The organism is Exiguobacterium sp. s102 (assembly GCF_018618635.1).
GTDB classification, from domain to species: domain Bacteria; phylum Bacillota; class Bacilli; order Exiguobacteriales; family Exiguobacteriaceae; genus Exiguobacterium_A; species Exiguobacterium_A oxidotolerans.
On record NZ_JACSML010000003.1, the window covers coordinates 1 to 56,946 of the forward strand.

The window sequence follows — 56,946 nt, forward strand, 5'->3', positions numbered from 1 at the left end:
GACTTGCATGTATTAGGCACGCCGCCAGCGTTCGTCCTGAGCCAGGATCAAACTCTCCATAAAGTGTTTGACTTGCTCGTTTTTGTGACCAAAAGTCACGTTGACGAAGCTTGCGCTTCATTCATTGTTTGTATCCGAAGATACGTTTTTGCCTCATCGTTCAGTTTTCAAAGTTCGTCATTGTTTGTTTTGAAAAATGGTGGGCCTAAGTGGACTCGAACCACCGACCTCACGCTTATCAGGCGTGCGCTCTAACCAGCTGAGCTATAGGCCCGTCAAAAGCAAACAAAATATGGTGCACCCTGAGAGATTCGAACTCCCGACCCCTTGATTCGTAGTCAAGTACTCTATCCAGCTGAGCTAAGGGTGCGATATGGTGCGGTCGAGAGGACTTGAACCTCCACAGTGTTGCCACCACTAGGCCCTCAACCTAGCGCGTCTACCATTCCGCCACGACCGCAATATTAAAATTTAAAATGGTGTGTCATGCAGGATTCGAACCTGCGACCCTCTGATTAAAAGTCAGATGCTCTACCAACTGAGCTAATGACACGAGAAAACTGGGCTGGAAGGGATCGAACCTTCGCATGCTGGAATCAAAATCCAGTGCCTTACCACTTGGCCACAGCCCAAAAATGGCGGTCCTGACGGGATTCGAACCCGCGATCTCCTGCGTGACAGGCAGGCATGTTAACCGCTACACCACAGGACCACATTTTTGTTACGTTAAGTATGAAATTGAAAATGGTGGAGGATGACGGGATCGAACCGCCGACCCTCTGCTTGTAAGGCAGATGCTCTCCCAGCTGAGCTAATCCTCCATTATGGTGACCCGTACGGGAATCGAACCCGTGATACCGCCGTGAAAGGGCGGTGTCTTAACCGCTTGACCAACGGGCCATAAAATATGCAATAATTATTCTTAAGTAACATTTTCACATAAGAGGTCTGGCGGAGATGGAGGGATTCGAACCCTCGCACCAGTTTCCCGGCCTACACCCTTAGCAGGGGCGCCCCTTATAGCCACTTGGGTACATCTCCAAAAGATAATGGCTCCGCAAGTAGGATTTGAACCTACGACCTACCGGTTAACAGCCGGTTGCTCTACCACTGAGCTATTGCGGAATGTTGTGTTCGTTTCGGAGCACTTTTATATAGTAGCAACTTTCTTTCTTGCCGTCAATGCTTTTTTAAAAAAGTTTTTAGTGACGATAAGTTGTTTAGTTGCTGTCGTTTTGACGACTTCTATAATTTATCACGCTCCGAAATGAACGTCAACTACTTTTGTAAAAAATCTTTCCACGACACTTCCCACAGCGGTACTTCTCCGGATTCATCTTTCTTTTCCTTCTATATAATGTACCGCATTTATGACATTCGTATTGATGCGATTTTTTTTCGTCTCCGTCTAATCGCGGACTGTACCGTAAGCCACCATACTTCATCAACCAGTCTTTAAAGTCTTGATCTTGATGACGATGTCCCCGTCCTGCGAGGTGAAGATGATAGTGACAAAGTTCATGAACTACGATGCCACGAAAGGTTTTGGCGTCCGTTACATAGCGTCGATTAAAGTCAAGATGATGATCCGTCAAAAAATAACGGCCACCTGTCGTGCGTAGTCTTTCATTAAAAACGGCCTTGTGTCTAAACGGTAAAGCAAACACGTCGAGCGAAAGCTGCTCGACGTATTGCTGTAATTGTTCGTTCGTCATGATGGACTGACCATCGTTAAACCGATTCTGCCACGTTCCGGTTCGACACTCGTCACCCAGACCGTCACGATTTCTCCGACGGCGATTACGTCGAGCGGGTGTTTGACGCGTCGTTTACTTAACTTCGAGATGTGGACGAGTCCACTTTCCTTTACACCGATGTCGACGAATGCTCCAAAGTCGAGCACGTTCCGGACGGTCCCTTGGAACTCCATCCCAACCTGGATCATGTCTAACGATAAAACATCTTGTCGTAAAATCGGTTTATCCAGCGCCTCCCGCGGATCGCGCTCCGGACGCTGCAAGGCTTCAATGATATCTCGGAGCGTCGGTTCACCAATCTCGAGTTGTTCTGCCGTATCCTTCACTGGAAGTTCCGCTAACTTCGTGCGGAGTTCTTCCGTCCCGACGGTCGTCAGCGCTAACTGAAGCTGCTTAAACAGTTGTTCGACAGTTTTATACTGTTCCGGGTGAATCGGTGTCCGGTCCAGCGGATGCGTCCCTTCAGGAATACGAAGGAAACCGGCTGCCTGCTCGTATGCTTTCGCTCCGAGACGCGGCACTTTTAACAGTTCTTTCCGTGAAGCAAATGCCCCGAGTTCAGAACGTCGTTCGACGATTTTTTTCGCTGTCGCCTTCGTGATTCCCGCTACATACCCGAGCAAGGACTCAGACGCCGTATTCACATCGACACCGACTTGGTTAACGACGGTCTCAACGACAAAGTCGAGTGTTTCCTTCAGTTTCACTTGTGTCACGTCATGCTGATACTGACCGACCCCGACTGATTGAGGATCGACTTTAACAAGTTCAGCTAACGGATCTTGAAGACGACGGGCAATCGAGATCGCTGAACGTTGCTCGACTTGGAGGTCCGGGAACTCCGTACGCGCGATTTCTGAAGCCGAGTAAATACTTGCGCCCGCTTCGTCGACGATCGTAAAAGCGACTTCCGTATGCCCTTTAATCCAGTCCGCTACAAAGGATTCGGTTTCACGGGATGCCGTCCCGTTGCCAATCGCTATCAGCTCGACACCATATTTCTTCACCAGTTCTGATAATTTAGTACGGGCTTCCTTCGCTTTTTGTTCAGACATCGTGACGTAAATGACGCCGACTTCTTTTAATTCACCCGTCGGATCAATGACTGCCCACTTACACCCTGTCCGGTAAGCCGGGTCGAGTCCTAACATGACTTTCCCTTTCATCGGTGGTTGCATATAGAGTTGGCGCAAGTTTTTACCAAAGACTTCAATCGCTTGGTTCTCCGCCTTCTCCGTCAATTCATTTCGGATTTCACGCTCAATTGCCGGGAAAACAGATTTTTTATATCCTGTTTTGACTGCTTCTTCAACAAGCAGGCGCTTTTGTTCGGGCAACCGATTAAAAGGACGAAGTAAGTATGGCAATACTTGCTGCTCGTCTAACATGACTTTCACGGACACGATTTTTAAGGCTTCCGCCCGGTTGATTGCTAAAATCCGGTGCGGCACGATTTGACGGACCCGCTCGTTGTACTCATAGTACTGGGCAAAGACCTTTTTCTCATCGACGGCATCCTTTTTTTGTTTCGTCACGATTTCTGCAGCACGGTGTGTCACTTGACGAATGTAATCGCGGACAGTTGCTTGTTCGCCCCACTCTTCCGCGATGATTGCTTCTGCACCAGCGACTGCCTCTGCTTCTTCAAGCCCTGCGAACAATTTTTTGAAGCCCGCTTCTTCATAGGGTTTCGGCGAACGGAGCCACTCTGCGAGTGGCGCGAGCCCTGCCTCTCGTGCAATTTCCGCTTTCGTCCGTCGTTTCGGACGGAACGGTAAGTATAGGTCTTCAATCTGTTGTAACGTCGTCGCTTCACGCAACGCTTGATTCAATGCCTCGGTCATCACACCCTGCTCTTCGATTTTCCGAAGGACATCGTCACGTTTAGTTTCGAGTTGCGTGATGCTTTTATGTCGATCGAGGATCGCCTTGATTTCGACTTCGTCGAGCTCACCAGTTTGCTCTTTACGATAACGTGCGATGAATGGAATTGTTCCTCCATCTTCCGTCAACTGTAAGACGGCTTTCACTTGCTGGGGTCGTAAATTCAATTCTGTTGCGATTCTCTTCTCCATTTTTCCTCACCTCCCCCTCATTATACCGAAGAATCGACAGAAAAAAAGACTGACGCCATGGCATCAGTCTTTCGAGAATACTTCATTCGGTTCTACTTTGATCGCTTCTCGTAATTTCTGCAACGCCCGGCGTTGTAAACGCGAAACGTGCATTTGCGAAATACCGAGAAGTTCTCCCGTTTCTTTTTGGCTCATGTTGCGGTAATACGCACATTCAAGAATCGAACGCTCACGGTCTGTCAGTACAGCAAATGCTTTTTCAAGAATCAGCTTCTGGTCGACCGAGTCATAACCATTTTCCTGGTTACCGACTAAATCAAGTAAAGTGACCGTGCTGCCCTCTTGATCCGCTTCAATCGAGCTATCAACGGATAACGCTTGATAGCTTTTACCCATTTCGAGTGTTTCGAGCACTTCCTCCTCTGACACTTCAAGACGCGCAGCGATTTCGTCGATTCGCGGTGAACGTTGTAGTTCAGTCGTCAATTCTTCGACAGCTTTCTTAATCTTAGGACCTAGCTCTTTAATTCGACGCGGAACATGGACGCTCCATGTTTTATCGCGAATGAATCGCTTGATTTCGCCGATGATTGTCGGGACAGCGAACGATTCGAAACTTCGTCCAAACTCTTTATCGAAACGACGAAGCGCGGCAAGCAATCCAATCATCCCGACTTGAACGAGATCATCATGAATCGGACGGCCACGTGAGAATTTACGGGCGAGCGCCTCGACGAGATCCGAGTAACGGGCGAGTAGCGCGGCATGGACTTCTTCATCTTGGTCATCTTGTTGATACAGATCAATCAGTCGAAGGACTTCGTCATCACTGTGATGGCGTTGTTGAGACTTTGCTGGCACTTTGACCCACCTCATCTCTATTCATATATTTTGTCATATGGACAGTGACGCCGTTTGCTTTTTCGATCGTGACTTGATCCATCAATGCCTCAATCATCAAGATCCCTAGTCCCCCCTCATGCAGTGAGTCTAGATCGTGCGAATCCGTAATTGGTTCACTTTGGCGTTTGACGCTATCTTTATCAAATGTCACACCGTTGTCTTTGACGATGATTTCGAGACGATCGTCCGGGTAAACGTTACATGTTAAGCCCATTGATCCGTCTTGCTGGTCTTCATAAGCATGTTGAACAGCATTCGCACATGCTTCAGAAACAGCAATTTTGATGTCTTCGATATCATCATACGTATAGCCCATGCGGTTTGCGACACCTGAAACCGTCAAACGCGCGATTGCCACGTATTCAGGTTTTGCAGGTAGTGTCATTTCAAGTTGTTCGTTTTTCATTGCGTACCACCTCGTACACCACTGTCGATTGTAATGATGCTTGAAAGACCTGTAATTTCAAAAAGACGACGAATACGTTCTGAAACACCAACAAGCGTAAACGATGTACCATTTTTCTTCGATGCTTTAAGCGCTCCGACGAATACACCGAGACCTGTCGAATCCATGTAATGAATTTCATCCAAGTGAACGACGACATCATTTGCTTCTACAGCGGGAACGAGTTCTTGACGAAGTTTTGGTGCCGTATACGTATCAATCTCTCCTACGATATAGAGATGCGTCTGACCATCTAGTTGCTCTGTTCTAATTGTTAAATCCATCTTCAAGTTCCTCCTCAAGGAAATATGCTATATGATTTCTCTCTGTTTCATCAGTTGATTGTAAATAAAGTGGCTCCTTAAAAAAAGTCACTTAAGTATATTTCCCGCATTAAAACACTTCTAAACCTATTTTTAAAAATTTAGTCAAAAAAAGTCGCATACAAATGTATCGACTCTTCTCGTGCTTCTATGTAGGTGCCTAAAAATCAATCAAGCCTAAGCTGATTGCAACGGCACTATTCACTTTCATCATCGTCTCAGGATCCAGGTGTGTCACCTTATCCGTCAGACGGCGCTTATCGATCGTACGGACCTGCTCAAGTAGGATGACCGAATCACGTTCTAATCCGTGTCGCTCTCGATATACTTCCACATGGGTCGGTAGTTTGGCTTTGTCGATCTGTGCCGTGATCGCAGCCACGATAACAGTAGGGCTGAATCGGTTACCAATATCATTTTGTAGGACAAGGACAGGACGTACTCCTCCTTGTTCCGATCCGACCACAGGTGACAAATTTGCATAAAACACGTCGCCACGTTTGACTATCAAAGCTTACACCCCGCTTACTTGACGTAGGAGCGAGAACTCCGCCTCCGTTTCAATCTGGAACATTTCACCAACGATTGATAAATTGATTGCTGCCATTTCTTCGTAACCACGCTTCAATTCCTCACGTAGCTGACGCTTGCGTTCTTCGGTCGTATGGTTCGACTTCATCCCAATCGTCTCCTTCGCTACATTTCGCTCAACAAACTGCTTTTCCCGTTGTTGGACCAAGATAATGGCACCTCCAGATTCACTGAAACCTTAACGAACGACTCACTTTCTACTTCAATATATCAGTCGAATTCAGAAAATACAATCAAAATTCAAAGAAATAACATTTTTTTGCCATCATATTGATGGTTTTTTAAATTTATTTTCGCGGCACACGTTTTGAAAATTGACAAAGGACTTCATAGTTAATCGTCCCTAACCAGTGGGCTGCTTCATCAATCGGCGCGCCCGTTCCAATTAACGTCACTTCTGTGCCGACAGGGTATTCCTGCGGTAAACGAATCATTAACCGGTCCATACAGACACGACCGACGATTTCACACGGTTGACCATCTACGATGAGTGAGTACCCTTGAAAACGTCGCGACCACCCATCGGCGTAGCCGATCGGGACGGTCCCGATCCATTCGTCCGTCGGTGCCGTGTACGTCGCCCCATAACTGATCGTCTGTCCGGGTTCGACGCACTTGACTTGCATCAGCTGACTCTTCAACGAAAATGCCGGCTGAAGGAAATCATAATATGGAATCATCTCGTCAGACGGCATCGCGCCGTAAAGGGCAATCCCGATGCGGACGATATTAAACGGGTCATCCTGACCTGCGAGTCGAATCGCAGCAGCAGAATTCGCCGCATGGATATATCGCACATGCGGTACGCGTTCGACGAAGCCGAGAAACGTCGTCCGTTGCTGTTCGAACAGACGGCTCGACAGTTCGTCCGCTGTCGCGAAATGTGTATAAATTCCTTCGAGCTCAAGCAAATCAGAATCGAGCTCCATTAAAAGTTCATCCAGTTCTTGCATCGTTTGCAGACCGAGCCGCCCCATCCCACTATCGACCTTAATATGAATCCGAAGCGAATCGATTTCCGTCAGATGTTGTTTTGCTTGCCGTAACCACTCGGCTGAAAATACAGGAACCGCCACATCATAATTCGAAGCGACGGAGACATGCTCCGGCAATAACGTCTCGAGCATGAGAATCGGTGCTTGGATACCTGCTTCGCGCAGCTCGATTGCTTCTTCAAGAAGAGCGACGCCAAGTAAGTCAGCCCCGTTTTCCAATGCAATTTCTGCCACAGTGATCGCACCGTGCCCGTAGCCATCCGCTTTGACGACGGCCATCATCGATTGGTCGCCGATTCTTGCCTTTATCTCGCGTACATTGTGTGCAATCGCAGCACGATCAATTTCAATCCACGTCGGTCGGTACATCGCCATCCCTCTTTTCTAATAAGACTTGTGCTGCCGCATAATGATCCGAATGCGTAATCGATACATGAATCATACCGTCAAACGGCCCCGTCATGATAGGGCGACCTGATGTTTCATTTAGTACTTCAAGATCGCGCCAAGACACTTCTCGCCCAATCCCCGTGCCGAGTGCTTTGACAAACGCTTCTTTTGCAGCGAACCGTCCCGCGAGATATTCAAGTCGGCGTCCGTTCGCCAATGTTTCATACCGCGCTTGTTCACGATCCGTCAAAATACGTGTCAGCATCCGGGGTTGACGTTCGAGTGTCAGACGAACGCGTTCTAATTCAATCAAGTCAAGACCGATACCATAAATCATTCCCTACGCCTCCACAGTTCTATTCTTCGTCCACTTCATATAGAATGAAAGTGAAGCGAGGTGTTGTCATGTTTAGTCGAACGGAAAATCTACAAACGTTCACACGTTCTTATCCGGTCGTTTCGTTGTTCATTTTAATCCAAGTCGCTCTGTTTGTCATCGAGCAGTTGAATCAGTTACTCGGCTTTGGTTTCTCTCCCCTCAGTTATGGTTCAGCGATTAATTTATTCATCGCGAAGGGCGAATGGTGGCGTGTCGTCACGGCGACATTTTTACACTACGATTTTTGGCACATTGCCTTTAATACGTTTGCGTTGATTATTTTCGCTCCTGCGCTCGAGCGGATGATCGGGCATGTGAAATTTGCCATCTTTTACTTGCTTGTAGGAACGCTCGCTAACGTGTTGACGTATGTCACGTTGAGCGATAACTTATTTTATGGACAGGCGGGAGCATCTGGAGCCATCTTAGGTTTGCTTGGCTTTTACGTTTATCTCGGTCGTTTTCGTCGGACGATCATTTCTGTCGAAGATGCACGACTCGTCTACATCTTTAGTGCCATCACGGCCGTCTTTACACTGATCGGCTCGAACGTTTCCGTCTTCGGTCACTTGTATGGTTTCCTCCTCGGATTCCTAGCTGGATTCATCTTCGGAAAAAGCGCTGTTCCGTTCACACGTCCGTTTAATACGGGTCAACGGGCGACGTTCGGTGGTCATGTCGTTCACTCGACAGGATCCGGTCAAACGGGACGCATCGTGTTTTATGTCATCGTTGCCTTTGCCGTTTTCGGTCTACTCGCGCGATTCATCTAATCTACAAAAAAAAGCGCCTTGTCTGATTCCGTACTACGGAAAACAGACTCGGCGCTTTTTTCTTATTCTTACTTCCGGAAAGATTCCGCAAGATCCTTCACATCGTCAATCAGATTATGGATGGTTTCTTGATTATCTGTGTAGAGGGCACGAATTTCTTCAAAACGTCCTTTTGGATCTTGTTTGACTGCCGAAAGTTGTGTGCCGGCTCCGCCAAACGCACGCTTCGTCGCTTCGATTTGTGCTTGGCGTGTATCTTTATGAAGTAATGAGAGTGTTGCTCCGATTAGTGCGCCACCTACTGTTGCGAGTACAAAATAATTCTTTTTCATCTGGTTCTTCCCCCTGTGTCATTTTAATGTAATGGTGGTACAAGTTGATAACGTTTCATAATTGGAGAAGGCGCAAACGACTTCCCTGCCTCTTCAGCATACTGATCAACCGTCAAGCGTTCAACTGATTTTGCGTAACGTGACGCATCTCCTTCGTCCTTGAATTGAATCAATAACACGAGATCCGTCGCCCGTTCGACGCGGGCAATCCGTAAGGCTTGAAAACTGCCATATTCTGCCCCGAGTACTTTCGGGTCCGACATGACCTGATGGATGAAAAGATCGCCGCTATTTTGATCTGCCGGAATCGACCAGTAAAAAATCGTCCCCTTCTCATCAAAATTACCACGCGTTTCGAGGAGTGTATAGCTGTTCCCGCTTTGAAACGGTGACTTTCCGTCCGTTTCAATCCAGAGTAATGCTTCTCCGCTTCCACCCGCTGCCCGAATTTGAGCATCACGCGAGCGAATTTGGTCGACAAAGTTACCGCTACCGAATGTAATGAATAGTTTAGATGGCATCACAGGCCTCCGCGAGTTCGAAGTCTTTCCCAGTCAACCCGCCGGCATCATGTGTCGTCACGGCGAGCGTCACCTGTTTATAATCAATCATGATCCGCGGGTGATGATTCAAGTGTTCTGCTAAAGAACCGACCTCTTGAACAAAATCAAGTGCCGCCGGAAAAGAATCCAATGTGTAGATGCGTACGATTTCGTCATCGACGACGCTCCAGTCATTCAGACCTTCTAAACGTTCTTCTACCTCATACTCATTCAACCGTTCCATTCCATTCTCCTCCTCTACTATCGTTTTCGTCCTATACCTTATACCCTACTTTCCTTACTTCTTATACCTCTACTCGTTCGATTTCTTCCTTTTGCCTTCGAAGTGAGATAGAGTACAATGTGAAAGAGAACACTATATCCCATTCAGGAAAGGGGCTATCGCTCATGCGCGCTCTTATCGTTATTGATTATACGTTTGATTTCGTCGCCGATGAAGGTAAGCTGACTTGCGGTAAACCGGGTCAACTCATCGAAGGACGCATCGCATCGCTCATGGATGAATTTTCGACGAACGATTATGTCGTCATTGCAAACGACCTTCATGAAGAAGGCGACACATTCCATCCGGAAACCGTCCTCTTCCCGCCTCATAATATTCGGGGAACACACGGACGGGACTTATTCGGACAGGTCGCAGAGATGGCGCGTGTTGCGGATCATGTCATCGACAAGACGCGCTATAGCGCCTTTGCTGGGACGGACCTAGATTTACGTCTTCGTGAACGGCATATCACAGAAGTTCACCTCGTCGGCGTTTGTACAGATATCTGCATCTTGCACACTGCTGTCGACGCGTACAATCTCGGCTATAAAATCGTCGTCCATGCTGACGCCGTCGCCAGCTTCAATGCGGCCGGCCACGACTGGGCACTCACACACTTTAAACAATCGATCGGCGCAGAAGTCGTCGGCGAATAAGAAGGGATCTGTCTTCATGTTACAACGTAATCTTGCACTTCATACTGACCTCTATCTTCCGAGATGGATGTATATCTACTGGAAGGAAGGGCGCCATAATGAACGTGCTGTTTTTGACGTCTATTACCGCAGCAATCCATTCGAAGGTGGTTATGTCGTCTTCGCCGGTCTTGAAAATATCATCGAATATATCCAGACACTCCACTTCACAGAAGAAGACATTACGTATCTTCAAACGATGATCGGGTTCCCGGATGAATTCAAGGATGAGTTACGTAACTTTAAATTCAATGGCTCCCTCTCGAGTGTCAAAGAAGGCGAAATCGTCTTCCCGAACGAACCATTAGTCCGGATTGAAGCACGGATTTTTGAGGCGAAGTTACTGCAAACGGCCATCTTGAACATCGCCAATCACGAATCGTTGATCGCGACGAAATACGCACGGATTCGGCAGTCGGCACCAGGCGCGAAATTCCTCGAAGCCGGTTCACGCCGCGCCCAAGGAATCGATGCTGCTTACTTCGGAACACGTGCCTCTTATTTAGCCGGGTTCGACGTGACAAGCCTCGCGTCGGCCGGCCGCGACTTTGGTATCCCATGTGGTGGAACGATGGAGCATGCAGATATCCAGTTTCATGATGATGAGTTGACGGCTTTCCGGACGTTCGCATCGCATTATCCGGATCAGGCGACACTGCTCGTCGATACGTACGATACGCTTAAAAGCGGACTCCCGAACGCGATCACGGTCGCAAAAGAACTCGCAGCAGACGGACATAAGTTACGCGGGATTCGAATCGATTCCGGCGACTTATCCTACCTATCAAAACGCGCCCGGAAGATGCTTGATGAAGCCGGCTTACTCGACGTCGAAATTGTCCTGTCTGGTGATTTAGACGAATATGTCATTCAAGACCTTCGCATCCAAGGGGCACAGGCAAACACCTTCCTCGTCGGAACACGCGGCATCACGGCGTACGAACAACCGGCGCTCGGCATGGTCTATAAACTCGTCGCCCGCGAAATTGACGGCGAACTTGCACCCGTCATCAAAGTTTCGTCTTCAAAAGCGAAGACGACGACACCGCATATCAAGGAGGCGTACCGCATCGTCGACCCGGAAACGAACAAGTTCAAAGGCGACTACATCACGTTACTCGATGAAGATCCGAGTCAACTCGACTTCGTCGATTTGATTGACGTCCGTGACCCGTCGTTCCGGAACCGGATTGAAAACTTTAAGGTTGAACGGTTACTTGCACCGATCTTCAAGGACGGTGAACTCGTGTATACCGTTCCGACGATTGAAGAAAGTCGTCAGTTCCACGAACAGCAAATCGGACGCCTGTGGGAAGAGTACAAACGTCTACGTCTACCTGAAATCTATGCCGTCACGTTCAGCGACCGTCTCTGGAAACTGAAACTCGACATGATTCGGAAAACACGCCTCGCAAGTGGTGTAAAATAACAAAATCAAGCAGCCTCAAGAATCAAGCTTCTTGACGGACGTCTTAAAAGGCTACCTTTTCATCTCCCTCTCATTTTCTATACGCTAAAAACAGCCCCTTCAACTGAAGTGGGCTGTTTCGTTTGGGTGAGCAGTCATTTTGGCTGTCGCTTGTTCCATTTGTTGACGAAAGTACCACGCAAAACCAAGCGCACCTCCGATGAAGACGATATAGGTAATCCGTTGACCGAACTCAGCAAGAGAATCGGCGTAAAAGATACTAATTAAATGATCACTTCCACTGATAAGAAGCAAACAGGCGATCAGGAGCGCTATGCGGTACGCAAGCGTCGGGCGATCTTTTGGCTCAGCATGCCAATACATGATGATGTGATGGGCAAGTAAGATAATCCCCACGATTCCTAATATTCCTATAAGTGCTTGCGGCATAATAAACGGTCCTCCTGTTTCTGATTTCTAGTTCCATTTAAACATAGTTCGACTCGAAGACGTTACGAAAAGTTTCGCGCAGGCGACAGACTCACGTTATACTGAAGAAAATCACGTACGAACAACAAAAGGAGGAGTTCTTTTTGAAAACCTTTAAATTGTGTACATTACGTATTCTCATGGATGAATCAGGGCGAGATACGACAATCCCCGTTCAGATTAAAGATGGGCTGACGGTGAGTACCGACCAAACCGCCCAGTGGGTCGCTGAAATCGTCGTCACCGACACCGATCAACCGATTTTGAAAGAACTGTTCGAGAAAAAGCTGCGCGCTTTGATTGAAATCACGATTTCACGGCCGGACAATGACCCCGCCGCCATGATTGTCACCCCTTATGAAAGTACGCAATTGAGCGAAGGCGTCTCTTATCTCTTTACCGGTAAGATGGTCATGATGAAAAATGATTTATCCGAATCGATTTTGCGTGAAGTCGTCGAAGACAACTTTACTGGCGAAGAGCTGATTCAAGAATATAAAGACCGACGCTCTAAACGTGGTGCTCATATCACGAGCATCGCGAAAGAAACGTTTAAACAGTACTTACAAGAACATCCGGCAACCGTCGAAGGATGATGTTCAAATTGTGATATGGTCCGCTACATTAATCCGCTCAATCTCATAACGGTCGGAAAAACGAATGTAATTCGCACATGCATTTTTTAACGGCGTCCGGTAACTGAATGTCTCATCAATCGAGGAGAGTGCCGCTTTAATCGTATGCGAATGGCAGACGACTAAGAGGCGTTTTCCTCGATATTTTTCTGTCAGTTCTTCAACCGCACTGAAGACACGCTGTTGAATTTCCGCTTCCGTTTCAAGCCCCGGGACGCGCTCTGCATCATTTGCCTGCACTGCTTCGTAAATTCCGGCGACCGGTTCACCGGAAGCCGTTCCAAATTCGCGCTCGACAAGCCGTTCATCCGTTTCCGTCAAGCTTAGACCGATCGATTGACCAATGATTTCAGCAGTTTCGACAGCTCGCGATAGCGGACTTGAAATCAAGACGTCCCACTGTTCTTCTGCCAGGTAGGCAGCACTGAGAGCCGCCTGTTTTCTACCGGTCTCGTTAAGCGGTATATCTTCACGTCCTTGAATCCGCTCGTTTAAGTTCCAGTCCGTTTGACCGTGTCGTACTAAACAAATTTCCGTCATATTGCAGTCTCCTTCTAAAGAAATATGACTGATTGTATCATGTTTCCTAATGAAGCGCCTCTCGTTTCGGTAAGACAAGCACTTGACAACTGAAGGCTTCGATTCGTTCGAGCAAACGTTCAATTTTGAGTGGATTTTCAGTTTGGGCAAAGCTCGCCAGCGAATGTGTGCCATTCGGGAAAGAGAATAATCGAACATCCGCCCCGACATCCGCCCCCTTCTCAACAAAGTGGAGTGCTTGAGCAAACGGGACAATCGGATCCTTTTTTCCGTGCAGCAACATGATCGGCGGCGAGTCGGAACTTAAATGTGTCGCCGGGGAGACACGCATCATCAACTGTCGCCATTCTTCACGTCCACCCCCATAAAACTTGATATGGGCAATCCAGGTTTGAATGAATTTAAACAACAGAAAATTCGTCGGCGGATACAAGGCGATGACTCCACTGATTAAAGGAAGATGCGCCTCCGCCTGTTCGCCGATAAATTCAGTCGGGGCAAGCGCCGTCGTCAACATTAGGGCTCCACCTGCTGAATCACCCCATAAAAGCATGCGACCGCGCGCGATGCGTAATTCATCCGCTTGTTGATTTAAAAAACATAAGGCATCTCGAACATCTTCCAGGTTGTCCGGAAAGTAGCTGCCATCCTCAAATAAACGATAGTCGATGCTGCAAACGGCAATCCCGAGTTCTAAAAACCGGTCGATGATTGGAGCAAAACTAAACACATCATCACGGTTTCCACGAACGAATGCGCCGCCATGAGCATAAATCGCGACCGGAAACGGCCCTTCTCCCGGTGGATAATAGATATCTAACGTCAAGTCCTGCTGATTGACCGTCTTGTATAAAAGATTTCGTGGTGCTAATTGCTTTTCGGTAAGCGGCAAGACCGGCTCCGTCCATCTGAGTAAGGCTCCATAATTATTCCAAATACTCGCACCAGCAGCAGCCGTCGTCAAAATAGCGGCGCCACCCATCAACCATGCTGTTTCACGTTTCACCTCATCACCTCCAAGGCTCATTCCGATTTCACTTCTACTCTTCTCTTACCCGATTTATTTTGAACTAGAACTTCACAACATTCCGACTTGACGCTTTAATTTCCGTCGGATATAGTTAGAAAGTCCAAATCGGAACAATTACGTTTTAATTATCTTGGAGGGTTCATATATGAAAAAAATCATTCCAGCGTTAACCATCGCGACAGTAACTGCCAGTCTGCTCGCCGCATGCGGCTCATCGACTTCAAATTCAGACGAAGACGGTAAATTGCAAATTTATACGTCGACGTTCGCCACGGCAGCCATCGCCAAAGAAATCGGCGGAAAGGACGTCCAGGTCGAATTAATCGTTCCCCCTGGCGCCGACCCGCATTCGTATGAGCCGACTCCGAAGCAACTGACGACGATTGCGAAAGGCGATCTATTTTTACTTACCGGCACAACCCTTGAGCCGTACTCTGAAAAGATTAAGGAAAGTTTAGCCGGTAATTCCATTCGTTTTGTCGAGACAAGTAAAAATATCGACTTACTCGAAGCTTCCGCTTCGCTTCATACGCACGAAGAAGACGCACACGATGACCATGATGATCACGAGGCTGAAGAAGAGTCGCACGATCATGGACAATACGATCCGCATGTTTGGCTCGACCCGAACAACGCCAAGAAAATGGCTGACTCGATTACGACCGCGTTAGCAAAGGAAGCACCTGACCGGAAGGAAACGTTTGATAAAAACCTCGCACTCTTTAACAAACAAGCAGATGAACTCGACCAAAATTTACAAAAAGCTGTTGACTCCGGTTCGAAAAAGGAGCTTCTCGTCACGCATGCCGCATACGGGTACTTGGCGGAACGTTACGGTTTCACGCAACTGCCGATTGCCGGTATCTCGCCGTCTGACGAACCGTCCCAAAAACAGCTGGCTGCCATCGTCAAGGAAGCAGAGATGCATGACTTAAACTATATCGCCTTCGAAGAGACGGTGTCGCCAAAGGTCGCCCGTGTCATCCAAAAAGAAATCGGTGCCGAATCGATTACGATTCATAACCTCGAGTCCGTCGCAAAAGATCAACAAGATCAATCGTACTTTGATTTGATGAACGAAAACGTGACGACGCTCAAACAAGCACTGCAGTAAGGTACAGTTGACAAGCATTAAAAGATACGTTAGGGTAATAAACGTGTTTTAAACAACGACTAAACAACTAAATGACTTCTTTTTATCGCGAGAAACGGAGGGACTGGCCCAATGATGTTTCGGCAGCGGACGATTGATTCGTACTGTGCCAAATCCAGCAAGCTATGGCTTGAGAGATAAGAAGAGCGTCTTTTTCAGTAAAGACCTCCTTCTTTCTTGCGAAGGGGTCTTTTTTTGTATGCTGAAGAAATGGAGTGATTCACATGAACGAAACGGTTACGCCGAACAAATGGGCGTTGTTCCCCTTGTTCGTTTTCCTTGTATTATTCATCGGTGCAGGAATCTTCTATAACGACTTTTACAAATTCCCCATCTTGATTGCAGCTTTAATCGCCTTGATTTTTGCTGCTGCGACATCTAAGGGAGACATCAACCAGACCGTCGAGCGGATTGCCCGCGGTGCCGGAAATCCGGACATCATGATCATGGTCTTCATCTTTTTACTCGCCGGCACATTTTCTGGAACAGCGAATGCAATCGGAGCCATTGATGCGACCGTCAACGCTGCACTCAGTTTCCTACCCCAGTCTCTTTTAATGAGTGGATTGTTCATCATTGCCGCTTTCATCTCGATGGCGATGGGAACTTCGACCGGCACAATCGCTGCCCTTGCACCGATCGCACTCGGGATTCATGACGCGACGGGTGTCAATGTCGCACTCGCCGCTGCTGCCGTCGTCGGTGGAGCAATGTTCGGTGATAACTTATCGTTTATCTCAGATACGACAATCGCCGCTGTCCGGACACAAAAAACGAACATGCGTGATAAATTCAGAACGAACTTTTTAATCGTCTTGCCTGCTGCCGTCATCACTGTCATCTTACTCGCTTTCGTGTCAGGTTCCGGAGATGTCGTCGAAGCGAAAGCATTTGAATTTTATAAGCTGATTCCGTATCTTTCCGTCATCGTGTTCGCACTCTTTGGTGTCAACGTCATTCTCGTCTTACTCGGCGGGACGTTATTGACAGGCATCATCGGAATGATCGACGGTAGTTTCGGAGTAAGTGGATTTGTCCTCGCGATGTCTGACGGATTGATGGGGATGGCAGAAATCTCAATCTTAACGTTGCTGATGGGTGGACTCGTCAGCCTGATCACCTATAACGGTGGAATTGCTTATCTCAAAGAAACGCTGACACGAAAGATTTCGAAACGCCGGGGAGCTGAGTTCAGTATGGCTGCCCTCGTCAGTGCAACGAATCTCGCAACAGCAAATAATACGATTTCGATTCTTGTCGCCGGTCCGCTCGCTGCTGAAATCGCGGATACGTATGACATCGACCGGAAGAAGTCAGCCAGTATCCTCGACCTCTTTTCCTGTGGTGTTCAAGGAATCATCCCGTACGGAGCGCAACTTTTGATTGCCGCTGAATTGACGAAAACGGCGTCACCCGAACTGATTCCTTATTTGTTCTATCCATTTTTACTGTTCGTTTGTGGATCACTGGCAATCTTCTTCGGCTTCCCACGCCGGAAGAGTGATGCCGCACAGAAAAACAACATGTCGTAAAACAAACACCCCCCGTCGCTTCGTCTGCGACGGGGGGTTCACTTTATTTCTGTTTTTCTTGACGATTCAAAATGAAATAGGCAATCGCCGGAAGCGGAAATTGAACAAGTCCTGCTCCCCCCCATACCCATGGGTTGCGTCCTGTCTTGCGGGCACCAAGAAAGAGGAACGTGGCTTGAGCACCTAATAGTGCTGCGATGCTTGTCCAGACTCCTTTTGGTACTTTTTTAATCGATTTCACCATGATATTACACCTCTCTTCGTTTATGCATCAGTAGACTTTCTTCTCTTTCCCATTCTATATTCCCTGCTTATGAGCATCAAAACAGATGTTCCGCTAAGTTCATGCTAAACTGAACAGGCAAATCCATATTCTAGTTTCATTGAAGGAGGAGTATATACATGCAATACGCAAAACTTTCAAATGGTATCACGATTCCACAGATCGGGTTCGGTGTCTGGCAAGTCGATGAAGAGACGGAAGCACCGGCTGCCGTCGCAGAAGCACTTCGCGTCGGTTACCGTCATATCGATACGGCTGCCGTCTACAAAAACGAACGTGGTGTCGCAAAAGGAATCAAAGAAAGCGGCGTGAAACGTGAAGAACTCTTCTTGACGTCTAAAGTTTGGAACGATGACATTCGTGCCGGACGGACGAAAGAGGCTTTCGCTGAGTCACTTGAGCGACTAGAAACCGATTATCTCGATCTTTATCTCATTCACTGGCCGGTCGAAGGTTATGTCGAAGCATGGAAAGCCATGGTCGAACTTTACGAAGCAGGTAAAATCAAGGCGATTGGTGTATCGAACTTTAAAGAACATCATCTCGATACACTTGCTGAAGAAGGACTCATGACGCCGATGATCAACCAAGTCGAGCTTCATCCACAACTTCCACAGCATGAATTGCATGAGTACTTGCAAGATCACAGCATTCAAGTCGAAGCATGGAGCCCACTCATGCAAGGTAAGTTCCTTGAAATCAATGATTTCAAAGAGATTGCTGAAAAACATGGTAAGAGCCCATCACAAGTCGTTCTACGTTGGCACCTCGATAACGGAATCGTTGCGCTTCCGAAATCAGTCACACCAGAACGGATTGCTGAAAACTTCGATGTGTTTGATTTCCAACTCGATGCAGACGACCTCGAACAAATCGATCGTCTCGCGACAGAAGTCCGCCTCGGACCGGACCCTGACGAAATTGACTTTTAATCCACTGACCGATACACGAAAGACTGCTGACGGGACCTATCCCGTAGCAGTCTTTTTTAAGCGTAATAAATAAGAATCGTCTCTTCTGTCGTTTCAGCCTTGCTGAAGTATGCGCGTAAATCAGCAAACTGTTCCCACACGTCGTCGAATTCTCCATGTTGCCCCGCTTCATCATAAATCGTCTCAAGTGACCGACGATCAAAATTTCGCATGACTTCTGCTGAGATGATGATTAACGGAAGAGGGAGAATCCCGACAATTGCTGCTTGTGTTTCGTTGACAATCAACTCTTCACCGACAATCGCTCGACCTAAGTTGTAATGGGTCTCTTGATCGATATAGATATCGATTTGATTCATCAAGTGATAGAGGGCTGCCGTGTCTTCCAGAGCAAATAGCTGTTCATAATCCGGCTGCGTCTCATGGATAAAAAGAATCCAGTCCATGATGATATGCGGGTCGTCACCAAACGAATCCCAAACGGCATCCGCGACACGAACGTAATGTACGTTTTCCATCCTCCCTCTCCTTTCTTCGTTTCTTTAATAGCTATTCCCATTTTTTCGATGCTTTAGTAATTTTTTTAGAATCTGCGTACTAAAAAGCAACGAAAAAAAACGCTCTCACCTTCTGATAGCACGTTGTCTACATGCAAAAAGAACCAGCAAAATGCCGGTTCTTTTTGATTAAATCGCTTTTTCTTTTGATTCGTCCGTTTCCCACGCCTCAAGAGATTCTTTACCTGGTAAGTTCGGAATCGAATTCGCATAAAAGCGCGGATCTTTTCCGGCTTTTCGTTGTTCGAGGTAATCATCAAGTGCGAGTTTCGCGATTTTAGATAAGCGGAAAATCGCATACAAGTTGACGACTGCCATCAAGCCCATGAAAATATCAGCAAGCGCCCAGACAAGACCTGCCGTCTGTACGACTGAACCGAAGACAATCATCCCGAGTACGATGACACGGTAAGCCATCATCAGTGTTTTATTGTCATTAATGAAGCTGATGTTCGATTCACCGTAATAATAGTTTCCGATGATTGAACTAAATGCGAACAAGAAGATCGCAAGTGCCATGAACGTCGTCGCAAACACTCCGACCTGAGTCGAGAGTGCGTTTTGCGCGAGTTCGATCCCGGCAACTGCTTTTCCGTTCGCGTCTTTCGTCGCGACATCACTAACGAGGATGATCATCGCTGTTGACGAACAAATGAGTAACGTATCAACAAATACACCGAATGATTGAATCAAACCTTGCTTGACGGGGTGTGACACTTCAGCCGTCGCAGCAGCATTCGGAGCAGAACCCATACCGGCTTCATTCGAGAACAGACCACGACGAATTCCGTTAAGAACTGCAGCACCAATTGCTCCGCCAGCAAGCGTCTTGAACTCTAAAAGTCCCTCTTGGAAAATCAAGCCGAAGACGTTCGGCAACAATTCAAGATTCGTAATCATAATGAAGAGGGCGATTAAAATGTATCCGCCCGCCATGATCGGAACAAGGAATGCAGAGACCGTTGCAATACTACGTACTCCACCGAAAATCACGAGTGATGTTAATAAAACGAGTGCAATCGTGATCCACATCTTATCGATGCCATACTGACTTTGAAGTGACAATGAAATCGTATTCGATTGAACCGAGTTAAAGACAAACCCGAACGAGATTGTAATCAAGATACTGAAGACGATTCCGAGCCACCGTTGGCCAAGCGCTTTTTCCATGTAGTAGGCAGGGCCCCCACGCCATGCCTTCTCATCACGGACTTTATAAATTTGAGCAAGTGTACTTTCGACGAATGCTGACGCTGAACCGATCAAGGCAATCAGCCACATCCAAAAGACGGCACCGGGTCCACCTAGTGCGATGGCTGTCGCAACACCGGCAATGTTCCCGGTCCCGACACGTGCAGCCGTACTGATCGCGAACGCTTGGAATGGTGAGACGCCATCCTTTCCTTTATCTGTTCCCTGGAACAGTAACCGTAACATTTCAGGTAACATCCGGAATTGGACGAATCCCATGCGAATCGTAAAATAAATGCCTAAGCCAACAAGTAAGATGATCAGGACGCTCGACCATAATACATCACTAATATTCGTTACGATATCCATCAGTTGTTTCTCCATACAGGCTCCCCCACTTCTCTCTTATGTAACATTTCTTCACATGTGTTCTATAATACGAAAGTTTTTTTGAAAAATCAAATACAGTTGTATCAGTCAACTTCTGATTACGAGGCATTTCTATCCATTTCCTCACATTAGATGTGAGGTTTTTTGTTTACGAACAAAAAAAGAACGGCCTCACTCAAAAGGAGGGACGGCTACCAATTAAACGGAATCAGGACTTTTTCATGCGTGTCCCAAATACACACTAAGCCATCGTGAAAAAGAAGCATTTACATCGAAATGGCCGATGATTCCGTGGAAGTGGAATCATCGGCCATTTCGATTAACGGAGGACGGAAACGTTTATCCTCAACTCCTATGGGAAAAGGAAACGTGATTCGCGTTTCCGTCAGGAAGAGGTAAGACCCGGCATGACCGCATGAAATGCGGGCTGCCGCGGCTTACCTTCCGCCCAAGGAAAGTGAGGATGGCGGAAACGTCCGTCACAAGGATGGATGTTCATCTGAATTAGTCACCCCCTCCATCTTTAGACAAACACTTAGAGCCCCTCCACTTTTCGCGGAAGGGCTCTTTTCGATTCTTTAGATGAATAGATTTAAGTTGGCATCGTCTGTCGCACCAAGATAACTTGCGACCCCACCATAATCGATATCATCTAACAATTCTTCTTTTTTAATCCCCATGATGTCCATCGACATCGTACACGCAATCATCCGGACGCCTGCTGCTTGCGCTTTTGCCATCATCGTCTCTAGCGCATCGACTTGTTTGTCCTTCATGACTTTTTTCATCATTTTTTGACCGGCGCCTGCCATGTTCATGTTGGATAATGGAAGATCACCGGCATGTTTCGGCATCATCATCCCCATCATGCGTTCCATCGGTGCTTTGTCGACGGCTGGTGCATCCGGCTTACGAATGACATTCAGTCCCCAGAACGTGAAGAACATCGTGACTTGTTTGCCCATCGCTTGTGCACCTTGTGCGATGACGAATGACGCAAGTGCTTTATCAAGATCACCACTGAAGACGACCATCGTCGCGTCATCTGCTTTTGCGACAGGTGCCGTTGTCACGTGTTGCTCCGTTTGTCCTTGCCCTTTTTCAAGTAAAACTTCGACAATTCCCTGATTCATTTCTGCCGTATGGACGGTATGTCCGAGCTTTGTTGCCCATGCCTGGACGTCCGGTAAGAAACCAGGATCCGATGCTTTAATGAAGACTTGGTCTCCGTCCTGCAGTTGATCAATCTTTGTTTTTAATTCAACGATTGGTCCCGGGCACTGTAATCCACATGTATCGAGCAGCGTGATTTGCTCTGCTTTCACGGCTTGTTTCGGCTCACTTTTAATCGTCGTCACTGCTGTTTCCTCCCGTGCTTGGTTTCGCGCTTCTTGATCGCGATTGACCGTCGCCCATGTTTTATATCCGCCACTCAAATTCTTCACGTCGAAGCCGTTTTGTTTGAGGAGCTGACTTGCGACATATCCCCGTAATCCGACTTGGCATGTCACGTAGATCGGCTGATCCTTCGGTAGCTCGTCGAGGGACGTGCGAAGCGTCGGTAATGAGATATTGACCGAGCCCGGAATCGAACCGAGTTCATTTTCAGACGGTTCACGGACATCGAGTAACAATCCGCCGGCTGCGACGATTTGATCAATTTCATGCCAATGGACGTTTTCGCTGTCCCCTAACACGATATTCGAAGCGATGTATCCTGCCATGTTGACGGGATCTTTCGCCGAGCTATACGGTGGTGCGTATGATAATTCAAGGTCTGGCAAGTCGAGGACCGTTAATCCACCTTTGATTGCCGTCGCTAAGACATCAATCCGTTTTTCGACACCCGTCATCCCAATCGCTTGCGCGCCGTAAATCGTTCCGTCAATCGGATCAAACAAGAGTTTCATTGAGATTGGACTGGCACCCGGATAATAACCGGCGTGCGAACCCGGATGGAGATGAACCGCTTCATAGCGGCGACCAGACTGTTTCAACCGTTTTTCGTTATTTCCGGTCGAAGCGACCGTCATATCGAATACTTTTGCGACGGCTGTACCGAGCGCACCTGTATATTTGACGTCGCGTCCGGCGATGATGTCTGCAACGAGACGCCCTTGACGATTCGCCGGCCACGCGAGTGGAACATGCATCGCCTCTCCTGTCACGTAATCTTTCACTTCGATGGCGTCACCAATCGCAAAGATCGATGGATCAGATGTCCGTAACGTGTCATCGACTTTGATTGTATTCTTGATTCCCAACTCAAGTTTTGCTTCCGCCGCAAGGTTACTTTCCGGCATGACACCAATCGACAGGATGTTCATTTCCGTTTCGATCGTCTTGCCGCTCGTCAAGACAATACGTTTCCCTGCCTCTTCAAAGCGGGCGACACCATCCGATAACATCAACTCGACGCCTTTCGCACGTAAATGTTCATGAACGATGGCTGCCATTTCCGGATCGACCGGTGCCATGACTTGATCCATCATTTCAACCAATGTCACCTTCGCACCGCGTTCGACCAAGTTTTCTGCCATCTCGAGTCCAATGAACCCGCCACCGATGACGACGGCACGTGCGGGACGGTTCTCATCGACATATTGACGCATCCGGTCCGTATCCGGAATGTTACGTAACGTAAAGATGTTCGTCGCTTCTTCGATACCAGGAATTGATGGACGCATCGGTTTTGCTCCTGGTGAAAGAATTAAGTTGTCATATGACTCCTCATATTCTTCACCTGTATCGACTTTACGGATTGTGACCGTTTTTTGTTCACGATTGATTTGAATCGCTTCCGACAGATTCCGAACATCCAAGTTAAACCGGGCATGCATCCCCTCAGGTGTTTGGACGAGTAGCTTGTTCCGGTCTTTGATGACATCCCCGATATAGTACGGTAATCCACAGTTCGCGAACGAAATCTCTTTTCCACGTTCTAACAAAATGATTTCCGCCGTTTCATCCAACCGGCGTAATCGTGCTGCAGCGGTCGCTCCACCTGCTACTCCACCAACAATGATTGTTTTCATGTCTGTTTTCCTCCTAAATCGAATCGTACTCTCTATGCTTTACAATATACCCATTAAGGTATGTGGTTTCAAGTAGTTTGCTCTACATTTCACATACTTGTCTTATTTTCAAACTGTTTCTTCTTTAAATGATAACGGACATTAGTTGCAATTCCTCTTAAAATGCTTGAAACTGAGATTACAGTATCTATAAGGGGGATTTAAAATGGACCAGGACCGTAACTCGAACGAAACGAATGAGGACAACAAGGTCACACCGCTTCACCCAGAACGTAATCAAGAAGGAACAAACGAAAACGGGGTAACGGAAGTTCAACAACAACACTTGGAAGCATTCCAAGCGTTCTTAGTCGAAAAAGGCATTCCAATGGAAGCACGTGAAAATGAAACACACGTCTTCTTTATGACACAAGAAAAAACACCAGCTGGCGCTGAGCCGATGATGATGATCGTCTTCAGTAAAACGACGACGGACGTTGAGTTATTCGCTCGTACCGTTACGCACGTTCCAGACGGTGTCGAAGATCTTCCTATCTTAAACGCAATCAATGACTTCAACCAAGAGTTCAAGTACTTCCGCGTCGTCCTCGATAGCGATCGCGACGTAACGATTGCTTCAACAATCGACTTAGATCACGGCTTCAACCCGGCTGCCATCTTCGGCCACTCGGTCATGATGTTCCAAGCCTCTGACGAAGTGTACGCGTATTTAACGAAATTGTATGACCAAATTCAATAATTTATATTTAAAAAAAATGGCTCCGGAGATTTCTCTGGAGCCATTTTTTTGTTTTAAGTTCAATTGACAATGAGAATTATTCTCGTTATAGTGAGAATTGTGAAAACGACATCATTTTGTAGATAATTTTATTTTTCCTGGGGGAATGAGACAGATGAAAAAACGATTTAAAGTAGCGTCACTCTTTATGGTAGCCGGATTACTCGCAGCTTGCGGAACGGATGAAAAAGAAACAACGACAGCTCCAAAAGAAGACAAAACGGAGCAAACGTCTGATAAAAACACGAATGCCGGAATCGCCGCAACGACATTAACGGACGAATTGACACTCTTCAGCTCAATCAAGACAGAACTCGATAAAGCGAAAGAAGGACAAGCCATCGATTGGAAGATGGTCCAGACGAGTTATGAATCGAAGTTAAAAGGTGGCGTCGCAACTGCTGCTCCTGAAATCGAACAAGTCGTCACTTCTGCCCTCGCAGGCGTCGAATCAAAGGATTTGGATGAGAACATTGCCCGTCAGCTTGTCGATAAAGGACTTCAGTCTTACTTCTATAAACTCCAAAAATCAATGCAAGCAACAGCAGAAGAAGCAGTCGCGGCCGGAAAAACAGATGACGCCATGGCGACGTTAGGAAATATCAAAAACATGGCGGAAACTGTCTTCATCCCGACAGCCGAAAAGCGCGATGCGAGTTATGACTTCAAAAACGAAGAAGCCATCGCACAAGCGATCACGTCCGGTCTCGCAGCACAAGAAGACGCCATCTCGGCTGAAAACGTCGCTGACTTTAAAGTCGCAAAACAGTTGACGGATAAGTCGATTTACCGTTCATTCTATCTCGCAGCACTCGGTTATGCACAAAAAATCGAAGATGGCGCTAAATCCGGTGCCGACGAAAAAGAGTTACAAATGGAACAAGCAGAAGGCTACGGATTCTTACTCGCAATCGAAGAGTCACTTGCCGGTGGCGATGAAGCCGCCGTCGCGAAACTAAAAGAACGGTATGACTTCTCAAAAACAAAACCAGCAGACGTCTCTTATGAAGAGATCGAAGGTCTCTTCGCCAAAGCATTGACGAAGAAAATCGTCGGTTACCATGAAGAAGCAATGGAAGCACTCGAAGCGAAAGATGTCGATACAGCACGTGTCGAAGCGATGGAAGCAAACATGTTCGTCATCGCGATGAAGCCGACCCTCGAAAATCGTCTCGGTAAAGAAGAGGCAGACGCTGTTCTTGCTGACGCTAACACATGGTACGATCTCATCGAAAAAAATGACGCAGAAGCGGAAACGGTGAGCAAAAAAATCGTCGATGCGCTCGATACGTTCAACTAAGCAAGACGATTGGAGGAACTTCCTTTGAACATCGGAATTACGGGTGGCGCTGGCTTCATCGGTGCTGCACTTGCAACTCGTTTGCGTACTAGTGGTCATACCGTATCGATCATCGATGCCTTCACCGATTATTATGCAAGCGACTTGAAACGCGAACGGGCAGCGGAGCTGACACGACTTGGCGTAAACATCTGTGAAGCAGATGTCCACGTCGAACTCGATGCCTGGTGTTCATCCGGTCAATTCGATGCCCTGTTCCATCTTGCTGCTTTACCTGGCGTTCCCGGATCTTTACGTGAGCCGCATCGCTACATCAAAGAAGATATCGATATGACGGTGACCGTCCTTGAAGCGGCAAAACAACATCAGATTCAGCAAGTCTTGTTTGCCTCTTCTTCTTCGGTTTACGGGGAGCAGACAGGTGCGTTGAGCGAACAGCAGGCGACCGGTCAAGTCGTCAGTCCATACGCCGCGGCAAAGTATAGTGCCGAGACGTTCTGTAATGCCTATCAAAACCTATATGGATTACAGGTTACGATCTTCCGCTTCTTTACGGTCTACGGACCATCCGGGCGCCCGGATATGGCGCTTTACCGCTTCATCGAACAAGCGCTTCGTGGTCAAGAACTTGTCGTGTTCGGTGACCCGGTACGCGACTTCACGTACATCGATGACATTACACGCGGGATGGAACAAGCACTTCAAGCGCGCGCAATCGGGACTTATAATTTAGGGGCGAATCGACCGGAGTCGGTCCGAACGATTGCCAGGTCCCTCAGTGAGCGATACGGTGTTCCGGTAACGTTCACCGAGCAAAGAGAAGGAGATGTCTCGATGACATGGAGTAATACAGAAGCTGCACGACAAGCATTCGACTACACGCCCTCCGTTACCTTGAATGAAGGACTCGAGCGGATGATTACATGGCATCTCGGGCGCATGTAATCCGTACAACCGCAAGCGTCCTCTTGACGCTTGCGGTTGTTTTTTTATTAATTCGGTTCGTGCTCGAGTTACCTGTCCTCTATGATTACTTGCGCACCCTTTCACGCTCTTACTGGACGCTACTCGCAAGCTTGTTGTATGCAGGTGCTTTTTATGTCCGCGCTGTCGCCTGGCGCGTGGCTGATCAGCGGCAGGCACCCTTGCCAATCTATTTGACGAGCCTCTATCTCGGCCTTGCCGTCAATCACTTGTCACCCGTCAAACTCGGCGAAGGTGTTCGCCTGCTGACGGCACGTGCCATCGCTAGTCCCTTAAAACGGACAACGGCAATCCTTGTCGCACAGCGCGGCATTGATTTGGTCGTCCTCGGACTCTTCGTCTCGCTCGGCTTGCTCGCGACGAAAACAGCTCTTCCTGCAGGTATCGCGATTGTGCTCGGTGTACTCGCCTTAGTCGTCGTCCGCCCTTTTTTACGGACGATGTACGCATTAATCGGGTATGGCACACTCGCTTGGTGTTTGGAAGCGGGCGCCGTTTACTGCTTATTCTTAGGCGTGAACGCTGTCCTTCCCTTCCCCCTCGTCTTAATCGCGATGAGTGCCGGTGTCTTGTCCGGAATTGCTCAATTCACCCCCGGTGGTCTCGGCACGTATGAGCTCGCCATGGGAACGGTTCTACAGACGGCAGGCGTCGACCATCCTTATGAACTTGCCTTGATGACGCACACGTTCAAATATGCGTTCGCCTTCATCGCACCTTTGTATTTTTTGGGCAGACATCACCGTAGTGTCACATTACTGTTTCGCCAATTCAAGAATCAACAGAAAGGAGGATCTTCATGAAAAGTGCTTCACGTTTTGAAAAAGTCGCAGCCCGTATGTGGAATCTGTTGAATGAAGGAAAACCATTCACCCCGATTTTTACAATCGGTGTCTTCCTCAGCTACTGCCTTTTGTTCCAACAGACACTGAGCGGTGCCGGCTTCGGATTTTTAGTGACGTTGCCTTTATTCGTACTGTACTGGAAATTTGATTTCCCGCTGTTCCTTCGTAATTATTTATGGATGCCCGTCATCGTCTGGTTATTCCTTGAAGGAACGGATACACGGCTCCTGCCCCTATTCGCTTACGGAGCAGGTCTTTATTTCTTCTTCACGATTTTCTTCTGGGGAACGATTTATTACCATTTACGGATTGGAACGGACTGGCTCAACTTCACGCGTTTTTGGAAACTCGTCCTCAAGAACAGTGACTCGACGAGTGGTAACGCGCAAGAACAACTACCGAAAGTCGCACTCTTACTTGCCTACTGGCAAACAGCGTCAATCAATCCGACCTTTGACTGGTCGTACGTCTTGTTCCCTGCCGGATTGTTACTATTTGCTTGGATTCTCCACCATTATCTCTTCGACTGGAAACCGAAACTTCCGACTGAGCCGACAAAAGACGTCAGCTTGCCGACTTCAGACAAAGTCTACGTCTTGATTGTCGACGGGATGCGAAAAGACCGATACATGGCTGCGAACACTCCGTTTCTCGAGCGATTGCGTCAAGAAGGAACGGAATATACGAATATGGAAACCGTCTACCCGGCCCGGACAGTCGTCTGCTTCAGCTCGATGTTCACGGGAGCACGTCCGGAAGATCACGGAATTCATTCCAACATGGTCTGGAATACGACCGGTGTCAAAACGGATACCGTCTTCGACCGGTTGCGTGCCGTCAATAAATCCGGCAAGATTCTCGGGATTGCCCACCTCGTCGATGCGTTCGGTTCGACCGACGTCAGTACCGTGACAGCCGTCATGCATAATGATGTCGCCGACCGCAACATCATCGAACGGGCCAAGCAAATCGTTCACGAAGAAGATCCGGATTTGCTTGCAATCCAATTAATCGGAACGGATCAAACCGGTCATAGTCGCGGGACGCTCTACTCGGAATATATTCAAAAAATCGAGGAAGCCGATGCGCTACTCGCAGAGTTTTGTGAAGAACTCGATCGTCTCGGTAAGTTAGACGATGCGACACTGATCGTCATGGCCGATCATGGTCAAGCCGACGGGATCGGCGGGCATGGTCACCTCGACGAAGGAGAACGTTTCGTCCCATTTTGGATGTATGGCAAACACATTCATGCTGGTCGCAAGGTCGATACACACCGGCATATCCTGTCGCTTGGACCAACGATTACGAAGTTGCTTGGTGCCGATATCCCGCACGACAGTCGTGGCGTATTGTTGACGGAAGCTTTTAAGGAGGAACGCTCATGAAGAAAATCGTCGTCTTCCTTCCGGCTCACAATGAAGAAACCTCTCTCCCACTCGTCTTAAAACGAATCCCGGATGAGATTGACGGAATCCCCGTCGAAACGATTGTCATCGATGATGGATCGACCGATGCTACATCGACCGTCGCAACCCTGAACGGTGCTCAAGTCTACCGGTTCGAACAAAATCGTGGTCTTGGCGCTGCGGTCCGCGAAGGATTGTATCGCGCTTATGACCATGATGCGACCGTCGCCGTGATGATTGATGCGGACAACGAGTACCCGGCCGATCAAATTCCGGACGTCGTTCGACCGATCTTAGCGAACGATGCGGATTATGTCTTCGGATCACGATTCCTCGGGACGATTGACGGAATGCGCCTCTATCGCTATATTGGGAATCACGTCTTTACGTGGCTTCAATGTGTTTTACTGAAACGAAAAATTCATGACGGACAAAGCGGGATGCGTGCTTTCTCACGCGCTGCTTGCAAACACGCGGAAATCATCCACGATTACAACTACGCGCAAGTCTTGACGTTGAATCTCGTCCGTAAAGGATTCCGTCTGAAAGAAGTACCGATTCGTTACCGGGTACGTGAATCAGGAAAATCTTTTATCCGCTTGAACTATATTCAACGTGTGGTCCCTGCCATTTACAAAGAGTGGCGTCGACCAATCGTTGCACTACCGATTGAAGAACGTTTTGAACGAAAGGAGCATCTCGGATGATAAAACGTTTAGTCCTTCCGGTCGTTGTTTTCTTCTGTCTCCTCGCGACTCCTTTATCGGCGTTTGCTTACAGCTATGGTGACCCGGGCAAAGAAGCTTTTGCGGAAGCTTACAAACAATTTGAGGAACAGCTCGATCAAAAAGATTATGCACTTGCGAAGGAAACGATTGACGCGTATGATAAAGAATTTAAACTTTACTTCCCTGAAGCGAAGGAAAAAATTGATGCTGCGTTAGCGGAAGAAGACGCAGAGAATGCCAAACAGGCGTATCGCGTTGCCTTACGTCAAAACATCGAACGTCGTCTTCATTTTGCGGATGAGCAGTTCGAAGACTTCGGACAGGCGAAGCTGTTACTTGCGAAAGCACGCGGCACATATGATGTACTTGCTCCTTATGTCAAAGAAAGCACAGATGCAAAAACGTCCGATGCATTGTATACTGCGTTTGACGATGCACTTACTGCGCTCGGGAACCCCGGACTGTTCGGAGTCGGGAAAAAAGCGAGTGATAAAGAAACATTTGATCAAAACATTGCATTAATCGAAGATACAATTACACCACTATTCGTTTTACCCGGAGAAGAAAAAACCGGTTTATTTGAAGAAGAGGATTCGATTTTCGGACAATCCTTCGGAACAGATGAGATTTGGAAAACGATTGCGATTGGTCTTGTCATCGTTCTAATCGTCATCGTCATCATCGGTCAACGAAAAAAGAAACGTCAACATCACTGATTAGGGAGGAAGGACGATGGATTTTCAAGCGTTTTTAATTACGCTTCGTGAATGTCTCGAAGCTGTCTTGATCGTCGGTTTGATTCTCGGCTATCTCGATCGACTCAACGCACCGCAATATAAAAAATGGGTCTATGCCGGAGTCGGACTTGCGCTGCTCGCGAGCCTCGGTGTCGCCTTTTTATTCCAAGTCGTCTTTACGAGTTTCGCAAGCTTCGGCAGCGACACGTACTTGCGTCTTGGTATCATGATGATCTCCGTCATCTTACTGACACACATGGTGCTCTGGATGGGGAAAGAGGCTAAAGAAAACCAACAGGCCTCGCAAGCAAAAGTCGCGGCGGCGGTCTCGACAGGCAGTGCCATCACGATGATCATCCATTCGTTCCTCGTCATCGTCCGAGAAGGCATCGAGACGGTTTTCTTCTTCGCTGCCATTTCCGGCGGTGAAATCGAGAAAGTCTTGACGAGTTATGGTGCCGTGTCTGGTCTCTTGCTCGCACTCATTTTCGGTTACCTGTTCGTTTCCGGAACGATGAAGATTCCAGTCAAACGTTTCTTCCAAGTGACAGGCATCCTGATTCTGTTCATTGCTGCCGGCATGCTCGTCCAAACGATTGGACGTTTCCAAGATCTTGGACTGCTCGGAAGCCTATTGACGAATGCCGATGGAACACCGGCAGCCTTGTATAACATCGTCGGGTTTATGCCGGAACACTACATCGACCAAATTCAATATTTGCGCGATACAGGCAATCCGACATTAATCAGCGGACAAATCGGTACGTTTATGGGTGCGATGTTCGGCTACAGCCATAATCCATCACTTGAGCAAGTGATCGCCTGGTGGGGCTACTTCGCGTTTGCCGGTTTCATGCTGATGCGTCAAAATCGAACACCAAAAGCAGCCAAAAAACTTCAGGAGGTTTCTTGACCGTTCGGAGCGATCGTCTACTTGGACGATCGCTTTTTTTCACGCTCTGTTTTGCCATCTCACTATTGCTGGGTGTTCATCTTTATCTGGTCAGCCCGTTTGTCGCAAGCTACGACATCGCCAACTTTACGTTAGCGGTTGGACAGTATGATTTGGCGAATTTGCAGCCACATTTTCCGGGGTACCCGTTTTTCATCTTACTCGCGACAGGTCTCACACGACTCGGGCTTGAACCCGTCCGTGCGCTTGGCATCGTCTCGACGCTTGGCTTCACGAGCGGACTGATTCCGTTATATTTGCTGTTAAAACGTCAGTCGTTTGATACGGCACGTTTACTAGCTGCTTTCACTGTCATCTCGGTTGCTTCACTCGTCGTCATCTCTGCGACCGGGATGTCGGACGGTCTTGCACTTGGTGTCCTCTGTTGGTTCATGTGGAGTGTCGAACGTGCTCGGCACGGTCATTTCCGTCTTTTGCCGTACCTCTTATTCGGACTGTCGATGGCAACACGATTATCCTATGCGCCGTTCGGAATCGTGTTACTCTTTTTACTTTGGCAAACCCGAAAAGACTACTGGCAACTCCTGTCCGAACTGGCGACGTTACTCCTGGCACAACTTGCCTGGCTGTTACCGGTCGCCTTCTCGGTCGGGGGACCCGCGTCCTTCGCTCAATTGTCACTCAGTTTCGTGACGGGTCACTTTTCGGACTGGGGCGGTACGGCACAAACGGACGAAGCCTCGTTGATTGAACGACTTGGATTGACACTCAAACAAATCGTTTGGCATGGTTTAGGATTTACAAGTTGGCTCGGTCTTGCTTCAGGGCTATTCTTGTTCTGCCAACGAATCCGTCCGCTTCCTCTTTGGTGGAGCGTCACCGGTACTGGTTATTTCCTTTGGGTCTGGTTGGCCCAAAACATTGATAAACCACGCCATGTTTTACCTCTCGTCTTACTGCTCGTCTTCCTGCTTGTTCGCCATCTGTCAGTGCGTTGGCTCGTCCCATTTTTATGTATTCAATTGGTGATGGGAAGTATCGCCTTGTACCGCCAAGCGACAATTGAACCGGCAACTATCCAGTTGGCGGATGCCATTACCGGTTTACCGGCGTCAGCGACCATCTTTACGGATGAAGAAGACCGCCAGTTTTTGATGGCACGTCCTGACGCTACGATCGTTCCGATTGGATCTGTCAGCAAATGGCGGGCGGAGCCTAAATCAGCGGAAGTTTACCTGACCGGACGATTACTCAAACAGTTGCGGGTGGCAGATGTATCGATTGAAGTGACGGAGGTTTTCTGCCTCACGAGTGACCCCCGGTTTGAACCGGAGGATGCGGAGGCGCGGTTGTACCGGATGATCTTACGATAAGGAGCGGATTGGGATGAATATCATTGGAACCGGCAACACGGCAACGATTCAAAAAGAAACTGCGGCGATTGTTCGAAAGCAGTTTCACGCACACGTTCCGCATGCAGCGGTCCAGCAGGAATTTCAAAATCATCTGTCCATCCAGAACCACTTTCCGATGACACCTCGTGTTTATAATCAAGTTGATCATTCCATTCGAATGGAGTATTTAAAGGGTGAAGCGCTCGGAGATTTGATGAAACGTCATCCCGTTCGGATTCTCCGCTACATGACGATCATGGTCACCTTACACCAGCACTTTCACAGGTTATCCGTCGGCGGGTTACCGCGTCTTCAAGAACGGTATCCCGCTCACACTACACTTGTAGCGGGACATACTTTGTGTCATGGTGATTTTCACCCGTATAATCTGTTGCTTGTTAAAGAAAACGTCTATGTCATCGATTGGATGGATGCCTCCATCGGCAATCCACTGATGGACGTCGCCCGTACTTTTTTGTTGATTCGCTATGGAGGACGAATGTCTTTACGAAATCCGGCAGAATGCATTTCCCGATTCATCCTCAGTCATTTGTATCGTGTCTGTTATTTTAAGCGCATCAGAAAAGTCACCGCATTCGAGGCTTGTTTACGGCTGTGTGCAGCTTCCCGCTTGAAAGAGCAGATTACGCCTGTCGAATCCGTTCTGTTACAGCGTTTTTTAAAGTGATATCCAACGAGTCACAGATCATCGCCACTTAATTAATCTGAAAATAAAAAATCACTCTTTTCCACGCGCTTTCCTCAGGCGAGACACAAGCCAGTTTTCCTGCCTCCATGAGGCAGAAAATCGGGTCTTGTTTGTCTCTGACAGCGCAAGTCGTCTTGAGCTTTTTCCTGTAGGAGTCGCGTGAAGCGAGTGATTTTTTGATTTCAGATTCTTGATGGATGGATTTTAACAGCTTAACAAAACGTCGTTGAGAAGCAGACAAGACGAAGACTCCTGCGGGAAAAGCGGAACAGGTGAGACCCCGTAAGTCGCGCAGACGACGCGGAGGCTCACGTTTCGCCCGCGGAAAGCGAAGTCTTGTCTGCGTATCAACGAATCTTGAAATGAATTCAAAGTACTTCACTCATCATTCAAGTTGCATACGGTCGTTCCATGTAATCAAATTGTCCGCCACTGATTTCAATCGTCTTGACCGGGACGAATCCAAGACGTCGATAGAGACGTTGCGCCCCAGCATTCGTCTGATCGGCATTTAACGTAAACGCGCGTAATCCACGCTTCTCTCCTTCGTCCGCTACTACCTGCAACAGCTCAGACCCGATTCCTCTTCCGCCGTATGCCGGATCGACCGACAATGTATCGAGATAAAAGACGTTTCCTTCCGTCTCTTGATCAATTTGTATCTCTTGACCTGTCCACGCGAGGAGCTGACGTTTAATCGGTTCATCCAACTGCGCTGCATCCACTCCCGCATATGCGATGACGATGCCGACGACGCGCCCATCGAGCTCCTTGACGAGAATGTTCTCGTGACTTAACCGGTTTCCCGTTTGTGTCACAAACAGCCCAAGCCGTTCCAAAATCAATTCCTTCTCCTGCGTTCCGGTCAGTGTCTCGGCAATTTCATGAATCGCCTGTTCAATCAAAGGTGCGATTTGATCGGCGTCTTCCGCAGTCGCTTGTCTAATCATTGGGTAGCCCCCTTCTCGTTATCTCTTTTTATCCTAAAACAAAATCCCTCCTGATGTCAGGAAGGATTTTATTTATTTCAGTTGTGGCGCTGGTCTAACTACTGGTACAGTAACCGGTTCGCGTGTCATGACTGAGACGACGCGTCCCGCGATGGCAACTGCAAGTAACGTATAAAGCGTCAAACTGACTGGCAAGTAGACGAGTGAAATGACAAGAACAATTGCATCGAGACTAAATAAAATCGTCCCGATCGATAAACCTGTTACTTTGCTAAGGCCCATTGATAAAAGGTCGTCACCGCCGGTCGCAGCACCACTCTTCAACACAAGACCAAGTCCGTATCCCGTGATGATCCCACTCGCAATGGCGGCGATTAACGTTGCCGGCCAGGCCTGTTCCGGGAAATGGAACAAATCGAGCTGATGCCACATCTCATAAAAGAGCGATAGTGCACCTGCTGAGACAAGTGCCTCACTGACAAAGCGTTTTCCTTTAAAATAAAGTGCTCCAATAAAGAATGGAATGTCGAGCACGATCATCGAAATCGATGGATTGATATCAAAGAAATACCGTCCTAATAAAGATAACCCGATAAATCCGCCTTCTGCTAATCCAAACTGTTCATTCAAAGTATAGTAGCCGAACGCCATAAGTAACGTTCCTGCTAAGATGGTTGCGATTCGTTTCATGTTTTATTGTCCTCTCCCGTATCTTCCATGGGAGAGGTTTTATTGTTGCCGTTTGGGTATTCATCTATTTTCGCTCTCCCTGATTTTTTTAACCATTACTGTCTTGTTTACGTAAGACCAGCGATGCTAAAAATCAGGTAAGCTAAATAGATGATCGGTCCTCTCGGTATCCATCGGTTTCCACCCTTTCATTTAGTTCTCCATCTTATTATAACCCGAACTTCAGAAACTAAAACATTTTTACGGACTTTTAACAAAAACGTTATAAGTCATTACCTCTTTGTTCACAATTTCACAATTCAGACAAAACTATGCTCAATTATGAACAAACTACTTGAAACCGACATTGTGAAGTATTACACTAAGGTTATCAAATCGAATGTGATTAATATCACAATTAAACAAAAAGGGGACTTTACTCATGAAAGTAGCAGTCATCGGTTGTACACATGCAGGAACAGCAGCAGTCAAAGAGCTTACGGCAACGAACGAAAACCTTGAAATCACAGTCTATGAACGAAACGATAACGTTTCATTTCTCTCTTGCGGGATTGCCCTTCACGTCGGTGGCGTCGTTGAGCATGCCGAGTCACTCTTCTACTCTTCACCTGACGAGCTGGCTGACCTCGGAGCAACGATGCGCTTGAAACATGATGTCCTTGAAATCGATAGTACGAACCAAACGATTCTTGCGAAAAATCTTCTGACGGGTGAAACCGTTCACGATACGTACGACAAATTAATCATGACAACAGGTTCATGGCCAATCATTCCGATGTTACCGGGCATTGAACTGAATCAAATCGAACTTTGTAAAAACTACCACCATGCTCAAACCATCATCAAAAAAGCAACGGATGCCGAGCGGATTACAGTTGTCGGTGCCGGCTACATCGGTGCTGAACTCGTTGAAGCGTTTGAAGCATACGGCAAAGAAGTGACGTTCATCGACAGTGCCGACCGGATTTTAAATAAATACCTCGATCGTTCATTCACGGATATCATTGAAAGTGAATTGACAGATCGCGGCATTCAGCTCGAGTTGAACCAGACTGTTCAAAGCTTTACCGGCGTAGACGGCAACGTCACACAAGTCGTCACGGACAAAGGAACGTTCGAGACCGATCTCGTCATTCTTTGTGTCGGTTTCCGTCCGAGTACGGAGCTTTTAAAAGGACAAATCGATATGTTACCGAACGGTGCCATCATCGTCGACGACTATATGCGGACGAGTAATCCGAATATCTTTGCTGCCGGTGACAGCTGTGCCGTCTACTACAATCCGGCCCGGACACATGCCTATATTCCACTCGCGACGAATGCCGTCCGTATGGGAACGCTCGTCGGGAAAAACTTACTTGCCCCGACGATTCGTTACCAAGGGACGCAAGGGACGTCCGGTCTCCGGTTATATGACTTAAATATCGCGTCGACCGGCGTCACGGAAGATGCTGCTCCATTCTTTGGACTAGAAGTCATGAGTACAACCGTCACAGATGCGTATCGACCTGAATTTATGCCGACTGCAGAAGACGTCCAACTCAAACTTGTTTTTGAACAAAACTCTCATCGCGTCGTCGGTGCCCAAATTATTTCGAAGGTCGATTTGACGCAAGCGATGAATACGTTATCGGTCGCGATTCAAAATGAAATGACGCTTGAAGAACTGGCCTTCGTCGACTTCTTCTTCCAACCGCACTACAACAAACCGTGGAACTTACTGAATCAAGCAGCTCTACAAGGGATGAAAGAGCTGACAGCAGAACGCGTCTGATCGCTCATCCACCTTATCTTTAGTAAAAATCGGAGTTCACACCTGTGGACTCCGATTTTTTTATTCGCCCTTCGTTCGCATTCAGTTATTTGTTGCTATAGCCTTATCGAGCAACCTTTTCGCTCTAATAAAAACTTCACTTGGTTAATAAGTTGACGTTTAAACGTGAAATGACAGGGAACATACTTCTTATGCAAATCAAACCACTACCTAGGAGGAATCAGTTCATGTCACAGTCTAAAAATCCACTTACACAACACTTCAACGATGATTTCCCAAAACAGTATCAGGAGCCACCGGCTGTCCAGGCAAAAATGGAACCCCTTCCGGATTGTGGAGAAGAAAGCTACAAAGGTTCAGGTAAACTAAAAGGTAAGAAAGCGTTGATTACAGGCGGTGATTCAGGAATCGGACGTGCTGCTGCGATTGCTTATGCCCGTGAAGGAGCAGATGTCTTCCTGAACTATCTCCCGGAAGAACAACAAGATGCAGAAGAAGTAAAAGCACTTGTCGAAGCAGCTGGTCAAAAAGCGTACTTACTCGCAGGTGATTTAAGTGACGAATCGTTCTGTCAGCAACTTGTCAAAGAGGCACATGATTCACTTGGCGGACTCGACATCCTTGCACTCGTCGCCGGAAAACAACAAGCTGTCGAGGACATCATGGATCTGTCAACAGAACAACTCCGGAAAACATATGAAATTAATGTCTTCTCGCTGTTTTGGGTCGTTAAAGCCGCTCTCCCACTTCTAAAAGAAGGCGCTTCGATCATCACGACAACTTCTGTTCAAGGATACAATCCGAGTGAGAACTTACTTGATTACGCCTCAACAAAATTTGCCATCAATGGATTCACACGCGGCCTCGCGAAACAAATTGCGCCAAAAGGCATCCGCGTTAATTCGGTCGCACCGGGTCCAATTTGGACACCACTTCAAATCTCGGGTGGTCAACCGAGCGAAAACATTCCGGAATTCGGACAAGAAACACCACTCAAACGAAGTGGTCAACCGGTCGAACTTTCGAGCGTCTATGTCTTCCTCGCGTCTGACGATGCCAGTTATGTCACGGCACAAATTTATGGTGTGACAGGCGGAATTGAACTTGCTTAATTGAATGCCAGAGTAAAAAGCGGTTTTGATGGCGACATCAAAACCGCTTTTTTTGGTATCAGTTGCTTCTCCCCGTCCGATTTAGTCTAATGAAGATATACATACCGTTAGGAGATGATTCATGTGACAGAAAAAGAAAAGATGATTCAAGGTCAGTTGTATTTAGCCGGGGATGCGGAGCTCGTGGCGGACCGGAAACGGGCGCAGATGCTTTGTCATCAATTCAACCAACTGAGCATCGAAGAGCTGCCCGACCGAAAATCTCTCCTGCAACAACTTTTCCGGACGGAACAAACGGATTTTTACATCGAACCGTCTTTTAAATGTGATTATGGCTACAACATCACGCTTGGTGCCCGGTTTTATGCCAATTACGATTGTGTGCTGCTCGACATTTGCCCGATTACGATCGGTGACAACTGTATGCTTGCTCCGGGCATCCATATCTATACAGCGACGCATCCGTTAGATCCTGTCGAACGAAATAGTGGGTATGAATTCGGCAAACCCGTCGTCATCGGGGATAACGTCTGGATCGGCGGACGAGCTGTCATTAATCCCGGTGTGACGATTGGCGATAATGCGGTCATCGCTTCCGGGAGCGTCGTCGTTAAAGATGTCCCTGCGAATACGGTCGTGGGTGGAAACCCTGCTAAGATCCTCAAAACGATTTGATATGGGAAACAGACTGAACCGGCGGCAAATGAAACTTTTTTTCTTAATTTGGCGTACACTAGAGACAGAACGTCATATTTATGGAAGAAGGAATTCATGATGGATAAAAAACGTTGGGGAGGCCTTGCCGTCGCCGGAGCATTTTTGCTCTCGAAAGGAAAGGTCGTCCTTGCACTCTTAAAATTTTCGAAGTTCGGAGGAACGCTGATTTCGTTCGGTATTTCGCTTCTCTTTTATGCCCAAATTTTTGGTGTTTGGTTTGGTGTTGGTTTGCTTTACCTATTGTTCATTCATGAGATGGGACATTTAGCTGCTGCAAAACTCCTGGGTTTTAAGACGGGACCAGCGATTTTCGTTCCGTTCATGGGGGCCGTCATCGGGATCAAAGATACATTCCGAACGCCGAAACAAGAAGCAATCTTAGCCTACGGGGGTCCGCTCGCCGGACTGCTCTCCCTTATCCCGCTTTTGATTGGATATGCCGTGACAGGAAATGATTTTTGGCTCGTTATCTTCCACTTAGGTGCCCTGCTCAATCTATTCAATTTACTCCCGGTCAGTCCGCTCGATGGCGGACGGATTTTAGCTGGTCTGCCGATCGTCGTCTGGATTGCAGGACTCGCTGCCCTGATTGCCTACGGTCTCACCCATTTCAGCATCATCTTATTGTTGATCGCTTTCCTCGGCGGCAGTGCCGTCTGGAAACGGTACCGTTTTGCGAAACAATACGAAGACAATCAATCCGTCCTGATGTTGTACCGGGCAGCCCGCAACCGTGTTTTACAAGCAAAAGCGGAACAGGAACAACAGCCAATCGCTGAACCGGCTGAGAGCGATCAACTCGACTCAGGTGAGACTACAGTCTCCGCTACATCGAGCTATGATCCGATTGCATGGACTTTACGCCATGACTTGCAAAGTCTGCGGAGTGCAAGTCCGGAAGAAGCAAAACCAGCTGCTGACGAACTCTTACGCTATCAATATGATTCGGCGAATGATTACGATGCCTTGCTGCGTCGACTCGACCAACGCATCGAACCGTTGCTTGAAGCGGAAAAATCGGTTGAGTACCACCAGATGCCGAAAAAACAACAAGCGATTACGTTAGTTGCCTATTTGGCACTCGGAGCGATTCTCTTCCTCGCTTTCGAATACTCAAAAGGCTATTTACCGTTACCCTCTTAACGCGCAAACACTCCGTCACTGTACTTTTGTCGGAGTGTTTTTGTTTTCATACCGATTCGTCACAAGGACAGAACAGTTCCTCTTTGCACATTGCCTGGAGTGATTTCTTGCATCTGCCGACCCAAGCGACTAGTCTGAGTAAAAGTCAACGTACTTACCTTAAAGGAGGCTCTCCTACCGATGAATAAGAATACTGCCCAACTGGGAGATGCACCCATCAATAAATTATTGATTGGATTATCGCTCCCGGCGATGATTGGTATGCTCGTCACTGCGCTCTATAACATCGTCGATACGATTTTTGTCGCCCAAGGAATTGGGACGATTGCTGTCGCTGCCGTCGGAATCGCGTTTCCCGTCCAACTCGTTTTGATGGCGATTGCTAATTCACTTGGAATCGGCGGTGCCGCGATTGCCTCCCAACGACTCGGTCAAAAAAATTTAATCGGAGCCAGTCGCGCATATGCGAATGTCTTGATGGTCGTGTTCGTCGTCAGTATGCTCGCCATCGTCTCCGCCTTCATCTTCGTCGAGCCATTGTTGCGTGTCTTCGGGGCAACCGATGAAATCATGCCATACAGCATCGATTTCTTGCGTGTTTTGCTGTTCGGTTCCCCATTCTTCATGTTGACGATGGCATCAAGTGCGATGTTACGGGCAGAAGGACGCGCCAACTATCAAATGCGTGTCATGTTGACAACTGTCGCGATTAATACGATTTTGACCCCTTTGTTCATCTTCGGATTCGATTGGGGCATTAAAGGAGCGGCACTCGGGACCGTCGTCGCTCAAATCGTCGGTTCCATTTTGATTTTCCGGTTCTTCTTTACGAAACAGAAAAAGACAAGTCTCCTATTAGACCGTGAAGCCTTCCGTTTTGAACCAAAGCTTGTTGTCCGGATGTCGCAAATCGGTTCGTCGTCCTTCATCATGCAAGTTTCCCAATCGATTTTGTTCATCACCGTCAACCATATGCTCGTCCGATACGGGGGGACGACGGAACTTGCGACCTTCGCCGTCATCAACAAATTCATGGCGCTCGTCGGGATGCCGATCATGGGAATCGTCCAAGGGATGCAACCAATCGTCGGCTACAACTTTGGTTCGAAACAATTCGACCGCATGTCGCTCGCCATCAAACTTGCGATGCGGTACGGTCTGTCATTATCGATTACACTTTGGTTATTGATTCAACTCTTCCCACGCTTCTGGGTCGGAATGTTCACAAATGATACCGCACTGCTCGATGATGGTTCGACCGCGATGCGGATTCTTTTCGCCGTCTCGTTTGTCTATGGGATTCAGATGATCATTAACGGCATGTATCAATCACTCGCGAAAGCCCGTGTCGCGCTTTTCCTTTCTTTATCACGTCAAACACTTTACACGATTCCACTCGTGTTGATTTTACCGATGTTCTTCGGCGTCAGCGGTGTCTGGTTCGCCTTTCCGATTGCTGACTTGATGGCAGTCCTGACTGCGAGTGTCTTTGCTTATCGCGACCGGGTCATGCTCTTTAAACCCCAAGAATATACAGACCCAGCACCTGAAGCCGTTCAAGCTAAATAATTATCATCGCCGTCCCGTTCACATGTCATGTGAGCGGGTTTCTTGAGGAAAAAAAGATGCTTGGGCCGAAATACGAACATGCATTCTAAGTCTGAATACGGTATGCTCTAAGAAAAGGAGTGATGATTATGGTACAACCCTATACATTAGCCATCGACTTTGAAACAGCGAATCGAAACAGTCGCAGTATTTGTGCATTCGGTTGGTCTGTCCTCGCGAACGGTCAGGTCGTTACGAGTAATCAAGTCTTGATCAATCCAGAAGAAGAATTCGATGCCGGAAATATTCGGGTCCATGGCATCCGTCCGAGTGACGTTTGGAACGAACCTGCTTTACCGGAAGCGATGGAACAACACGGCTTATATGATTTGATTGCCGGTGCCGAACTGATTGTTGCACACAATGCAGCATTTGACATGGGTGCTCTGCAAAAAGCAATTCAAAAGTATGACTTGTATCAAATCCCCGCATTTCGATATGGCTGCACCGTCAAGCTATCCCGTAAACTTTATCCGTGGCTGCCGAATCATAAATTGAACACGATGGCCGAGTTTTTAGGTGTATCGTTTAAACACCACGATGCAAAGGAAGATGCCTACATTTGCGCATTGTTGCTAAACGATATGCTCGACCGGACAAATCTTGACCATCCCGTCACCCTCCACGAATTTTGTGGTGTACGAATGGGACAAGTCGCTTATTAATTCTTATTTCATAGGCGATTTGTTCGGATACAATAAGATGACGCTCATGGTTGCTTTTCGCTTTGGAAGCGATCCACGACGGAACGCGCTTTAAAACGTCTGCATGCTAAAAGGAGGACTCGACTACATCGTCGAATCCTCCTTTTTTTAAGCGCGTTGTTTAGTTTGTTGTTTGTTTAATCGGGAACCAGCCTGGACGGCTAATAATTCCTTGCCACAGTGCATCCGGCATCACGAGTTCTGCTTGTGTTGTTGGATCAAGTTCTGTCCGAATCGACGCGACGTCTCCTGCTTCGACTTTTTCGACCCAGTTCGGTTCCATGATTAATTCACGACCGAGTGCGACGAGCGGCACTTCTGTCAAGGCACGTTCGACTTCTTCTGGTGTGTGGAGTGATCCGACACCGATGACTGGAACTTGTTGTCCCACACGCTCTTGAACGAGTGTGATTGGTGAACGTGTTTCGTTTTCATCACGAATCGAACCAGCAAAGAAGTTCATGACGGAGACGTGCAGGTAGTCTAAGTCTTTTTTAGCGAGCACATCAACGAGCTGCATTGTGTCTTCTAGTGTAATCCCCGGGTTTTCGATTTCTTCTGGTGAGAAGCGATATCCGACGATGAACGATGGGTCTTGTTTTGCGACCGCTTCGACTGCATCGACGACAGCAAGTGGGAATGCCAAACGTTTTTCAAGGCTGCCCCCCCATTTGTCATCACGACGGTTTGAGTGTGGTGAGACGAATTGTTGAATCAGGTACGTATTTGCACCATGAATTTCAACACCATCAAATCCAGCTTCCATCGCACGACGCGTCGCTTGACCGAATGCTTCGATGATGGCTTCGACTTCTTCTGCTTCGAGTGCACGTGGTGTCATGGCACCTTCACGTTCTGGCGCTACAGCACTCGCGCTGACCGTCTGCCCGCCGACGAGTTCTGGTGGTGCCATCCGGCCTGCGTGGAAAATTTGAAGAATGGCTTTTGCGCCTTTGTCTTGGATTGTTGTTGCAAGACGTTTTAAGCTTGGAATGAGTTCATCACGCTCTGCGCCGAATTCATTCGGGAAACCTTGTCCATCCGCTGTGACGTTGGCACAAGCTGTGATGACTGCACCGACGCCGCCTGAACGTGCTGCATAATAAGCGAGTTCCGCTTCCGAAACTTCACCATTCTCTTCTGCCGCATAGTTGGTCATCGGCGCCATCATGACGCGGTTTTTCAATGTCACTCCGTTTGGAAGTGTAAACGTATCAAACATCTTTTCATTAGCCATTGAAACATATCCTCCTCTGAAATCTTAACTTGAATATCGTCAGTATACGCTCGGACTTTTCAAAATGCCTAATGATGTGCCTAGCCAATCTGCTCGCTTGTTTAGTGGAGCTTCGTTTGACGTTTCCGTCGACCGCCCGGCCACCACCAGTTCCAGTGTCCGAATAACTTCATCAAGGCTGGAACTAACAGCATCCGAACAATCGTCGCATCGATGAAAATCGCGAGCGCAATCCCGACACCGAGTTGCTTAATCGGGCTGACACCCGTGAAGGCAAACGCTCCCGTGACGACAATCATGATCAGGGCAGCCGATGTGATGATTTTACTTGTCTTCGCAAGCCCCATTTCTGTCGCCACGTCATTGTCACCCGTCTCGTCATAGTATTCTTCCATCCGTGAAACTAAAAACACTTCATAGTCCATCGATAGACCGAATACGAGCGAGAAGATAAAGACCGGCGTCAAAATGCCAATCGTTTCTGCCGGAAAAACGAGTCCTGATTCAAATAAAATGACGAGCAATCCGAATGTCGCACCGAGACTGAGTAAGTTCATCAAAATCGCTTTAATCGGAATTAAGATCGAGCGAAACGCAATCAATAAAATCAAGAACGTCGCGAGTAACACGACACTGAGCGCAAGCGGCATCTTGTCATAAATCTCATCGTAGATTTCCTGATTGAAAGCGGCAGGACCACCAATCGTAAAGCCCATTTCCCGGACTTTCCTGACCCAGTCCTGCGAGGCTTGATCACCGGGGTCCCCGACTAAATTGACGTTCACCCGGGCGACGTCCGCGTCAAACGCAATCCAGGGGGTCAACTGTTGTTTCGCCTGCTCGATTTGAACGGCTTGCTGCAAATCGAGTCCGTTCTGCTCGGCTAAGGTCGCGCCGGAAATTACTTCTTTCACACCGCTATCTGTTTGAAACTGTCGTGTCGCGTCCTCGAGACGACTGAGTCCTGCTTCAGACGAAAAGTCTCCCTCGACTAAGACGACTGCGTCGGTCCCGTCATCCCCAAACGTTTTTTCCCATGACTCAAAAGCAAGCCTTGATGCATAATCTTCCGGCAGGGCACTCGCTTGCGGAATGTTCAACTCAAGATCACGCAATGGAATCAAGCACGGGACGAGTAATATCAATGAAAATACCGTAATCGCCACAGGACGCTTCATGACGAAGCGCGCCAGATTCCGCCAGCGTCGTTCACCACGATCCGAGCCCGACTTAAAAATCCGTCCTTTTTCTAATCCTGCACCGAACAGTGCGAGCAAGGCGGGTAGTAACGTGATGGCACTAATGACCGCGCCCAGTACCGAGACGAGTGTCCCGATTGCGACCGCTTGAAAGACGTCGACATCGATGACTAACAGACCAGCGAGCCCGACAAAGACGCAAATCCCAGAAAATAAAATCGAACGACCGGCTGTCGCGACAGAGACTTCTGCTGCCCGCGCAATCGAATACCCTTTGCCCTGTTCCTCTCGAAAACGATTGACGTAAAGCAGTGAAAAATCGATTCCGAGCGCGAGTGAGATCATCGCGACGGCGTTTAGAACGAAAATCGATAACTCTTGTTGTCCCGCGACAAAATAGAGAATCCCGGCACCGAAGATGAACGTAACGAGTCCCATGATGAGCGGTAAGACAGCTGCCAAGGGTGTCCCGAAGACGATAAGTAAGACAAGTAAAGCCGCTGGAACACCAATCAATTCAGCACGAACCAAATCGTTTTTCGAGGCCGTGTTCAAGTCGTCGACGATCAGTGGTTCTCCAGTTAGACGGACAGTTACATCACTCGGAACATCCAGCTTGTTTTCGATGGCTTTTGCCCATGTCCGTTCGATGTCCGGTGTCCCGACCGTAAGATATCCTTTGCCGTCCCGAATCGCTTGTGGATTTTCGGTTGGTCCAACGACCTGTCCGACTCCTTTGATGTCACGAAACAACGTGACATGCCGCGTCATTTCTTTGCGAATCGTTTGTTCATCCCCTTCAAACAAGACGATGATTTGATGGGGGTCTTGCTTAAATTCTTGTTCTAACACCTGCTCCACTTGTTGAAATTCCCCATCACGGGTGAAGCCGTTCCCTTTCAATTGATCGGGTAACTGAAGGGCGAAATACCCAAGGACAATCAGTGCAATCAACCAGACGAGACTGATGCTTTTTCGAAAACGAACAATCTTCTGACCAAGACGTTCCATCTGTCGACTCCTCCTTTTTTCTACTTAGACAGCAAAAACATCCTTCGTACGACCGACAAAGGATGTGTTTACGTCTTGTGAAAAATTTGAACCCACGTGTTTCCGAAATTCGGTGACGTCGAAACGATTGCTAGTCGTCTTGCCTGTTCGTCAAGCAACAGACTTTTTAACAATACGGACGACTGACACCCTTCAAATTTAAACTTTAATTGTTTGTCCTCATAGAGGTAAAATCGTGTCGCATCCGTGACAGAAAACAATTGTTTCTGACTATCGACGAGTGAATATTCTTCATAGTCCGAGAACGGGATGACTTGTTCTTCTTGCTTGACCGCATCCCAAATGACGTATCGCGTCTGATCGGGATCGTACGAGATGATTGTCGCCGGCGCAATAAATCGTTCGAACGTCAACTGTTCATTGTATCCACGCTCGACGATGCGCCCTAATAAAGGGGCTTCGTCATAGTCTGAAAAAGTTCCTGCTTCCGTCATCAAATCAAAGCGGACGATATCCGTTTCCGCTGCGTATAAGAACAGTTGATTGCCACTCCACTCATACAGGTTACTAAACCAAGCATCCGCCCAGATATCCGGGCGATTCATATATGTTATCTGACCATTCTTTAAATCAAGTAATCCGAAGACAATCGTTTCTTCGAAGACGATGAACGCACGACTTCCATTCGGTTCGAGGTACCACGTGAATGGAACATAAGCACAGGCTGTTTCCCAAACTATTTTTAAATCCGCATCGCATTTCGTAAATCCTCCTTGCTCTCGAAACAAGACGAATTCCTCTCCTACTCGTTCAAATAACGATACCGATTCATGGAGCAACAGCTCAGCCGCTGGTTTATACATATACATCACTTCCTACCTCCTACGGTATCAACCTTCTTGATTTCTAGCTACTGTCGATGCGCTCACGTTGTATGTCTTGTATACTAGAACCAATCATCAAAAGGAGGATTTTTCATGAAACCATTACAACTTTCTGCTGATACGGCAGTCGAGCTCGCGAAGCGTCTGAATGTACCACTCGAACAATTGATGCATATGCCGCGTCACATCTTAATCCAAAAGTTAGTCGAACTCGAGAGCGAACAAGCGGATGCTGCAACTGAATCAAGTGATGAGGAGACAAACTGAGCTCCACTTCTGACAAGCAGCACTCCAATCCGTACGAAAAAAAGAGGCGCTAGGCCTCTTTTTTTACGCTTGCGGATTATACTCCGACTTGCCGTACCGAAAGACATTGACAATTGCTTTCCCATCACTCGGATATCCATTCGGATGATCAATCGGAAAGAGTGAAAAGAAAACAAAGTAGAAGGAGAAATAAGCGAACTGATACGTAAAGATCGATGCTTCGAACACTCCGGCATAAATCAATCCGTTGACGATTAAAATACCTGCAACGTTCGCTAACGAACCACCCAAGTACACCATGATGTTCGTAAATTTATTTTCATGCCGGAGTGCCTCATACTGGCACCAGCCATCCCAAAAGTAAATTCGATTCAAACGAATCGGTCCGACACGTACCAATGACTTGCCTGACCCAATATTGATTTCCATATTTCCTCCGAACAATCGTGCGAAGAAATAATGCCCCATTTCATGAATTAATGTCACAATCGGTAATAACAGAAAAAACGATAAGAAAAATTTCCAGATATCATCAAATCCAAACATGCTGACGCTCCCTTTCAGAAAACTAATCCTCTAAATACTACTTAATCTATTTTCCCGCATCAGATGAATTAAAACTGGATTATCTAAAAAGAATTAATACGAAAAGATGACAGCCGCAACGCGACTGCCATACTAGGTTACTCTTTTTTTCGACGTTTGTTTGCTGCATATAAGAGACCGATGATCGTCAATGCCGCGCCACCCGCGACCGCGTACTTTTTATAGTCAGCTTTTCGCTCGGCCACTACGGTCGTCGTCAGTGCCGGAACTAATAATTCCCGTTCCTCGTGCAGACGAGGCGCATGAATTTTGACTGCCCCGTTTTCGACAAGCACTTCGAACTCACCACTTGGCAATTCAATCGTTACGTCTTCATCTGTCGCATTATGATAGACGCGTTGCCGCTCGACGTAACCTTCATATGTCCGCTTCAGCTCATATGCAATGATGCCTTCCCCTTGTTCTAGGAAGCGGAGATGTTTGCGAATCATCGCTGTATTTTCAAGGCGGAACATCGGATATTGACGACGCATCGCTATCAACCCTTTGACATATTCAACGGAAGAACTGAATGTCTCTGCCCGTTCATAATCAAGCCGATTCACGACTTCTCCCGCATTGAAACTATCACGAATCCCATCCTTCGTCCGGAAGAACTCTTGACCCGCGTGGAGGAACGGAATCCCTTGTCCTGTCAAAATGATTGCATTGGCAAGCATTTGGCGCTTGCGTCGTACTTCATCCGTATCCTCCGGGCGTGAGACAGAGAGCTTGTCCCAAACTGTTAAGTCGTCATGCGCTTCGACATAGGAGACGACTTGGTTCGGCTCATCCGCAAAGCCTTGCGATGAAACGTTCCCGGCAATCCCGCGCTTGACTTCATTCGTCCGATCGAACGCCCCACTGATAAAGCCGCGGTTCTCCGGTGTTTGGACATCTCCTTTTAACCCGTCACGCAAGCCGTTATTAAAGTGTGCAATCCCCGGCATCTGCGGGGCATTGAAATAGTTCGCTTTTTGGTCGAGCGGTAACGGTGTATCAAGATCCCAGCCTTCACCGATGATTAAAATCGACGGGTCGATTCGATCGAGTGCATGACGAACTTGGTTCATCGTTTCGATATCGTGGAGTCCCATCAAGTCGAACCGGAATCCGTCGAGATGATACTCTTTTGCCCAGTACGTCACGCAATCGATGATGAATTTCCGCATCATGAAACGCTCAGAAGCTGTGTCATTGCCACAGAAACTACCATTCGAAAGCGTTCCGTCTGCCGCTTGACGGTAAAAGTAACCCGGAACGAACTGACCAAGCGGAACCTTTTCTGCTTCATAGGTATGGTTGAAGACGACATCCATGATGACTCGGATTCCACGGTCATGCAGTGCCTGGACCAATTCTTTGAGCTCACGGATGCGTGCTTTCGGATCATCTGCGTTTGATGAATAGGAACCTTCCGGTGCAAAGAAATTGACCGGATCGTATCCCCAATTGTAATTATCCGGATCGTTTGGTGCTGCTTCGTTGACCGAACCGAAATCATAGATAGGAAGTAATTGGACGTGCGTCACACCTAAATCAGCTAAGTAGTCGAGTCCCGTCAATCCACCATTTTTCGTCCGCGTACCTGCTTCCGTCAATCCGCGGAACGTACCTCGTTCGACCACACCACTCGCCGGATGACTTGTCGCGTCGCGAACGTGCAACTCATAAATGACAGCATCTTGTGACGAATGGAACATCGGTCGCTCCTCAATCCAACGGTCCGGTTGTACGTTGGACGGATCGATTAATGCACCACGCTTTCCGTTCGTTCCGACTGCTTTTGCATAAGGGTCGACCGCTTCGACTTTCTGACCGTCGACGATGGCTTGAAATGTATAAAAATAACCTTCATACACAGCACGATCGAGTTCTGCGACGAATGTCCCCCGTTCAGCGGCTGACAGTTCGACTTCCTCTACTTTTCTTGCACGCAGCGTCCGGTACAGACGGATGACCACACGTTCCGCCGTCGGTGCCCACAATCGAACACGAATCGTCGTCTCTTCAAAAGTCGCACCCAAGTCCATTCCTCTATAGGCATAACGCTCATCCATCTCCTTTGGCGTGAGCGTCAACATATCTGCTGTTTGTTTCAAAGCCATGCACCCCTTTCATTTCATGGTATTCATTATAACAAAATTTCAAAGTGGTGGACGCTTCCGCTGTTCCTCTCTAAAATAGAGAATAGAACGAAAGGGGAGATGCCATATGGCAGCAAAAGATAATTCATTTGATATCGTGTCACAAATCAACATCGAGGAAGTCAAAAACGCGATGCAAGTCGCACTGAAGGAAATTACGAACCGCTTTGATTTTAAAGGTTCGAAGAGTGACATGAAACTTGAGAAAGAGGATTTAATCCTCATCTCGGATGACGACTTTAAACTCGATCAAGTCAAAGACGTCTTGACGACGAAGTTGATTAAACGCGAAGTCCCGACAAAGAACTTACAGTATGAAAAAGTCGAACAGGCAGCCGGGAACACAGTCCGTCAACGCGTCATCCTAAAGAGCGGAATCGACCGTGATGATGCGAAAAAAATCAACAATGCCGTCAAAGAATCCAAATTAAAAGTCAAAACGCAAATTCAAGATGACCAAATCCGTGTCACGGCTAAATCGCGTGATGACTTGCAACAAGTCATGCAGATCGTCCGTGAGTTACCATTATCTGTCGACGTCCAGTTCATCAATTTCCGTTAAGCAGCAAAAATCCCTTTCTCCAAGTCGGAGGAAGGGATTTACTTATGCTCATTGCGCTGTATATCCACCATCAAGGACGACGGCTTGACCTGTCACGCCAGCTGCTTTATCACTTGATAAGAAAATTGCATAATCTGCGATTTCTTTCACTTGCAACAAACGCTGTTGTGGGACGAGCGGGTAGATGACTTCTTCTAAGACAGACTCAAGTGGTACGTTCCGCGTTTCAGCGAGTGAAGACAATTGTTTTTGGACGAGTGGTGTATCGACGTAACCCGGGCAAATCGCATTGACCGTAATACCGGATGTCGCACCTTCAAGTGCTGCTACTTTCGTTAAGCCAATCACGCCATGTTTCGCACTGTTGTATGCAGCTTTCCCGGCGAAGCCAATCAAACCATTAATGGATGACAGGTTAAGAATCCGTCCGAATCCTTGTTTTTTCATAATCGGGAACACGTATTTCGTATAGAGAAATGGTGCCCGTAACATGATACTTTGCATCAAATCAAACGTCTCTGTCGAGAAGTCTTCGATGGGTGAGACGTGTTGCATGGCGGCGTTATTGATGACGATATCAATTTTTCCGTAATGCGCCATCGTCTGTTCGATACTCGATTTAATCGCCGCTTCACTCGTTACGTCACCCGCGACCGCAAAAGCGTCAAAACCTTTATCCGTCAGTGCTTCTGCTGCACTTTTTGCTGCCTGCTCCTGCAAGTCGACAATCACGACCTTAGCGCCTTCTTGCGCAAATTCTTCAGCGATTTCAAGACCGATTCCACTTGCTGCTCCAGTAATTAACGCTACTTTTCCTTCAAGTTGTTTCATTGTTATCTACTCCTTCTTTACGGTTTCACTTCTTTTACTGTACGCTTGCAAAAACAATAATAAAAATGAATCCTTATTATGTTATATATAACCATTAGGAATAGGAGGAAATACGATGGATTTTCGACAACTCGAATATTTTACTGAAGTCGCCCGGTTTAAAAGTTTCACGCGTGCTGCCGATTATCTTCATGTCACGCAACCGACTTTAAGTAAGATGGTCCGCAGTCTTGAAGAAGAACTCGATATTGCACTATTTGATCGCAGTAAACGGCAAATCGTTTTGACAGACGCTGGTGAAACACTCCTTCTTGAAGGTGAAAAAATCTTACGTCAACTTTCTGATCTCCCCTCTCATCTCTATGACGTAATGCACTTAACAAAAGGAACCATCCGGATTGGCCTTCCTCCGTTAATCGGTTCACTCTTTTTCCCCCGTCTGTTGCATCAATTTTCAGAACAGTACCCGATGGTAACAATCGACATCGTCGAGGCCGGCGGTCACGCCTTAGAGAAAGCCATCGTCGCGGGTGACGTCGATTTAATTGCGACCGTCTTTCCTGCAGATGAAAACTTAACCGTTTACCCCTTTATGGAAGAAGAGCTGCACCTTTTTTTACCGGAACACCATCCGCTCGCTTCACGCGCTTCCATCGCATTAGAAGAAGTTTCGCAGATGCCGTTCGTTTTGTTTAATGAAACCTTCTCTCTCCATAACGTCGTTTTAAACGCCTGCCGAACGGCTGGTTTTGAACCGACTGTCACACATGTCAGTTCGCAGTGGGATTTCCTTTGTCTGCTCGTCGCAGAAGAAAATGCCGTGACACTTCTCCCCCGTTCGCTCGCAAACCGGATTCAAGTCAACGGGGTCAAAACAGTTCCGTTAGAAACTCGCGTACCCTGGCAATTAGGTGTCGCTGTCCCGACCGGACGTTATCAGTCGTATGTCACACGGGAGTGGATTCGTTTCGTCCAAGATTCTTATTCACAAAAAGAATGATATGTATAAAAACCATGTATTTGTAGCATGGTTTTTCTTTCGTTATGATGGGATGTATCGTTACTTCAGAAAGGAAGTTATTTACTATGTCAACGCATGAAACACGTCACGAAGTCGGTCTCAAAAAATTAAGTGAGTTCACAGATGCGAATTCAGCTCAATCCACACATGATAAAATCTCAGAGTCATTAAAAGACATCGCACCTGCCGTCGGCGAATGGATTACAGATTTTGCTTACGGTGAAGTGTATAGTCGCACTGGACTCGGGAACCGTGACCGTGCACTCGTCACAATCTCGACGCTCGTCACACAAGGAACAGAACCGCAACTTGCCTTACACATCAACACGGGGTTAACAGCCGGTCTCTCAGGAAATGAAATCGTCGAAGCCATCATGCACCTCGTACCGTATACAGGTTTCCCTCGTGTCTTAAATGCCCTTGAAGTCGCAAAAACTGTTTTCGCAGAACGTGGTATCACGGTCGAAACAGAATAAGGATAAATGCGGTATCACCCAGGGTATAGCCTTGTATAAGGGGGAGATGCCGCATGCAGTACGCATTGATTGCAGACTTGCACAGTTCATTTTCGGATACACGTGCTGTGCTACAAGACATTCGTAAACGCGCTCCCGCGGCAACGATTTTTTCACTCGGTGATTTGCACGAGTGTCATGTCGGGAAAAAAAGAGCGCGTCGTTACACGTATGAATCGATTGCCCATGTCGTAACGCTCAATTCAGAGTATCTCCAGTTACTTGATTTCGAGACGTTACTCGGCAATCAAGAAGAACGAATTTTTTCAATCGTCCCAACCGGCGTATCCGGACTGCTTGACCGACTCCGGTCGGTCCCCCGGACAAAGCAAGTGGGTGACGATGTCCTGTTTTTACACGGTGATCAGTTCGAGTGGAGTTATACGTTAATACCGAACACCTCCCAATTCGAACAACGACTATTGTTTTTCGGTCATAGTCATCAACGTGGTTTGTTTCGCGACGGACGCCGGTTGTCGACGCAACTGGACGTTCCGATTTCCATCAAACAAGAACGGTATGCTGTCAATGTCGGTCCTGTTCTCGTCGAGCGAGAATGGTTGCTCTACGACACACAGGAAGAATCCATCGTCTACCGCCAAGCATGATAAAAAGACCCTCGGGTTAAAAGCTGGAGTCATCTCCATGCTTTCATCCGAGGGTCTTTTCTGATTACAGGTAACGGACGAGTGAAGCTTTCACTAAATCGACCTGCGTTAATTCATGTTTCTCGACGAATTTATCGACGACACGACGTACTTCTCCTTGACGACGGACGAAGCTTGTCGGGACCGGTGTTTTGCCGACAAGTTGTTCGTATAACGTCGTCAATTGATGATCATCGATGACTGTTGTCATCGAATCGAGGAACAATAAGACGTGGAGACGGTTGAGATAGTCCCATGGCTTGTCTTCCGACCGGAATTCATTCCGGGCCAACCATTTTTTAAGACCAATCGCATCGATTTCACTGAGTGTTTCCTTCGAACGTGGTGCTTTCCAAAGCGCTAAAAGTTCACCTAATTTTTTACGCGTTTGTTTTTTACCCATGAAAAATTCGAAGTTCACTTTCGTTTCGAGTGCATCTCCACTAACAGGTGCGATTAAATCGGCACCTGGTGCTGTCACGACATCAAAGATGAAGTCGACAGACTCTCCAGGCAACCACGTTGCCACTCTCCCGTGAAAATCAGCGATGAACGCAATCGCTTCTTTCATGTCTTCGTTCTTGATTCGTTCTGCTGCCTGCTGCAACCGTTCGTTTGTTTCTTTATTCATATGCTAACCCCATCTTTAATTTAATTTTATTACATTTCTTCTGGAGCGCCGACACCGAGGAGGCGTAGACCTTCCGTCAATACAATCGTAACCGATTTCACGAGTGCAAGGCGAGATTGTTTTGCCGCATCCTCTTCAAGGACACGTACTTGACCATAATATTTGTTAAAGCTTTGTGCGAGATCAAGGACATAACGGCTGATGATGGATGGTTCACGACGCACGAACGCCCGGTCAATGACTGCCGAGAATTGGTTAAGCATCGAGACGACCCCCCAGGCATAATCGTCAGCACTTCCGTCGAAGGCTGCACCATCATAGCCGCCTTTACGGAGTAACGAGTTGGCACGGGCATTTGTGTACTGAACGTATGGACCCGTCTCCCCTTCGAATTTCAACATCTGCTCGAGATCGAACTCGATATTGTTCATGCGTTCGTTTTTAAGGTCATGGAAGATGACTGCACCGACGCCGACTTGTTGTGCTGTTTGGTCGGCATTCGCAAGGTTCGGATTTTTCTCGGCGATATTTTGTTTTGCGACGTTGATTGCATCTTGAAGGACTTCCTCAAGCAAGACGATCCGCCCTTTACGCGTCGACATCTTTTTGCCATCTTTCATGATCAGACCGAATGGTACATGGTGCATGCCGTCAACATTATCAAAACCAAGCTTTTTCAAAACCGCAAACAACTGTTTGAAATGGAGCGCTTGTTCTCCGCCGACAACATAAAATGCTTGTTCGAAACGGTACGTCTCGAGACGATAGACCGCAGCTGCCAAGTCGCGTGTCGCGTAAAGCGTCGCGCCATCTTTTTTCTTGATTAGCGCAGGTGGCATACCTTCTGCTTCAAGATCAACGACCATCGCGCCTTCAGACTCGACGAGCAGTTCTTTTTCTTCTAATAAGTCAATGACATGCTGCATTTTGTCATTATAGAAGGCTTCTCCGTTCAGGCTGTCGAACTGTACACCAAGCATGTCGTAAACACGGCTGAATTCGACGAGTGAAACTTCACGGAACCATTTCCAAAGAACGGTTGCCTGTTCGTCACCTTGCTCGAGTTTTTTGAACCAGGCCCGACCTTCATCTTCAAGTTCCGGCTTACTTTCTGCTTCTTCATGGAACCGGACATAGAGTTTCAATAGTTCTTTGATTGGCTCAGCCCGGACATCTTCTTCTTTACCCCACATGTTGTAAGCCACCATCAATTTACCAAACTGCGTGCCCCAGTCGCCTAAGTGGTTGATCCCAACGACCTCATATCCTTTTTTACGTGAAATTTGGTTTAATGCATTTCCAATGACCGTCGAACGCAAATGTCCCATCGAGAACGGCTTCGCGATGTTTGGTGAAGAGAAGTCAGTGACAATCGTCTTCCCATTCGACTCACTTGATCCGTAGTCCGCTTTTTCGTTTAAGACACGATTGACGATTTCTTGCGAGACGACCTCACGGTTCAAGAAGACGTTGACATATGGTCCGACTGGTTGAACGTTCGCAAAGAGTGGATTATCGATTTTTTCAGCGACATCTACTGCAATCATGTTGGGTGCTTTGCGGAATGCTTTCGCCAACAAGAAGCAAGGGAATGCGAGATCTCCGTGGTCTTCATGTTTCGGTTGTTCAATCAGTTGCTCAATTTGTTCAAGTGTCAATGCGTCTCCGATGACTCCTTGTAAAACTTCAGCATATTGTTGTTTGTAGCTCATTGTATTACCTCCAACAGTTTATTTTTTCCAATAAAAAACGCCCTTTGCGCAACTCGCAAAGAGACGGAATGACCGCGGTACCACTCTTCTTGGTGTCGTTTTCGACACCCACCTTAATTGGGGATAACGGGGTTCCCCCGGCTACGCCTGATCGTTACGATTCGGATAGCGTCTCTGAAGTGCGTTTCACGATTTCTTTGTCCATTCAGGCTTCCACCGTTTCCTGATTCGCTGGCTGACAAGATAAAACCGTTACTTTCTTCGTCATCGACGATTTGATATCTTTCACATTATACGCAATGACTCGATTTCTCTCAACCTTATTTTTTTGTAAATCACTTATCATAATTTCCACAAATCGGGTATAGATACAGAAGGATCGCCACAGAGAGGGGTCTATTCCGCTATGGTTTACTATCGAAAAGTAGCACGTATGAGCTGGATCACTTTAGCACTTACTGTTGTTTTGCTGTTTCTTGCATCGCTTGCCTTTCCCGTCCATATGAACCCAGCGATATCGCTTGGAAATGCAAGTTATCTTCTCATTTTAGTCCTCCTCTTCCAATTCGATAACATCCGCCGTGGTGGGATTTATTATACATTTCAAGAAGGTATTATTTTATTCATTTTTCTTAATTACGGTTTATTGATTGCCGTCATTTTGAGTCAACTCGGTGTCCTGATTTTCCAATTATTTTCGCATAAAAAAGAAATTCGGATAAAACGATTCATCTACCTGTACCCCGTCAACGTCTTATTCGACATCGTCTATATCTCAGTTCCCGCCTCCGCTTACTTGCTACTTGGAGGTCCGACCGGCCCGGGCTTTACTTATACCGAATCACTTATCCCGTTTGTCGGTTATCTGGTGGGTGTCTTTCTTATTTCCTATCTTCAATGCCGATTCGTCAATCGTTTCTTAAACTTAAAGTATGACTGGACCCGCCTCATCCGACTTCAGACACTCGTTTACGGAATTAGTATTTTAAGCGCGCTTCTCGGGATTTGGTTTTATGATGAAAACCCGTTAGTTGCTGCGACTGTCTCGACTTTAATTTTATTCTTATTCAAGCAACTCCTACAACAGCGTGGCGCATCCTTACAAGCTACACACAACGCTAAACGGTTCGACGATGCGAAGGAACGGTTGCTCGTTTCACGCTTTGAACGGGAAGCGATTGAATCCTTACTGATTGATTTACCTCATCTGATTGATTTCTCCGACGGCTGGCTTTCTATTCAGCAGCAACGAAAACAAATCATCTATGACATTCGGACAAAAAAGACAGTTGATGTCTTACCTTTATTTCATACGTTATCAGCGAATGATCTGCGGACTCCGATTCTCTATGGCCTTCGGTTCGACTGGGGAAATGATGTCCAACTCTCGCTTCCCGTCGATCGGCATTCGATGCTCGCGATTCCTTCCATCACAAGTGGAGAAGTCGATGTCTCAATCGTTTTATTTCATCAAATCGCTGATGCTTATGATGAAGCAAAAGCGGATGAAATTTATCGCCTGCTTCGGACATTTTGCCGCG

58 protein-coding genes, 10 tRNA genes, 1 rRNA gene, 1 riboswitch and 1 other annotated feature (1 of these 71 only partly in view) are annotated in these 56,946 nt (G+C 47.5%); of the genes, 29 read left to right on the top strand and 40 right to left on the bottom strand.

Annotated features, from left to right (window positions below):
* The 20 genes from KNQ02_RS09720 to acpS form a co-directional block, all read right to left on the bottom strand.
* Positions 1–63: ribosomal RNA gene (locus KNQ02_RS09720) — 16S ribosomal RNA — on the bottom strand; the annotation flags it as partial.
* A 134-nt stretch (positions 64–197) separates the two neighbouring features.
* Positions 198–274 (bottom strand) — tRNA-Ile (locus tag KNQ02_RS09725).
* 19 nt (positions 275–293) lie between these two features.
* Positions 294–370 (bottom strand) — tRNA-Arg (locus KNQ02_RS09730).
* A gap of 4 nt (positions 371–374) precedes the next feature.
* A tRNA-Leu gene (locus KNQ02_RS09735) sits at positions 375–460 on the bottom strand.
* Between the two features lie 17 nt (positions 461–477).
* Positions 478–553 (bottom strand) — tRNA-Lys (locus KNQ02_RS09740).
* A gap of 7 nt (positions 554–560) precedes the next feature.
* Positions 561–632, bottom strand: a tRNA-Gln gene (locus tag KNQ02_RS09745).
* Positions 633–636: 4 nt separating this feature from the next.
* A tRNA-Asp gene (locus KNQ02_RS09750) sits at positions 637–712 on the bottom strand.
* 33 nt (positions 713–745) lie between these two features.
* Positions 746–821 (bottom strand) — tRNA-Val (locus KNQ02_RS09755).
* 4 nt (positions 822–825) lie between these two features.
* Positions 826–900: transfer RNA gene (locus KNQ02_RS09760), tRNA-Glu, on the bottom strand.
* A 49-nt stretch (positions 901–949) separates the two neighbouring features.
* Positions 950–1,041: transfer RNA gene (locus tag KNQ02_RS09765), tRNA-Ser, on the bottom strand.
* A 9-nt stretch (positions 1,042–1,050) separates the two neighbouring features.
* Positions 1,051–1,125 (bottom strand) — tRNA-Asn (locus tag KNQ02_RS09770).
* 149 nt (positions 1,126–1,274) lie between these two features.
* Entirely contained in the window at positions 1,275–1,715 is a 441-nt protein-coding gene (locus KNQ02_RS09775; RefSeq protein WP_088838056.1) for a SprT family protein, read from the bottom strand.
* Complete coding sequence (locus KNQ02_RS09780; RefSeq protein ID WP_214771668.1) at positions 1,712–3,832, bottom strand: Tex family protein; 2,121 nt, start codon at positions 3,830–3,832, stop codon at positions 1,712–1,714. The genes KNQ02_RS09775 and KNQ02_RS09780 overlap by 4 nt, the downstream gene beginning before the upstream one ends.
* Positions 3,833–3,895: 63 nt before the next feature.
* Complete coding sequence (gene sigB, locus KNQ02_RS09785; RefSeq protein WP_012371666.1) at positions 3,896–4,693, bottom strand: RNA polymerase sigma factor SigB; 798 nt, start codon at positions 4,691–4,693, stop codon at positions 3,896–3,898.
* Positions 4,659–5,141 carry an anti-sigma B factor RsbW gene (gene rsbW, locus KNQ02_RS09790; protein WP_029331912.1) on the bottom strand — a complete coding sequence of 161 codons (483 nt, stop codon included), beginning with the start codon at positions 5,139–5,141 and terminating at the stop codon, positions 4,659–4,661. The genes sigB and rsbW overlap by 35 nt, the downstream gene beginning before the upstream one ends.
* The gene (locus tag KNQ02_RS09795) at positions 5,138–5,464 is read right to left on the bottom strand and encodes an STAS domain-containing protein (RefSeq protein WP_088838058.1); all 327 of its coding nucleotides are present in this window, start codon (positions 5,462–5,464) and stop codon (positions 5,138–5,140) included. Before KNQ02_RS09795 ends, rsbW begins: the two co-directional genes overlap by 4 nt.
* Positions 5,465–5,663: 199 nt before the next feature.
* Complete coding sequence (locus tag KNQ02_RS09800; RefSeq protein WP_029331914.1) at positions 5,664–6,014, bottom strand: type II toxin-antitoxin system PemK/MazF family toxin; 351 nt, start codon at positions 6,012–6,014, stop codon at positions 5,664–5,666.
* A 3-nt stretch (positions 6,015–6,017) separates the two neighbouring features.
* A complete protein-coding gene (locus tag KNQ02_RS09805) occupies positions 6,018–6,242 on the bottom strand; it encodes a hypothetical protein (RefSeq protein ID WP_012371670.1) in 225 nt (74 codons plus the stop codon).
* Positions 6,243–6,381: 139 nt separating this feature from the next.
* Positions 6,382–7,458, bottom strand: a complete 1,077-nt coding sequence (alr, locus tag KNQ02_RS09810; protein ID WP_214766435.1) for an alanine racemase — start codon at positions 7,456–7,458, stop codon at positions 6,382–6,384.
* Positions 7,436–7,816: a holo-ACP synthase gene (gene acpS / locus KNQ02_RS09815; RefSeq protein ID WP_088838061.1), complete on the bottom strand. Its 381-nt coding sequence runs from the start codon at positions 7,814–7,816 to the stop codon at positions 7,436–7,438. Before acpS ends, alr begins: the two co-directional genes overlap by 23 nt.
* 68 nt (positions 7,817–7,884) lie before the next feature.
* On the opposite strand from acpS, the gene KNQ02_RS09820 reads away from it, so the two are divergent.
* Positions 7,885–8,631: a rhomboid family intramembrane serine protease gene (locus KNQ02_RS09820; protein ID WP_214771671.1), complete on the top strand. Its 747-nt coding sequence runs from the start codon at positions 7,885–7,887 to the stop codon at positions 8,629–8,631.
* 68 nt (positions 8,632–8,699) lie between these two features.
* Here KNQ02_RS09820 and KNQ02_RS09825 read toward each other — a convergent pair whose 3' ends face one another.
* The 3 genes from KNQ02_RS09825 to KNQ02_RS09835 are packed head-to-tail and all read right to left on the bottom strand — an operon-like array spanning position 8,700 to position 9,749.
* The gene (locus tag KNQ02_RS09825) at positions 8,700–8,963 is read right to left on the bottom strand and encodes a hypothetical protein (protein ID WP_088838065.1); all 264 of its coding nucleotides are present in this window, start codon (positions 8,961–8,963) and stop codon (positions 8,700–8,702) included.
* A 23-nt stretch (positions 8,964–8,986) separates the two neighbouring features.
* Positions 8,987–9,484 carry a hypothetical protein gene (locus KNQ02_RS09830; protein ID WP_214766433.1) on the bottom strand — a complete coding sequence of 166 codons (498 nt, stop codon included), beginning with the start codon at positions 9,482–9,484 and terminating at the stop codon, positions 8,987–8,989.
* Positions 9,474–9,749, bottom strand: a complete 276-nt coding sequence (locus KNQ02_RS09835; protein ID WP_029331924.1) for a 4a-hydroxytetrahydrobiopterin dehydratase — start codon at positions 9,747–9,749, stop codon at positions 9,474–9,476. Before KNQ02_RS09835 ends, KNQ02_RS09830 begins: the two co-directional genes overlap by 11 nt.
* Before the next feature lie 164 nt (positions 9,750–9,913).
* Between KNQ02_RS09835 and KNQ02_RS09840 the strand changes: the two genes are divergently transcribed.
* Positions 9,914–10,447, top strand: a complete 534-nt coding sequence (locus tag KNQ02_RS09840) for a cysteine hydrolase family protein (RefSeq protein ID WP_029331926.1) — start codon at positions 9,914–9,916, stop codon at positions 10,445–10,447.
* Between the two features lie 16 nt (positions 10,448–10,463).
* Positions 10,464–11,915 (top strand): nicotinate phosphoribosyltransferase, encoded by a 1,452-nt coding sequence (locus KNQ02_RS09845; protein WP_088838068.1) that lies wholly within the window; start codon positions 10,464–10,466, stop codon positions 11,913–11,915.
* A gap of 99 nt (positions 11,916–12,014) precedes the next feature.
* Here the strand turns inward: KNQ02_RS09845 and KNQ02_RS09850 are convergent, their stop codons facing one another.
* Positions 12,015–12,344, bottom strand: coding sequence for a hypothetical protein (locus KNQ02_RS09850; protein ID WP_088838070.1), 330 nt, complete (start codon positions 12,342–12,344; stop codon positions 12,015–12,017).
* A gap of 143 nt (positions 12,345–12,487) precedes the next feature.
* On the opposite strand from KNQ02_RS09850, the gene KNQ02_RS09855 reads away from it, so the two are divergent.
* A complete protein-coding gene (locus KNQ02_RS09855; RefSeq protein WP_088838072.1) occupies positions 12,488–12,979 on the top strand; it encodes a YwpF family protein in 492 nt (163 codons plus the stop codon).
* A 3-nt stretch (positions 12,980–12,982) separates the two neighbouring features.
* On the opposite strand, the gene KNQ02_RS09860 is transcribed toward KNQ02_RS09855, so the two are convergent.
* Both KNQ02_RS09860 and KNQ02_RS09865 read right to left on the bottom strand, forming a co-directional pair.
* Positions 12,983–13,558 carry a histidine phosphatase family protein gene (locus KNQ02_RS09860; RefSeq protein ID WP_088838073.1) on the bottom strand — a complete coding sequence of 192 codons (576 nt, stop codon included), beginning with the start codon at positions 13,556–13,558 and terminating at the stop codon, positions 12,983–12,985.
* A gap of 46 nt (positions 13,559–13,604) precedes the next feature.
* Entirely contained in the window at positions 13,605–14,564 is a 960-nt protein-coding gene (locus tag KNQ02_RS09865) for an alpha/beta hydrolase (protein ID WP_088838074.1), read from the bottom strand.
* Positions 14,565–14,733: 169 nt separating this feature from the next.
* On the opposite strand from KNQ02_RS09865, the gene KNQ02_RS09870 reads away from it, so the two are divergent.
* Together KNQ02_RS09870 and KNQ02_RS09875 are read left to right on the top strand one after the other, a co-directional pair.
* The gene (locus KNQ02_RS09870) at positions 14,734–15,702 is read left to right on the top strand and encodes a metal ABC transporter solute-binding protein, Zn/Mn family (RefSeq protein WP_088838076.1); all 969 of its coding nucleotides are present in this window, start codon (positions 14,734–14,736) and stop codon (positions 15,700–15,702) included.
* A gap of 79 nt (positions 15,703–15,781) precedes the next feature.
* Positions 15,782–15,885, top strand: a riboswitch (SAM riboswitch).
* An 80-nt stretch (positions 15,886–15,965) separates the two neighbouring features.
* Positions 15,966–17,273 carry a Na+/H+ antiporter NhaC family protein gene (locus tag KNQ02_RS09875; RefSeq protein ID WP_088838078.1) on the top strand — a complete coding sequence of 436 codons (1,308 nt, stop codon included), beginning with the start codon at positions 15,966–15,968 and terminating at the stop codon, positions 17,271–17,273.
* A gap of 43 nt (positions 17,274–17,316) precedes the next feature.
* Here the strand turns inward: KNQ02_RS09875 and KNQ02_RS09880 are convergent, their stop codons facing one another.
* Positions 17,317–17,517, bottom strand: coding sequence for a hypothetical protein (locus tag KNQ02_RS09880; protein ID WP_088838080.1), 201 nt, complete (start codon positions 17,515–17,517; stop codon positions 17,317–17,319).
* A gap of 158 nt (positions 17,518–17,675) precedes the next feature.
* Between KNQ02_RS09880 and KNQ02_RS09885 the strand changes: the two genes are divergently transcribed.
* The gene (locus KNQ02_RS09885; protein ID WP_088838082.1) at positions 17,676–18,488 is read left to right on the top strand and encodes an aldo/keto reductase; all 813 of its coding nucleotides are present in this window, start codon (positions 17,676–17,678) and stop codon (positions 18,486–18,488) included.
* A gap of 56 nt (positions 18,489–18,544) precedes the next feature.
* Here the strand turns inward: KNQ02_RS09885 and KNQ02_RS09890 are convergent, their stop codons facing one another.
* From KNQ02_RS09890 to KNQ02_RS09900, 3 genes are all read right to left on the bottom strand, one after another.
* Positions 18,545–19,006 carry a hypothetical protein gene (locus KNQ02_RS09890; protein WP_088838083.1) on the bottom strand — a complete coding sequence of 154 codons (462 nt, stop codon included), beginning with the start codon at positions 19,004–19,006 and terminating at the stop codon, positions 18,545–18,547.
* Positions 19,007–19,174: 168 nt separating this feature from the next.
* Positions 19,175–20,620: an alanine/glycine:cation symporter family protein gene (locus KNQ02_RS09895; protein ID WP_214808349.1), complete on the bottom strand. Its 1,446-nt coding sequence runs from the start codon at positions 20,618–20,620 to the stop codon at positions 19,175–19,177.
* Positions 20,621–21,204: 584 nt separating this feature from the next.
* Positions 21,205–23,661 (bottom strand): CoA-disulfide reductase, encoded by a 2,457-nt coding sequence (locus KNQ02_RS09900; protein WP_214766426.1) that lies wholly within the window; start codon positions 23,659–23,661, stop codon positions 21,205–21,207.
* A 205-nt stretch (positions 23,662–23,866) separates the two neighbouring features.
* Here KNQ02_RS09900 and KNQ02_RS09905 point away from each other — a divergent pair, with 205 nt between their 5' ends.
* The 10 genes from KNQ02_RS09905 (at position 23,867) to KNQ02_RS09950 (ending at position 33,437) form a co-directional block, all read left to right on the top strand.
* On the top strand, positions 23,867–24,400 hold the full coding sequence (locus KNQ02_RS09905; RefSeq protein WP_088838088.1) for a type III secretion system chaperone family protein: 534 nt from the start codon (positions 23,867–23,869) through the stop codon (positions 24,398–24,400).
* Positions 24,401–24,554: 154 nt separating this feature from the next.
* Positions 24,555–25,739, top strand: coding sequence for a hypothetical protein (locus KNQ02_RS09910; RefSeq protein ID WP_214766424.1), 1,185 nt, complete (start codon positions 24,555–24,557; stop codon positions 25,737–25,739).
* 24 nt (positions 25,740–25,763) lie between these two features.
* Positions 25,764–26,684: an NAD-dependent epimerase/dehydratase family protein gene (locus tag KNQ02_RS09915; RefSeq protein WP_214766422.1), complete on the top strand. Its 921-nt coding sequence runs from the start codon at positions 25,764–25,766 to the stop codon at positions 26,682–26,684.
* Positions 26,663–27,526: a lysylphosphatidylglycerol synthase domain-containing protein gene (locus tag KNQ02_RS09920; RefSeq protein ID WP_214766420.1), complete on the top strand. Its 864-nt coding sequence runs from the start codon at positions 26,663–26,665 to the stop codon at positions 27,524–27,526. Before KNQ02_RS09915 ends, KNQ02_RS09920 begins: the two co-directional genes overlap by 22 nt.
* Positions 27,523–28,956, top strand: a complete 1,434-nt coding sequence (locus KNQ02_RS09925) for an alkaline phosphatase family protein (RefSeq protein WP_088838095.1) — start codon at positions 27,523–27,525, stop codon at positions 28,954–28,956. Before KNQ02_RS09920 ends, KNQ02_RS09925 begins: the two co-directional genes overlap by 4 nt.
* Positions 28,953–29,684 (top strand): glycosyltransferase family 2 protein, encoded by a 732-nt coding sequence (locus KNQ02_RS09930; protein ID WP_088838097.1) that lies wholly within the window; start codon positions 28,953–28,955, stop codon positions 29,682–29,684. Before KNQ02_RS09925 ends, KNQ02_RS09930 begins: the two co-directional genes overlap by 4 nt.
* Entirely contained in the window at positions 29,681–30,421 is a 741-nt protein-coding gene (locus KNQ02_RS09935; RefSeq protein WP_088838098.1) for a hypothetical protein, read from the top strand. The genes KNQ02_RS09930 and KNQ02_RS09935 overlap by 4 nt, the downstream gene beginning before the upstream one ends.
* 16 nt (positions 30,422–30,437) lie before the next feature.
* A complete protein-coding gene (locus tag KNQ02_RS09940) occupies positions 30,438–31,355 on the top strand; it encodes an FTR1 family iron permease (protein ID WP_088838100.1) in 918 nt (305 codons plus the stop codon).
* Entirely contained in the window at positions 31,352–32,728 is a 1,377-nt protein-coding gene (locus KNQ02_RS09945) for a hypothetical protein (protein ID WP_214808351.1), read from the top strand. Before KNQ02_RS09940 ends, KNQ02_RS09945 begins: the two co-directional genes overlap by 4 nt.
* A gap of 13 nt (positions 32,729–32,741) precedes the next feature.
* Positions 32,742–33,437 carry an aminoglycoside phosphotransferase family protein gene (locus KNQ02_RS09950; protein ID WP_214808353.1) on the top strand — a complete coding sequence of 232 codons (696 nt, stop codon included), beginning with the start codon at positions 32,742–32,744 and terminating at the stop codon, positions 33,435–33,437.
* Between the two features lie 410 nt (positions 33,438–33,847).
* On the opposite strand, the gene KNQ02_RS09955 is transcribed toward KNQ02_RS09950, so the two are convergent.
* Both KNQ02_RS09955 and KNQ02_RS09960 read right to left on the bottom strand, forming a co-directional pair.
* Positions 33,848–34,408 carry a GNAT family N-acetyltransferase gene (locus KNQ02_RS09955; RefSeq protein WP_214766416.1) on the bottom strand — a complete coding sequence of 187 codons (561 nt, stop codon included), beginning with the start codon at positions 34,406–34,408 and terminating at the stop codon, positions 33,848–33,850.
* A gap of 72 nt (positions 34,409–34,480) precedes the next feature.
* Entirely contained in the window at positions 34,481–35,098 is a 618-nt protein-coding gene (locus tag KNQ02_RS09960) for a YitT family protein (RefSeq protein WP_088838108.1), read from the bottom strand.
* A 421-nt stretch (positions 35,099–35,519) separates the two neighbouring features.
* Here KNQ02_RS09960 and KNQ02_RS09965 point away from each other — a divergent pair, with 421 nt between their 5' ends.
* From KNQ02_RS09965 to KNQ02_RS09990, 6 genes are all read left to right on the top strand, one after another.
* The gene (locus KNQ02_RS09965; RefSeq protein WP_214766414.1) at positions 35,520–36,872 is read left to right on the top strand and encodes an FAD-dependent oxidoreductase; all 1,353 of its coding nucleotides are present in this window, start codon (positions 35,520–35,522) and stop codon (positions 36,870–36,872) included.
* A gap of 227 nt (positions 36,873–37,099) precedes the next feature.
* A complete protein-coding gene (locus KNQ02_RS09970; RefSeq protein WP_088838112.1) occupies positions 37,100–37,984 on the top strand; it encodes an SDR family oxidoreductase in 885 nt (294 codons plus the stop codon).
* A gap of 123 nt (positions 37,985–38,107) precedes the next feature.
* Positions 38,108–38,659, top strand: coding sequence for a maltose acetyltransferase domain-containing protein (locus tag KNQ02_RS09975; protein WP_371816420.1), 552 nt, complete (start codon positions 38,108–38,110; stop codon positions 38,657–38,659).
* A 99-nt stretch (positions 38,660–38,758) separates the two neighbouring features.
* Positions 38,759–39,844, top strand: coding sequence for a site-2 protease family protein (locus KNQ02_RS09980; RefSeq protein WP_214808355.1), 1,086 nt, complete (start codon positions 38,759–38,761; stop codon positions 39,842–39,844).
* 180 nt (positions 39,845–40,024) lie between these two features.
* Positions 40,025–41,413: an MATE family efflux transporter gene (locus KNQ02_RS09985; protein WP_088838116.1), complete on the top strand. Its 1,389-nt coding sequence runs from the start codon at positions 40,025–40,027 to the stop codon at positions 41,411–41,413.
* 128 nt (positions 41,414–41,541) lie between these two features.
* Positions 41,542–42,117, top strand: coding sequence for a 3'-5' exonuclease (locus KNQ02_RS09990; RefSeq protein WP_214766410.1), 576 nt, complete (start codon positions 41,542–41,544; stop codon positions 42,115–42,117).
* A gap of 160 nt (positions 42,118–42,277) precedes the next feature.
* Here the strand turns inward: KNQ02_RS09990 and KNQ02_RS09995 are convergent, their stop codons facing one another.
* The 3 genes from KNQ02_RS09995 to KNQ02_RS10005 all read right to left on the bottom strand — a co-directional run bounded on the left by KNQ02_RS09995 (position 42,278) and on the right by KNQ02_RS10005 (position 46,472).
* Positions 42,278–43,393, bottom strand: coding sequence for an NADH-dependent flavin oxidoreductase (locus KNQ02_RS09995; RefSeq protein WP_214766408.1), 1,116 nt, complete (start codon positions 43,391–43,393; stop codon positions 42,278–42,280).
* A 101-nt stretch (positions 43,394–43,494) separates the two neighbouring features.
* The gene (locus tag KNQ02_RS10000; RefSeq protein ID WP_214766406.1) at positions 43,495–45,603 is read right to left on the bottom strand and encodes an MMPL family transporter; all 2,109 of its coding nucleotides are present in this window, start codon (positions 45,601–45,603) and stop codon (positions 43,495–43,497) included.
* A gap of 68 nt (positions 45,604–45,671) precedes the next feature.
* Positions 45,672–46,472 (bottom strand): hypothetical protein, encoded by an 801-nt coding sequence (locus tag KNQ02_RS10005; RefSeq protein ID WP_214766404.1) that lies wholly within the window; start codon positions 46,470–46,472, stop codon positions 45,672–45,674.
* Between the two features lie 108 nt (positions 46,473–46,580).
* Between KNQ02_RS10005 and KNQ02_RS10010 the strand changes: the two genes are divergently transcribed.
* The gene (locus tag KNQ02_RS10010; RefSeq protein WP_088838124.1) at positions 46,581–46,754 is read left to right on the top strand and encodes a YycC family protein; all 174 of its coding nucleotides are present in this window, start codon (positions 46,581–46,583) and stop codon (positions 46,752–46,754) included.
* A gap of 63 nt (positions 46,755–46,817) precedes the next feature.
* On the opposite strand, the gene KNQ02_RS10015 is transcribed toward KNQ02_RS10010, so the two are convergent.
* Both KNQ02_RS10015 and pulA read right to left on the bottom strand, forming a co-directional pair.
* Positions 46,818–47,300 (bottom strand): hypothetical protein, encoded by a 483-nt coding sequence (locus tag KNQ02_RS10015; protein WP_029331967.1) that lies wholly within the window; start codon positions 47,298–47,300, stop codon positions 46,818–46,820.
* A gap of 137 nt (positions 47,301–47,437) precedes the next feature.
* Positions 47,438–49,447: a type I pullulanase gene (gene pulA, locus KNQ02_RS10020; RefSeq protein ID WP_214808358.1), complete on the bottom strand. Its 2,010-nt coding sequence runs from the start codon at positions 49,445–49,447 to the stop codon at positions 47,438–47,440.
* 106 nt (positions 49,448–49,553) lie between these two features.
* On the opposite strand from pulA, the gene KNQ02_RS10025 reads away from it, so the two are divergent.
* Positions 49,554–50,048 carry a YajQ family cyclic di-GMP-binding protein gene (locus tag KNQ02_RS10025; protein WP_029331969.1) on the top strand — a complete coding sequence of 165 codons (495 nt, stop codon included), beginning with the start codon at positions 49,554–49,556 and terminating at the stop codon, positions 50,046–50,048.
* A 48-nt stretch (positions 50,049–50,096) separates the two neighbouring features.
* On the opposite strand, the gene KNQ02_RS10030 is transcribed toward KNQ02_RS10025, so the two are convergent.
* Positions 50,097–50,879 carry a 3-hydroxybutyrate dehydrogenase gene (locus tag KNQ02_RS10030; RefSeq protein ID WP_214808361.1) on the bottom strand — a complete coding sequence of 261 codons (783 nt, stop codon included), beginning with the start codon at positions 50,877–50,879 and terminating at the stop codon, positions 50,097–50,099.
* 115 nt (positions 50,880–50,994) lie between these two features.
* Here KNQ02_RS10030 and KNQ02_RS10035 point away from each other — a divergent pair, with 115 nt between their 5' ends.
* From KNQ02_RS10035 to KNQ02_RS10045, 3 genes are all read left to right on the top strand, one after another.
* On the top strand, positions 50,995–51,879 hold the full coding sequence (locus KNQ02_RS10035) for a LysR family transcriptional regulator (protein WP_214766398.1): 885 nt from the start codon (positions 50,995–50,997) through the stop codon (positions 51,877–51,879).
* Between the two features lie 86 nt (positions 51,880–51,965).
* A complete protein-coding gene (locus KNQ02_RS10040; RefSeq protein ID WP_214802223.1) occupies positions 51,966–52,376 on the top strand; it encodes a carboxymuconolactone decarboxylase family protein in 411 nt (136 codons plus the stop codon).
* 53 nt (positions 52,377–52,429) lie between these two features.
* Positions 52,430–53,023, top strand: coding sequence for a metallophosphoesterase family protein (locus KNQ02_RS10045; protein ID WP_214808364.1), 594 nt, complete (start codon positions 52,430–52,432; stop codon positions 53,021–53,023).
* 64 nt (positions 53,024–53,087) lie between these two features.
* On the opposite strand, the gene KNQ02_RS10050 is transcribed toward KNQ02_RS10045, so the two are convergent.
* Entirely contained in the window at positions 53,088–53,693 is a 606-nt protein-coding gene (locus KNQ02_RS10050; protein WP_088838133.1) for a hypothetical protein, read from the bottom strand.
* Between the two features lie 29 nt (positions 53,694–53,722).
* The gene (gene argS, locus KNQ02_RS10055; RefSeq protein ID WP_088838135.1) at positions 53,723–55,405 is read right to left on the bottom strand and encodes an arginine--tRNA ligase; all 1,683 of its coding nucleotides are present in this window, start codon (positions 55,403–55,405) and stop codon (positions 53,723–53,725) included.
* 56 nt (positions 55,406–55,461) lie between these two features.
* Positions 55,462–55,682: a binding site (T-box leader), on the bottom strand.
* Between the two features lie 129 nt (positions 55,683–55,811).
* Here argS and KNQ02_RS10060 point away from each other — a divergent pair.
* Positions 55,812–56,946 carry the 5' portion of a GGDEF domain-containing protein gene (locus KNQ02_RS10060; protein WP_214808367.1) on the top strand. The gene runs 542 nt beyond the window's last position, so 1,135 of the gene's 1,677 nt are visible here — the first part of the coding sequence; it begins with the start codon at positions 55,812–55,814; the stop codon falls past the right edge of the window.

Coding starts and splice junctions, on each gene's coding strand:
- KNQ02_RS09930 (WP_088838097.1), top strand. CDS start 28,953: ATGAAGAAAATCGTCGTCTTCCTTCCGGCTCACAATGAAGAAACCTCT.
- KNQ02_RS09980 (WP_214808355.1), top strand. CDS start 38,759: ATGGATAAAAAACGTTGGGGAGGCCTTGCCGTCGCCGGAGCATTTTTG.
- KNQ02_RS09985 (WP_088838116.1), top strand. CDS start 40,025: ATGAATAAGAATACTGCCCAACTGGGAGATGCACCCATCAATAAATTA.
- KNQ02_RS09990 (WP_214766410.1), top strand. CDS start 41,542: ATGGTACAACCCTATACATTAGCCATCGACTTTGAAACAGCGAATCGA.
- KNQ02_RS09875 (WP_088838078.1), top strand. CDS start 15,966: ATGAACGAAACGGTTACGCCGAACAAATGGGCGTTGTTCCCCTTGTTC.
- KNQ02_RS10040 (WP_214802223.1), top strand. CDS start 51,966: ATGTCAACGCATGAAACACGTCACGAAGTCGGTCTCAAAAAATTAAGT.
- KNQ02_RS09795 (WP_088838058.1), bottom strand. CDS start 5,464: ATGGATTTAACAATTAGAACAGAGCAACTAGATGGTCAGACGCATCTC.
- KNQ02_RS09885 (WP_088838082.1), top strand. CDS start 17,676: ATGCAATACGCAAAACTTTCAAATGGTATCACGATTCCACAGATCGGG.
- KNQ02_RS09890 (WP_088838083.1), bottom strand. CDS start 19,006: ATGGAAAACGTACATTACGTTCGTGTCGCGGATGCCGTTTGGGATTCG.
- KNQ02_RS09825 (WP_088838065.1), bottom strand. CDS start 8,963: ATGAAAAAGAATTATTTTGTACTCGCAACAGTAGGTGGCGCACTAATC.
- KNQ02_RS09835 (WP_029331924.1), bottom strand. CDS start 9,749: ATGGAACGGTTGAATGAGTATGAGGTAGAAGAACGTTTAGAAGGTCTG.
- KNQ02_RS10005 (WP_214766404.1), bottom strand. CDS start 46,472: ATGTATATGTATAAACCAGCGGCTGAGCTGTTGCTCCATGAATCGGTA.
- KNQ02_RS10015 (WP_029331967.1), bottom strand. CDS start 47,300: ATGTTTGGATTTGATGATATCTGGAAATTTTTCTTATCGTTTTTTCTG.
- KNQ02_RS09940 (WP_088838100.1), top strand. CDS start 30,438: ATGGATTTTCAAGCGTTTTTAATTACGCTTCGTGAATGTCTCGAAGCT.
- KNQ02_RS09925 (WP_088838095.1), top strand. CDS start 27,523: ATGAAAAGTGCTTCACGTTTTGAAAAAGTCGCAGCCCGTATGTGGAAT.
- KNQ02_RS09910 (WP_214766424.1), top strand. CDS start 24,555: ATGAAAAAACGATTTAAAGTAGCGTCACTCTTTATGGTAGCCGGATTA.
- KNQ02_RS09840 (WP_029331926.1), top strand. CDS start 9,914: ATGCGCGCTCTTATCGTTATTGATTATACGTTTGATTTCGTCGCCGAT.
- KNQ02_RS09920 (WP_214766420.1), top strand. CDS start 26,663: ATGGCATCTCGGGCGCATGTAATCCGTACAACCGCAAGCGTCCTCTTG.
- acpS (WP_088838061.1), bottom strand. CDS start 7,816: ATGATTTATGGTATCGGTCTTGACTTGATTGAATTAGAACGCGTTCGT.
- KNQ02_RS10025 (WP_029331969.1), top strand. CDS start 49,554: ATGGCAGCAAAAGATAATTCATTTGATATCGTGTCACAAATCAACATC.
- KNQ02_RS09960 (WP_088838108.1), bottom strand. CDS start 35,098: ATGAAACGAATCGCAACCATCTTAGCAGGAACGTTACTTATGGCGTTC.
- argS (WP_088838135.1), bottom strand. CDS start 55,405: ATGAGCTACAAACAACAATATGCTGAAGTTTTACAAGGAGTCATCGGA.
- KNQ02_RS09860 (WP_088838073.1), bottom strand. CDS start 13,558: ATGACGGAAATTTGTTTAGTACGACACGGTCAAACGGACTGGAACTTA.
- KNQ02_RS09780 (WP_214771668.1), bottom strand. CDS start 3,832: ATGGAGAAGAGAATCGCAACAGAATTGAATTTACGACCCCAGCAAGTG.
- KNQ02_RS09895 (WP_214808349.1), bottom strand. CDS start 20,620: ATGGAGAAACAACTGATGGATATCGTAACGAATATTAGTGATGTATTA.
- pulA (WP_214808358.1), bottom strand. CDS start 49,447: ATGGCTTTGAAACAAACAGCAGATATGTTGACGCTCACGCCAAAGGAG.
- KNQ02_RS09775 (WP_088838056.1), bottom strand. CDS start 1,715: ATGACGAACGAACAATTACAGCAATACGTCGAGCAGCTTTCGCTCGAC.
- KNQ02_RS10050 (WP_088838133.1), bottom strand. CDS start 53,693: ATGAATAAAGAAACAAACGAACGGTTGCAGCAGGCAGCAGAACGAATC.
- KNQ02_RS09950 (WP_214808353.1), top strand. CDS start 32,742: ATGAATATCATTGGAACCGGCAACACGGCAACGATTCAAAAAGAAACT.
- KNQ02_RS10000 (WP_214766406.1), bottom strand. CDS start 45,603: ATGGAACGTCTTGGTCAGAAGATTGTTCGTTTTCGAAAAAGCATCAGT.
- KNQ02_RS10030 (WP_214808361.1), bottom strand. CDS start 50,879: ATGAAACAACTTGAAGGAAAAGTAGCGTTAATTACTGGAGCAGCAAGT.
- KNQ02_RS09850 (WP_088838070.1), bottom strand. CDS start 12,344: ATGCCGCAAGCACTTATAGGAATATTAGGAATCGTGGGGATTATCTTA.
- KNQ02_RS09870 (WP_088838076.1), top strand. CDS start 14,734: ATGAAAAAAATCATTCCAGCGTTAACCATCGCGACAGTAACTGCCAGT.
- KNQ02_RS09955 (WP_214766416.1), bottom strand. CDS start 34,408: ATGATTAGACAAGCGACTGCGGAAGACGCCGATCAAATCGCACCTTTG.
- KNQ02_RS09900 (WP_214766426.1), bottom strand. CDS start 23,661: ATGAAAACAATCATTGTTGGTGGAGTAGCAGGTGGAGCGACCGCTGCA.
- KNQ02_RS09905 (WP_088838088.1), top strand. CDS start 23,867: ATGGACCAGGACCGTAACTCGAACGAAACGAATGAGGACAACAAGGTC.
- KNQ02_RS09970 (WP_088838112.1), top strand. CDS start 37,100: ATGTCACAGTCTAAAAATCCACTTACACAACACTTCAACGATGATTTC.
- KNQ02_RS10045 (WP_214808364.1), top strand. CDS start 52,430: ATGCAGTACGCATTGATTGCAGACTTGCACAGTTCATTTTCGGATACA.
- KNQ02_RS10035 (WP_214766398.1), top strand. CDS start 50,995: ATGGATTTTCGACAACTCGAATATTTTACTGAAGTCGCCCGGTTTAAA.
- rsbW (WP_029331912.1), bottom strand. CDS start 5,141: ATGAAAAACGAACAACTTGAAATGACACTACCTGCAAAACCTGAATAC.
- KNQ02_RS09830 (WP_214766433.1), bottom strand. CDS start 9,484: ATGCCATCTAAACTATTCATTACATTCGGTAGCGGTAACTTTGTCGAC.
- KNQ02_RS09935 (WP_088838098.1), top strand. CDS start 29,681: ATGATAAAACGTTTAGTCCTTCCGGTCGTTGTTTTCTTCTGTCTCCTC.
- KNQ02_RS10010 (WP_088838124.1), top strand. CDS start 46,581: ATGAAACCATTACAACTTTCTGCTGATACGGCAGTCGAGCTCGCGAAG.
- KNQ02_RS09845 (WP_088838068.1), top strand. CDS start 10,464: ATGTTACAACGTAATCTTGCACTTCATACTGACCTCTATCTTCCGAGA.
- KNQ02_RS09820 (WP_214771671.1), top strand. CDS start 7,885: ATGTTTAGTCGAACGGAAAATCTACAAACGTTCACACGTTCTTATCCG.
- KNQ02_RS09995 (WP_214766408.1), bottom strand. CDS start 43,393: ATGGCTAATGAAAAGATGTTTGATACGTTTACACTTCCAAACGGAGTG.
- alr (WP_214766435.1), bottom strand. CDS start 7,458: ATGTACCGACCGACGTGGATTGAAATTGATCGTGCTGCGATTGCACAC.
- KNQ02_RS09880 (WP_088838080.1), bottom strand. CDS start 17,517: ATGGTGAAATCGATTAAAAAAGTACCAAAAGGAGTCTGGACAAGCATC.
- KNQ02_RS09965 (WP_214766414.1), top strand. CDS start 35,520: ATGAAAGTAGCAGTCATCGGTTGTACACATGCAGGAACAGCAGCAGTC.